Origin of the sequence: Rathayibacter sp. AY1A3 (assembly GCF_002930975.1) — a bacterium.
GTDB lineage: Bacteria > Actinomycetota > Actinomycetes > Actinomycetales > Microbacteriaceae > Rathayibacter.
The window spans coordinates 114,895-171,316 of record NZ_PSTO01000002.1; the positions used below are offsets into that span (position 1 = coordinate 114,895).

Sequence of the window (56,422 nt, forward strand, 5' to 3'; positions counted from 1 at the left end):
TCTCGATCGTGCTGATGGCCGTGATCCTGGTCATCGTCGGCTTCTACGTGAAGCGCAGTGGAACGGAGGACCTCCTGTGACCGCGACGGCCGACCGTCCGCTCGCGAGCGCCCAGGAGGCGCTCGGCGCGCCGCCCCCCGCCCCGGTCCGGGGCCGCCGCCGCTTCCGCGGCCTCGGGCTCGGCGTCTACACGGCGCTGGCGCTGCTCTTCCTGCTCATCCCGATCGGGTACACCTTCGTCTTCTCCTTCAACGACTCGGGGAAGAGCAACCTCGCCTGGCGCGGTTTCACCCTCGACAAGTGGGTGTCGGCCTGGACCAGCGAGGAGGTGATGACCGCCTTCGGGAACAGCCTGCTGGTCGGTGTGATCGCCACTGTGCTGGCCACTGCGCTCGGCACCATGATCGCCATCGCGCTCGTGCGATTCCGCTTCCGGTTCCGGTCGGCGATCAGCCTGCTGCTGTTCCTCCCCATGGCGACTCCGGAGGTGGTGCTCGGAGCCGGCCTCGCCGCGCAGTTCCTCAGCGTGGGCGCCGAGAAGGGGCTGGTCACGATCGTGCTGGCGCACACGATGTTCTGCATCAGCTTCGTCGTGGTCACCGTGAAGGCGCGGGTGGCGAGCCTGGACCCGAAGCTGGAGGAGGCGGGACGCGACCTCTACGCGTCGCCGAACCAGGTCTTCTGGCGGATCACCTTCCCGCTGCTGCTGCCCGGCATCCTCGCCGCGGCGCTGCTCTCGTTCGCGTTGAGCTTCGACGACTTCATCATCACGAACTTCAACTCCGGATCGGTCACCACGTTCCCGAAGTACATCTACATCGCGGCGGCGCGCGGCATCCCGGCGGAGGCGAACGTCATCGCATCGGCGGTGTTCGTCCTGGCGATCCTCGTGGTGGTGATCACGCAGGTCTCCGCGGCGGCCCGGGCGAAGCGCCTCGCGCGCGAGCAGTAGCTCAGGGCGTGCCGGGACGTGCGGTCAGACGTAGGAGGCGCGGATCGCGCCGACCGGGCGCCCGCCGCCCGACACGACCGGGTTCAGCCGCACCAGCACGTCGTTCGCCGCGGTCCGGTCCACCGCGTCCGCCTCGACCAGGAGCTTCAGCGCGACCACGGTCGCGGCGCGGAGGCTCCCGTCGAGGATCTTCAGGGCGACGGTGGTGCCGTCGGGCGAGGCCATCACGAGCACGCCCTCGGCGCCGAGCTTGGCGACCAGGCCCAGGCGCTCGATCACGACGGTGTTGTCCCGGCCCGGGCCGTCGATCGCCCACGCGTTCTCGAGGATCGCGGCCGTGAGGACGCCGGCCTGGCGGTAGAGGCCGAACGGTGAGGCGGGGGAGGAGGACACGATCCGCGAGATGCCCTTCGCCAGCGCGGTCAGAGGAAGGGCGTGCACGGGAGCTCCGCAGCCGTCGATTCCCGAGGCCACGACGCGCTCGCCGGTGAGGCGCTCGATCGTGTCGACGATGTGCTGCTGCAGCGGGTGCGTCCGCTCGAGGTAGTCCTCGGTGCTCCAGCCGTTCTGCACGCAGGCCAGCAGCATCGCCGCGTGCTTGCCCGAGCAGTTCATGTAGAGCGGGTCCGGAGTCGCGCCCGCCCGCAGCAATTGAGCGCGGGTCCCGGAGTCGCCGGGCCAGTCGGCCGGGCACTGCAGGGCGGTGTGGTCCAGGCCGGCGCGGAAGAGCAGGTTCTGCACCAGCGCCACGTGCTGGGGGATGCCGGCGTGGCTCGCGGTGGCGATGACCGCCTCCGCGCCGTACAGCTCGACTCCGGCGGTCATCACCGCGAGGGCCTGGAACGGCTTGAGGCAGGAGCGGGGGAAGACGGGAGCCGTCGGGGTGCCGAGGCTGCGGGCGACGCGGCCCTCGGAGTCGAGGAGGACGGCGGAGCCGGCGTGGCGCGACTCGACGAACCCGGATCGCTCGACGACGGCCAGCTCGACGGACTCGGCGACGGTGAAGGTTCCTGCTGGCATCCCCCCATCCTGCCCGATGCGCCGACCGGTCCCGCGCTCCCGGAGACGCCGAAGGCCACCGGGGAGCGCCTCGGCGCCCGCGGTGGCCTTCGGAGGATCGCGCCTAGAGGGTGGCGAACGCGTCGGCGATGACCGACACGGCGTCGTCGAGCAGCTCGTCGGTGAGGGCGAGGCTCGGCAGGAAGCGGACCACGTTGCCGTAGGTGCCGGCGCTCAGCACGAGGACCCCGTGCTGGGCGGCGTAGTCGATGATCGCCTGGACCGCGACGGCGTTCGGCTCCTTCGTGGTGCCGGCGGTGCCGGGCTGCACGAGCTCCATCGCCATCATCGCGCCGATGCCGCGGACGTCGCCGATGATGTCGTAGCGCTCCTGCAGGCCTCGCAGCGCCGCGCCCAGGCGTGCGCCGATCCGGTCGGCCTCGGCGAGGAGGCCCTCGCGCTCGATGCGCTCGAAGACCGCGACGGCGGCGGCGGCGGCGACGGGGTTCCCGCCGAAGGTGCCGCCCAGTCCGCCGGCCTGCGCCGAGTCCATGATCTCGGCGCGGCCCGTCACGCCCGCGAGCGGCAGGCCGCCGGCGATGCCCTTGGCCGAGAGGACGAGGTCGGGGACGAGGCCGAGGTGCTCGCTGGCGAACCAGGCGCCGGTGCGGGCCATGCCCGACTGGATCTCGTCGGCGACGAAGACGATGCCGTTGGCCGTGCACCACTCCTGCAGTGCCGGGAGGAAGCCGTCGGCGGGGACCATGAAGCCGCCCTCGCCCTGGATGGGCTCGGCGACGAGGCAGGCCAGGGCGGACGCGCCGACGGTCTTCTCGAGGTACGAGATCGCGCGCTGGGCGGCCTCGGCTCCCGACAGGCCGTCGTGGTACGGGTACGAGCTCGGCGCACGGTGGACGTCGCTGGCGAAGGGTCCGAAGCCCAGGCCGTAGGGCAGCGCCTTGAAGTTCATGGCCATCGTGAGGTTCGTGCGTCCGTGGTACGCGTGGTCGAGCACCGCGACGCCGGGGCGGCCGGTGTGCTTGCGCGCGATCTTGACGGCGTTCTCGACCGCCTCGGCACCGGAGTTGACCAGGACGGTCTTCTTGGCGAAGTCGCCGGGGGTGTGCTGGGCCAGCAGCTCCGCGACGCGGATGTAGGGCTCGTACGGAGTGACGGTGAAGAGGGTGTGCGTGAGGCGCGCGAGCTGCTCCGCGGCGGCCGCGACGACGGAGTCGTCGGTGTGCCCGATCGTCGTGACGCCGATGCCGGCGCCGAGGTCGATGAAGCTGTTGCCGTCGACGTCCACCAGGATCGCGCCGTGCGCGCGGTCGATGTAGACGGGGAGCGCGGTGCCGACGCCGGTGGGCACGACGGCGAGGCGGCGCTCGTGCAGGGCCCGGGATCGCGGCCCGGGGATCTCGGTCGCGACGCGCCGCTCCTGGGGGACTGCGGACGTGGGAACCTGGGGGGCGAGCGTGTCTGTCATGGTCCTCGGAGTCTACCCGCGGGGGTTCCGCGTCCAGAGGTCCAGACCGGCGCGACCGGCCTGATCCACCGCCGTCGAGGAGGAGCCCGATGAAGTCCGAGCACGAGTACGCGGTGTCCGTCGTCTGGGAGGGCGACCGGGGCACCGGCACGAGCGGCTACCGCGAGTACGGGCGCCAGCTGACCGTCACGGCGGAGGGCCCGGCGCCCATCCTCGCCTCGGCCGACACGCCCTTCCGGGGCGACGCCGACCGCTGGAACCCGGAGCAGCTGCTCCTCGCGGCGCTCGCGCAGTGCCACCTCCTCTCCTACCTGCACGTGGCGGTCAAGAACGGAGTCGTCGTCACCGGCTACACGGACGACGCGGTGGGCTCGATGCTGCAGGAGGGGGAGAGCGGCCGCTTCACCTCGGTGACCCTCCGGCCCCGCGTCACTGTCGCCGAGGAGTCGATGGTGGCGATCGCCCAGACGTTGCACGCCGAGGCCTCCCGGCTCTGCTTCATCGCGAACTCGGTGAACTTCCCCGTCGCCCACGAGCCGGAGGCGTCCGCGCGCTGAGGCTCAGCGGCGCTCGTGCGGGAGCGCCCGGCGGATGCGCTCGACCGTGGTCGTCGGCGGCGACTCGTTGTACGCACCGGCGAGCTCCTGCCCGGAGAGCGCGTGGACGGCCGCCATCACCTCGTCGGTGGCGTGGCGTCGGGCGCGGCCGGAGTCGGCGGAGCCGTGCCGCGAGAGGTCCAGCGGAGCCCCGAAGCGGACCGTGATCCGGTGCAGGCGCGGCACCCTCGTGCCCACCGGCTGGAGCTCCTGCGTGCCGATCATGCCGACGGGGACCACCGGCGCGCCCGTGGTGAGGGCGAGCCACGCCACTCCGGTGCGGCCCTTGTAGAGGCGCCCGTCGCGGGAGCGGGTGCCCTCGGGGTAGACGGCGAACGCCTCGTCCCGCTCGAGGATCGCCCGGCCGAGGTCCAGCGCCTCCTGAGCGGCCTGGCCGGCGCCTCGCTCGACCGCGACCGCTCCGACGCTCGTGAAGAAGGCGCGCGAGAGGGCGCCCCGCACGCCGGTCCCCGTGAAGTAGTCCGACTTGGCCAGGAACTGCACCGGCCGCGGGGCGAGCAGCGTCAGCACCGGGGAGTCGATGAACGAGAGGTGGTTGGCCGCCAGGATCACGCGTCCCTCGGCCGGGACGTTGTCGCGCCCCTCCACGATCGGCCGGTAGACCAGCCGGCCGACGCCGCCGATGGACAGGCGCGCCAGACGCGCGGAGAGGCCGATCCCCGGGGGAGTCGGCCTCTCGTGGTCGTCGTCGATCCGCATTCCGACGAAGCTACCGGGGCGTCCATGCCGCTCCGGTCATGCGGCGGCTCAGCCGAACTGGGCGAGCGCCTCCTCGATGACCGTCGCGGCGTCGTCGATGAGCTCCTCGCTGATGACCACGCTCGGCATGATCCGCAGCACGCTGTCCCAGCTGCCCGCGTCGAGGACGATCACGCCGTTCGTGGTGGCGTGCTTCAGGATCGCCGTGAGCGCCTCCGGGTACTGCTTCTTCGTGCCCGGGTGGACGAGCTCGACGCCCCACATCGCGCCCTTGCCGCGGACCTCGCCCACGACCGCGAAGCGCTCGGCCCAGTCGCCGATCCGCGCCTGCAGCAGGCGCTCGACCCGCTGCGCCTCCTCCAGCAGGCCCTCGGACTCGATCGCCTCGAACGTCGCGAGCGCCGCGGCGGTGGAGACGGGGTTGCCGCCGAACGTGCCGCCGATGCCGCCGGGCTGCACGGCGTCCATGATCTCGGCGCGGCCGGTGACGGCGGCGAGCGGGAAGCCGCCGGCGATGCCCTTGGCCGTCGTGATGAGGTCCGGGACCACGCCGTGGTGCTCGATGGAGTACCAGGTGCCGGTGCGGGCGATGCCGGCCTGGATCTCGTCCGCGACGAAGACGATGCCGTTCTCGGTGCAGAACTCGGACAGGCGGCGGAAGTAGCCCGGCGCCGGGATGATGATGCCGCCGTCGCCCTGGATCGGCTCGACGAAGAGCGCGGCCAGCTCCTGCGCGCCGATGTGGGTGGTGATGTAGTCGATGGTGCGCTCGGCCGCCTCCTCGCCCGTCATGCCCTCGGGGTCGCGGAACGGGTAGCTGATCGGGAGGCTGTAGATCTCTCCCGGGAAGGGGCCCATGCCCGCGCGCTCCGGCCAGGGGCGGTAGGTCATCGCCATCGTGAGGTTGGTGCGGCCGTGGAAGGCGTGGTCGAGCGTCGCGATGGCGCGGCGGCCGGTGAACTTCCGCGCGATCTTGACGGCGTTCTCGACCGCCTCCGCGCCGGAGTTGACCAGGATCGAGTGCTTCTCGAAGTCCCCGGGGGTGATCTCGGCGAGCTTCTCGGCGACCCGGACGTAGTTCTCGTACGGAGTGACGGTGAAGAGGGTGTGCGTCAGCTTCTCGGCCTGCGCGGCGGCCGCCGCGGCGACCGCGGGGTGCGCGTGGCCGATGGTGGTCACTCCGATGCCGCAGCCGAGGTCGATCAGGCGGTTGCCGTCGACGTCGACCAGGACCGCGCCCGACGCGTGGTCCATGTAGATGTTCGCGAGCGTCCCGGCGCCGCGGGAGACGCTGGCGACGCGGCGCTCCTGGAGGGCGACGGAGCGCGGGCCGGGGAGCTCGGTGACGAGCTCTCGGGACTGGGGGACCGAGAATTCACGCATTCCCCGATGGTAGGCCTGGGACCGTTCGAGGTCCCGCACCCAGCGCGTTGCGAGGCGCGCCGTGCAGGATGGAGGCGATCCCCGAACGTCCACCGGCCGCCGCCGGTCACGAAAGGTGCCCCTGTGCGCAGAACCCTCGCGATCCTCGCCGTCCTCGGCGCCTCCCTGAGCCTGGCGGCCTGCACCCCCGGGGAGCCGGATGCAGCGCCGTCCGCCTCCGCCACCCCGCTCGGCTGCGCGACCGAGGGCGAGGCGACCGCCGCGGTGCAGACCAGCGGCGACTTCGCCACCAAGCCGGTCACCGTGTTCCCCAGCCCGGTCAGCGTGGACGCCACCGAGCGCTCGGTCGCGATCGAGGGCACCGGCGAGGAGGTCGCCGAGGGCGACACCGTGCTGGTCGACTACACGCTCTACAACGGGACGAGCGGTGCCGAGTTCTCGGCGAGCAGCTACGCGTCCGGTGGCCGCGCGGCCTTCGAGGTCGACACCGACCAGTACCTCGCCGGCCTCGTGAAGGCCGTCAACTGCGCGACCGTCGGCTCGCGCGTCGTCGCCGTCGTTCCCCCGGCCGACGCGTTCGGCGACGCCGGGCAGAGCCAGTTCGGCATCGCCGCGACCGACTCGATCGTCATGGTGATCGACGTCGAGCAGATCGTGCCGACCGCCGCCGACGGCGAGCCGCAGCCCCCGGTCGACGGCCTGCCGATGGTGGCGCTCGCCGAGGACGGGGCGCCCACCGTCACCATCCCCTCGACCGACCCGCCCGCCGACCTGCAGCTCGCCGTCCTCAAGAAGGGGAGCGGCGCGACCGTGGCCGACGGCGACCAGCTGATCGTGCAGTACCAGGGCGTGGTCTGGGGCACCGGCGAGGTGTTCGACCAGAGCTGGGGGAAGCCCGCTCCCGCCGCCTTCGGCACCGGCGACGTGATCGAGGGCTTCAAGGAGGCCGTGATCGGCCAGACCGTCGGCTCGCAGGTGCTCGTCACCATCCCGCCGTCGAAGGGCTACGGCGACCAGGGCAACCAGAACGCGGGGATCAGCGGGACCGACACCCTCGTCTTCGTGGTCGACATCCTCGCCATCAGCTGACCGGGAGGCGCTGGGCGCTCCGTGCCAGGATGGGCGGATGCGCAGGGTCATCATCCTCGGCTCGACCGGGTCCATCGGCACGCAGGCTCTCGACGTCATCGGTGCGAACCGCGAGCGGTTCGAGGTCGTCGGCCTCGCCGCCGGCTCGAACCGGGCGGCGGTCGCCGAGCAGGCGTCCGCGTTCGGCGTCGAGCACACGGCGTTCGGTGCGGAGGAGGCCGAGCAGCTGATCCGCTCGGTCGACGCGGACGTCGTGCTGAACGGGATCACCGGCTCGGTGGGGCTCGGCCCGACGCTCGCGGCGCTCGAGGAGGGCAGGACGCTCGCCCTCGCCAACAAGGAGTCGCTGATCGTCGGCGGCGAGCTCGTCACCTCGCTCGCCGGTCCCGGCCAGATCGTGCCGGTCGACTCCGAGCACTCCGCGATCGCCCAGGCCCTCCTCGCGGGCGAGCACCGCGAGGTCCGCCGCCTCGTGCTGACCGCGTCCGGCGGGCCGTTCCGGGGACGCGACCGCGCCTCCCTCCGCGACGTCACCCCGGCGCAGGCGCTCGCACACCCGACCTGGGACATGGGCCTGGTCGTCACGACCAACTCCTCCACCCTGGTCAACAAGGGGCTCGAGGTGATCGAGGCGCACCTGCTCTTCGACGTCCCCTACGACCGGATCGACGTCACCGTGCACCCGCAGTCGGTGATCCACTCGATGGTCGAGTACGTCGACGGCTCGACGATCGCCCAGGCCTCGCCGCCGGACATGCGGCTCCCGATCTCGCTCGGCCTCGACTGGCCGCACCGCGTCGCCGGGGTCGGCGTCCCGCTCGACTGGACCCGCTCCCACTCCTGGACGTTCGAGCCGCTGGACGAGGAGGCGTTCCCCTCGGTCCGGCTCGCGAAGCGCGTCGGGGAGGCGGGCGCCTCCTACCCGGCCGTGTTCAACGCGGCGAACGAGCAGGCCGTGCAGGCGTTCCATGCCGGGCGGATCGGCTACCTCGACATCCTCGAGACGGTGGAGGCGGTGGTCGACGCGCACAGCGTCGACGGCGCGCTCACCCGCGAGTCGCTGGCCGCGGCGGAGGAGTGGGCGCGCCGCACGGCGGACGAGCGGATCGCCGGAGTCTGACCAGGGGTCATCCGGACGGGCTCCGTCTCCGCGGATCCGTGTCGGCGGACGTCGCGCCGCCGATCCGCTCGCTCGCGGAGTTCATCGGATCCGTGCAGGCGCACCCCAGCGTGGACGGGCGGGCCCGGCCTACAGTGTGTCGGTGGAATCCGTGCTGCTCTTCGTCCTCGGCGTCGTCATCATCGCCGTCGGCGTCGCCCTCTCCATCGCCCTGCACGAGGTCGGGCACCTCCTCCCCGCCAAGCTGTTCGGGGTCAAGGTCACGCAGTACATGATCGGGTTCGGGCCGACCCTCTTCTCCCGGCGACGCGGCGAGACGGAGTACGGCGTCAAGGCGATCCCGCTCGGCGGCTACATCGCCATGATCGGCATGTACCCGCCGAAGCACCCGGGGGACCGGCCCACGGAGTCGAGCACCGGCTTCTTCAACGGCCTGGCGTCCTCCGAGGCCCAGCTCGAGGAGCCCCGGCGCGGCGCCTACGCCACGATGATCGACGAGGCCCGCGCCGCCAGCGCCGAGACGATCGGCGACGGCGAGGACCACCGCGCGTTCTACCGGCTCCCCGTGTGGAAGCGCGTGATCGTCATGGCCGGCGGCCCCTTCATGAACCTCGTGATCGCCACGGTCCTCTTCACCGTCCTCCTCTGCGGCATCGGGATCCCGCAGAGCACCAGCACCCTCGCCGCGGTCTCGCAGTGCGTGGTCCCGGAGTCGCAGCGCGCGACCGCGACCTGCACCGCCGATGACCCGCTGGCACCCGGAGCCGCGGCGGGCCTCCTGCCGGGCGACACGATCACGGCGATCGACGGCACTCCGGTGAGCACCTGGAACGACCTGACCCCGATCATCCAGCGCTCCGCGGGCGTCCCGCTCAGCGTGTCCGTCCAGCGCGACGGCGCCCCGCTGACCCTCACGATCACCCCCGCCGAGAACGAGGTCGCGGTGACCGACGCGAACGGCGCCCCCGTCACCGACGCCTCCGGTGCGATCGAGACGCAGACGGTCGGCTTCATCGGCATCTCGCCCACATCGGCCCTCGCGCAGCAGCCGGTCACCGCGGTGCCCGAGACGGTCTGGTCGAACATCACCAGCGTCGCCCATGTGATCCTCAACCTGCCGCAGCGCCTCATCGACGTCGCCCGGGCGGCGTTCGGCTCGGAGGCGCGCGATGCCAACGGCCCGATCAGCGTCGTCGGAGTCGGCCGGATCGCGGGCGAGATCGCCGCCTCCGACCAGCTCCCCGTCGTGTCGAAGGTGCAGACGATGGTCGGCGTCCTCGCCTCGCTCAACGTCGCCCTCCTCGTCTTCAACCTGGTGCCGCTGCTCCCCATGGACGGCGGCCACATCGCCGGCGCCCTCTGGGAGGGCCTGCGCCGCCGGATCGCCAAGCTCTTCGGACGCCGCGACCCCGGCCCCGTCGACATCGCCCGCCTGCTCCCGCTCACCTACGTCGTCGTCCTCGTCCTCGGCGGCATGAGCGCCCTCCTCATCTACGCCGACATCGTCAAGCCGATCACGCTGTTCTGAGTTGGATTCCACGCCGGGCCTCGCCCGGCGTGGCGCGGTCGGCTTCTCGGGGTGGGGGCGTGGGTGGAGCGGGGTGCGGACGGCTGGAGCGAATCGCTGGGACGCGATTCACCCGTTCGCCTCAGGGGTGGCAGGGCGGTCCCTGCCCGGCGTGGTGCGGTCGGCTCTGCGAGGTGGGGTGTGGATGGAGCGGGGTGCGGGCGGCTGGGGCCGGTCGCTCGGACGGGATCGGCGGTTCGGCTCGGGAGCGAGGCGACCGCGGATCGTCGTGCGGTCTCGGGCTGAGAGCAGGTGCGGTGGACGGGTTCCGAGGCGCGCAGGAGGGGCGGCGGCTGGGAAGGTGCGGCGAGCGGACGAGGGGTCCCGCGGCGCGCGTACGATGGGGCGCGTGCCAGCAGTGAATCTGGGTCTTCCCAAGGTCCCCATGACCCTCGCCCCCCGCCGCAAGTCCCGCCAGATCAAGGTGGGCAAGGTGCTCGTGGGCGGTGACGCGCAGGTCAGCGTCCAGTCGATGTGCACCACACCGACGACGAACATCAACGCGACCCTCCAGCAGATCGCCGAGCTCACCGCGTCCGGCTGCGACATCGTCCGCGTCGCGGTGCCGAGCCGCGACGACGCGGAGGCGCTGCCGATCATCGCCAAGAAGAGCCAGATCCCGGTCATCGCCGACATCCACTTCCAGCCCAACTACGTCTACGCCGCGATCGACGCCGGCTGCGCCGCGGTCCGCGTGAACCCCGGCAACATCCGCAAGTTCGACGACCAGGTCGGCAAGATCGCCGCCGCCGCGAAGGCCGCCGGCGTCTCGATCCGCATCGGCGTCAACGCCGGCTCCCTCGAGCCGAGCATCCTGCAGAAGTACGGCAAGCCCACCCCCGAGGCCCTCGTCGAGAGCGCCGTCTGGGAGGCCAGCCTCTTCGAGGAGCACGACTTCCACGACTTCAAGATCTCGGTCAAGCACAACGACCCCGTCGTCATGGTGAAGGCCTACCGCCAGCTCGCCGAGCGCGGCGACTGGCCCCTCCACCTCGGCGTCACCGAGGCCGGCCCCGAGTTCCAGGGGACCATCAAGTCCGCCACCGCCTTCGGCATCCTCCTCGGCGAGGGCATCGGCGACACCATCCGCGTGTCCCTCTCGGCCCCGCCCGCGCAGGAGGTCAAGGTCGGCCTGCAGATCCTCCAGTCGCTGAACCTCCGCGAGCGCAAGCTCGAGATCGTCTCCTGCCCCAGCTGCGGCCGCGCGCAGGTCGACGTCTACACGCTCGCCAACGACGTCACCGCCGGCCTCGAGGGCATGAGCGTCCCGCTGCGCGTCGCCGTCATGGGCTGCGTCGTCAACGGACCCGGCGAGGCCCGCGAGGCCGACCTGGGCGTCGCCTCCGGCAACGGCAAGGGCCAGATCTTCGTCAAGGGCGAGGTCATCAAGACCGTCCCCGAGGCCGAGATCGTCCAGACCCTCATCGAGGAGGCCAACCGCCTGGCCGCCGAGATGCCGGCCGACGACACCTCGACCGGAGCCCCGGTCGTCACCGTCGGCGCGAACTGACGGCGCGGGGCGGATCGACGTGGTCCGCCCCGCACTGCGCCTCGCGCTCGTGGTCGTCGCCGCCGCGCTCCTCGCCTCCGGTGTCGCCGCGCTCCGCAGCGGCCCGTCCTCCGAGGCCGGCGAATGCATCGACAGCCGCACCCCGCAGGACCCCTTCGGCTGCGACCGCTGGGTGCTGACCGCGGCCGAAGGGGAGACCCCGTACACGGCCTGGGTCGAGGACGCCCGCGTCCGCCTCCGCTCCGAGAGCGTCGGGGGTGCGCCGACCCTGGTCGTCGGCACCGGCTGCCTCGTGGTCAGCGCCGCCTACCGGATCGACGACGGCGTGCTGGTCCCCGGCGACGAGGTGACCGGCTCCGACACCTGCTCCGACACGCCGAGCCCCGAGGCCATCCGGCTCAGGGCGCTCCTCTCCGGCCCGATGACGATCGGCGGCACCCCCGACGACGTGCTGCTGGACGGCACGGGCGGAGCGGTCGTCTTCTCGCGGATCCCCGACTGAGGCTCCCGGCGCCCTCGCGAGCCGGGGGAGCGCAGCGGATAGGATCGTCCCTCGTGGTCACCCGTCTCTCGCATCTGTTCGTCCGCACGCTCCGGGAGGATCCCGCCGACGCCGAGGTCGCGGGCCACCGCCTCCTCGTCCGCGCGGGCTACATCCGCCGTCAGGCGCCCGGCGTCTTCGCCTGGCTGCCGCTGGGACTGCGCGTCAAGCGCCGCATCGAGCGGATCATCCACGAGGAGATGGAGGCCGCCGGCGCCCAGGAGGTGCACTTCCCCGCGCTCCTGCCCCGCGAGCCCTACGAGCTCTCGGGCCGCTGGACCGAGTACGGCGACGGCGTGTTCCGCCTGAAGGACCGCAAGGACGCCGACTACATGCTGGCTCCCACGCACGAGGAGTTCTTCACGCTGCTCGTGAAGGACCTCTACTCCTCCTACAAGGACCTGCCCCTGTCGATCTACCAGATCCAGGACAAGTACCGGGACGAGGCGCGGCCCCGCGCGGGCCTCCTGCGCGGCCGCGAGTTCACGATGAAGGACGCGTACTCCTTCGACTACACCGACGCCGGCCTCGACGCGAGCTACCAGCGCCAGCGCGACGCCTACGAGCGGATCTTCGCCCGTCTGGGCCTGGAGTACGTTATCGTGCAGGCCGACGCCGGAGCGATGGGCGGCTCCCGGAGCGAGGAGTTCCTGCACCCCACCCCCGTCGGCGAGGACACCTTCGTCCGGTCGGCGGGAGGGTACGCGGCGAACGTCGAGGCGTACCGCACGCCCGTCCCCGCGGCGCTGCCCGTCGAGGGCCTGCCCGAGGCGCGCGTCTTCGACTCGCCCGACACCCCGACCATCCAGACCCTGGTCGACCTGGCGAACGCGACGCAGCCCCGCCCCGACGGCCGCGCCTGGACCGCCGCAGACACCCTGAAGAACGTCGTCCTCGCGCTCACCGCGCTCGACGGCACCCGCGAGCTCGTGATCGTCGGCCTGCCCGGCGACCGCGACGTCGACCTCAAGCGCGCCGAGGTGGCCTTCGCCCCGGCCGAGGTCGAGGCCGCCACGGCGGAGGACTTCGCGAAGCACCCCGGACTGGTCAAGGGCTACATCGGACCCTGGTCGGCCGAGGGAGCCGTCCTGGGCGAGGAGTCGGCGACCGGCGTCCGCTACCTGCTCGACCCGCGCGTGGTCGACGGCACCGCCTGGATCACCGGGGCCAACGTCTCCGGGCAGCACGTCCTCGACCTGGTCGCCGGCCGCGACTTCCACGGCGACGCCACCGTCGAGGTCGCGGACGTCCGCACCGGCGACGAGGCGCCCGACGGCTCGGGCCCGATCGAGACCGCCCGCGGCATGGAGATCGGCCACGTCTTCCAGCTCGGCCGCAAGTACGCCGACGTCCTCGGGCTGAAGGTGCTCGACGAGAACGGGAAGCTCGTCACCGTCACGATGGGCTCCTACGGCATCGGCGTGACCCGCATCCTCGCCATCATCGCCGAGGCCACCCACGACGACCGAGGACTGCTCTGGCCCGCGAACGTCGCGCCGTTCGACGTGCACGTCATCGCGACCGGCAAGGACGCGGCGGCTCTCGAGCTCGCCGAGTCGGTCGGCGCCTCCCTCGAGGCCGTCGGCCGCGACGTGCTGATCGACGACCGCCCGAAGGTCTCGCCCGGCGTCAAGTTCGGCGACGCCGAGCTGATCGGGGTGCCCGTGATCGTCATCGCGGGCCGAGGAGCGGCCGACGGGATCGTCGAGCTGTGGGACCGCCGGTCCGGCGAGCGCGAGCAGCTCCCGGTCGTCGAGGCGCTCGCCCGACTGGGCGCCTAGACCCGAAACGCCGAGGGCCCCGCCACCGCTTCCCGTGGCAGGCGGGGCCCTCCGTGCGTCGGCAGGATCCGCGGGTGGAACCCCGGGCCGCGTCGGGTACCCTTGAGGGCTGATCCGGGTGAGAGCCCGGCAGGCGAACGACCGCGGTCACCACCGCGGCATCCAAGTGAATAGAGAGAAAGGCCCGCCCGTGGACATCGACCTGAGCGTTCTGCGACTCATGGAGCGCGAGCGCGAGATCCCCTTCGAGGAACTCGTGCAGATCATCGAGCAGGCGATCCTGACCGCCTACCTCAAGCACATCGGCCAGGCCGACGACGCCGACAAGGCCACCGCCGTCGACGCGCGCGTGCACCTCGACCGCAAGACCGGTCACGTCTCGGTCTTCGTGCCCGAGCTCGACGAGGAGGGCGCCGTCGTGGGCGAGGCCGAGGACTCCCCGCGCGACTTCGGCCGCATCGCCGCCTTCGCCGCGAAGCAGGTCATCAACCAGCGCCTGCGCGACATCGCCGACGAGCACGTGCTCGGCGAGTTCAAGGGCCGCGAGGGCGACATCGTCGCCGGCGTCATCCAGCAGGGCCCCAACCCGCGGATGATCCACGTCGACCTCGGCTCCATCGAGGCGATCCTCTCGCCCGAGGAGCAGGTGCCCGGCGAGGACTACAGCCACGGACGCCGCATCCGCGTCTACGTCACGAGCGTCGGCCGCGGACCCAAGGGCCCGTCGGTCCAGGTGTCCCGCACCCACCCGTCGCTGGTGCGCAAGCTGTTCGCCCTCGAGGTCCCCGAGATCGCGTCCGGCGTGGTGGAGATCGTCTCCCTCGCCCGCGAGGCCGGCCACCGCACCAAGATCGCGGTGCGCGCGACCGAGCCCGGCGTGAACGCCAAGGGCGCCTGCATCGGCGAGCTCGGCCAGCGCGTGCGCGCGGTGACCGCCGAGCTCAACAACGAGAAGATCGACATCGTCGACTACTCCTCCGACCTGCCGACCTTCGTCGCCAGCGCGCTCTCGCCCGCCAAGGTGACCAGCGCGTTCGTGATCGACCAGAGCCTCAAGGCCGTCCGGGCGCTCGTCCCCGACTACCAGCTCTCGCTCGCCATCGGCAAGGAGGGCCAGAACGCCCGCCTCGCCGCCAAGCTGACCGGCGCGAAGATCGACATCCAGCCCGATTCGGTGATGGACGGGGAGTGATCCCCGAGCATCGGCCGTGCGGGGGAGCGGTCCCGGAGGGGAGGGAGTAGAGTGGAAGCCGTCAGAACGTGCGTCGGCTGCCGTCTGCGCGCCCCCCGGGCCTCTCTTCTGAGGCTGGTCCTCCACTCGAACGTCCTCGCGGTAGACCCGCGTGCCGTCCGTCCTGGTCGGGGAGCGTGGCTCCACGACACAGCCGACTGCTACGAGCTCGCGGTCAAGCGCCGCGCGTTCGGAAGAGCGTTCCGGACGCGCGAGAGCGTGGACGCGAGCGAGCTGGAGCAGTACATCGCACGATCCGACCGGCTCGGCCCCTCGACCGGAGGGGCCGGAGCAGCGCACGATCACACCATAGAGAACAGGCAGAACGGCCCGTGAACTGATCATGAGCGAAGACTGATGAGCGGCTCGAAATGAGACCCGTCCGTTCGTGACGCCTGCCCCCGTCTTGGGTGCAGGCCCAAGACAGGAGAGAAGTGGCAAAACCACGCGTACACGAGATCGCATCCGAACTGGGTGTCGATAGCAAGGTCGCACTTGCGAAGTTGAAGGAGCTCGGCGAGTTCGTCAAGGGCCCGTCCTCGAGCATCGAACCCCCGGTGGCGCGCAAGCTCCGCCAGGCCCTCCAGGGCCAGGGCGGTTCCTCCGCGGGAGCGTCGGCGACCCCGGCCGCCCCCGCCGCCGGCGCCCGTCCCGGGGCCCCGCGCCCCTCCGGCGCGCGTCCGTCCGCGCCCACGCCCGGACCGGCCAAGCCGCCCGCTCCGGCGCCGGCACCGCCGATGTCGGTCGCCGAGCGCCAGGCCCAGGCTCAGGCCGCCCAGGAGGCCGCGGCCGCTCAGCGCGCTCAGGCAGCCAAGGACGCGCCCGCCGAGGCCGCCGCTCCGGCTCTTACCGAGGCCCCCGCGGCTCCGGCCGCCGCCGAGAAGCCGGCGTCCGGCGCGACCCCCGGCGGACCCAAGCCCGTGACCCCGCGTCCGGCTCCCGCCGCGAACACCCCGCGCCCCGGCGGCGCCTCGGGCGGCTCCAACCGCCCCGGCGGCACCCCGCGCCCGGGCAACAACCCGTTCGCCAGCAACCAGGGCATGGGACAGCGTCCCGCCGCCCCGCGCCCCGGCAACAACCCCTTCGCCAGCTCGCAGGGCATGGGATCGCGTCCGACCCCGGGCAACATCCCCCGCCCGGCTGCTCCGCGCCCCGGCGCGCCCCGACCCGGCGGACCCGGCATGGGCCAGCGCCCCGCCGGCTTCGGCCAGCGTCCCGGCGGACCCGGCGGCGGAGCAGGACGTCCCGGCGGTGCCGGTCGTCCGGCCGGCGGCGGCTTCCAGCGCCCCGGCGGCGCTCCCGGTGCCGGTGGCGGCTTCGCCCCTCGTCCCGGTGGCGGCGGCGGTCGCGGTCGCGGCCCCGGCGGTGGAACCGCAGGAGCCTTCGGTCGCGGTGGCGGCAAGAGCAAGGCCCGGAAGTCCAAGCGCACGAAGCGTCAGGAGTTCGAGCTCAGGGAGGCCCCGTCGCTCGGCGGCGTCAGCGTCCCCCGCGGCGACGGCAGGACGGTCATCCGTCTGCGCCGCGGCGCGTCGATCTCGGACTTCGCCGACAAGATCGAGGCCATGACCGGCGTGCCGGTGCCCCCCGGCAACCTGGTCACCGTCCTCTTCGCCCTCGGCGAGATGGCGACGGCGACCGAGTCGCTCGACGAGGCCACCTTCGAGGTGCTCGGCTCCGAGCTCGGCTTCAAGATCCAGGTCGTCTCGCCCGAGGACGAGGACAAGGAGCTCCTCGAGGGCTTCGGTCTCGACCTCGAGCAGGAGCTCGACGACGAGACGGACGAGGACCTCGAGATCCGTCCGCCGGTCGTCACCGTCATGGGTCACGTCGACCACGGAAAGACGCGCCTGCTCGACGCGATCCGCAACGCCAACGTCGTCGCCGGCGAGGCGGGCGGCATCACGCAGCACATCGGTGCGTACCAGGTCGTCGCGGAGCACGAGGGCATCGAGCGCCCGATCACCTTCATCGACACCCCGGGTCACGAGGCGTTCACCGCCATGCGAGCCCGCGGTGCCCAGGTCACGGACATCGCGATCCTCGTGGTCGCGGCGGACGACGGCATCATGCCGCAGACCATCGAGGCGCTGAACCACGCCCAGGCGGCCAACGTGCCGATCGTGGTCGCGGTGAACAAGGTGGACAAGCCCGACGCCAACCCGGCCAAGGTGCGCCAGCAGCTCACCGAGTTCGGGCTCGTCGCCGAGGAGTACGGCGGAGACGTCATGTTCGTCGACGTGTCGGCTCGCGCGGGCACCGGCATCCAGGACCTCCTGGACGCCGTGCTGCTCACCGCGGACGCCGGTCTCGACCTGCGCGCCAACCCCAACAAGGAGGCGCGCGGAGTCGCGATCGAGGCGAAGCTCGACAAGGGACGCGGTGCGGTCGCGACCGTGCTCATCCAGTCGGGAACGCTGCGCGTAGGAGACGCGATCGTCGCCGGAACGGCTTACGGCCGCGTCCGTGCGATGGCGGACGAGAACGGCAACGCCGTCCTCGAAGCCGTGCCGTCGCGTCCGGTGCAGGTGCAGGGACTCTCGTCCGTGCCCCGCGCCGGCGACACCTTCCTCGTCACCGAGGAGGACCGCACGGCCCGTCAGATCGCCGAGAAGCGCGAAGCCGCTCAGCGCAACGCCCTGCTGGCCAAGGCCCGCAAGCGCATCTCGCTCGAGGACTTCACCCGTGCTCTCGAGGAGGGCAAGGTCGAGTCGCTCAACCTCATCATCAAGGGCGACGTGTCCGGTGCCGTCGAGGCGCTGGAGGAGTCGCTCGTCAAGATCGAGGTCGACGACTCGGTGCAGCTGCGCATCATCCACCGCGGTGTCGGTGCGATCACGGAGTCGGACGTCAACCTCGCGACGATCGACAACGCGATCATCGTGGGCTTCAACGTCCGCCCCGACCCGAAGGCCCGCGAGCGCGCTGCTCGAGAAGGAGTGGACATCCGCTTCTACTCGGTCATCTACAACGCGATCGAAGAGGTCGAGAACTCGCTCACGGGCATGCTCAAGCCCGAGTTCGAGGAGGTCCAGTCCGGTGTCGCCGAGATCCGCGAGGTGTTCCGCTCCTCCAAGTTCGGCAACATCGCGGGTGTCATCGTCCGCTCCGGCACGATCACCCGCAACTCGAAGGCGCGCGTCATCCGTGACGGCGTCGTGGTCGGGGACAACCTGGCCATCGAGTCGCTGCGTCGCTTCAAGGACGACGTCACGGAGGTCCGTACGGACTACGAGGCCGGTATCGGACTCGGAAAGTACAACGACATCCAGATCGGCGACGAGATCGAGACGATCGAGATGAAGGAGAAGCCGCGAGGCTGATCCGCTCCACTGGAAGGCCCGGGTCCGCCCGGGCCTTCCGGCGTCTCACGGCGCTGTTCGTGCGGGATCGGGAGGGGACTCTCGTCCTCTCGCGCCCTGCGGGAGGAATCGGGGGCCGCCCGTGTCCCGGAGGTGCGCACCCTCCAGCGTGCGCTTCCGCACCTCCGGGCGTGGGAGGCCGGCCCCGATCAGGCGCTCCTGTCTCGGTGGGTGCGCCCGCTGAACGAGCAGCTCGCGAGCAGCGAGCCTGCGGGCGATGTCCGGCTCCCGATCCAGCACCTGAGCCTTCCCGCCCCCCGGTCCCCGAGGATCAGGGAGCCGCGAGAAGGCACCCCACCCGCGCCGTCGATGACGCGCGGTCGAGGGGCATCACGCCCCAGAAGCAAGGCCCCCTCGGACGCGACCGGTCGTCCGGGCGGAGAGTGGTTGAATGGCGAGCTGAACGGTTCGCCGAGAGAGATGTGAGGACCAGCCATGGCAGATCCGGCCCGGGCGAGGAAGCTCGCCGAACGTATCCAGGTGATCGTCGCGAAGCGGCTCGAGCGCGGTCTCCGCGACCCGCGCCTCGGCTTCGTCACCATCACCGATGTCCAGGTGACCGGCGACCTGCAGCACGCCTCGGTGTTCTACACGGTCTACGGCACCGATGAGGAGCGCGCCGATTCGGCCGCGGCCCTCAAGGCCGCCACCGGCATGCTCCGCACCGAGGTGGGCAGGAACATCACGTCCCGGCTCACGCCGTCGCTCGAGTTCATCCTCGACGCGGTGCCCGAGAACGCGAAGCACATCGAGGATCTGCTCGCCGCCGCGCGCAGCCAGGACTCGCAGGTGCAGTCGCTCGCCGCTCAGGCGGACTACGCCGGCGAGGCCGACCCCTATGTGAAGCCCCGCGAGGACGACGAGGACTAGGCGCCGAGCCCGAACACCGCGGAGCCCGTGGCGACGTCGACCGATTCCAGGACGACGACGACACGGGCTCCCGGCGTGAGCGGGGCCGGGACGTCGACGGTGATCTCCGGGTCGAGCAGCTGGACCGAGGAGCGGGTGCGAGCCGAGGAGACGACGATCCCGCTGAAGGAGGCTCCTTCGCGGCCGCGGAGGACGGCGGCCTCGACGATCGCGGTCGCCGCACGGGAGGCGGCTCCGGCCCGGCGGTCGCTCGCGGCGAGGAGCGGCGGGAGCAGGGGCAGCGCCTCGCGCAGCTGCGACGGGATCGGTCCGCCCCGGGACACCGCGAGGCAGACGGCGAGGCCGAACCGGTCGACCAGGCGCCGCAGCGGCGCGGTGACGTGCGCGTACGGCGCGGCGAGGGCCGCCTGCTCGGGATGCTCCGGCGGGGCGCCGTCGAAGGCGGTGTAGCCGGCGCCGCGGAACAGGCTCGCCGCGGCGTACATGATGGCGAGCTGGGCGGGGTCGGCGGTGTCGAGGCGGCGCAGGTAGGCGCCGTAGGCCTCCTCCTCGGGCCACGGGATGCCGAGCGCCGCGGCTCGGGAGCGGAAGGCCGCGACGGTGGCGGGGTCGGCCTCGGGCATGGTCCGGAGGATGCCCACCCCCGCGTCGAGCATCATCGTCGCCGCTGCCATACCGGTCAGCAGCGAGACCTGGGCGTTCCAGCCCTCGACGGCCGGGGGAGCGCGGCGCTCGACCCGGTAGCCGCCGTCGGCGGCGACGATCTCCTCCTCGGGCAGCGTCAGGCTCGCTCCTCCGCGCTCGGTCTCGCGCGCCAGGCGCTCGAGTCCGAACCAGGGGAGGAGGGCGAGGGAGGGGTGCGGATCGCCCGCGTCGACGCTGCGCTGCACGCCCTCGTAGTCGAGCCGGGCCACGCTGCGCACGAGCGCCCGCTCGAGGTGCACCGAGCGCGGCTCCGCCCGCTCGTCGAGGGTCAGCGTCCAGACCAGCGCTCGGCGCGTCTCGTCCGGCAGGAGCGACGCGGTCCCGTCGGAGAGGACCGCGGGGTGCAGCGGGACGCGGCCGTCCGGGAGGTAGTAGGTCTGGCCGCGGCGGCGCGTCTCGGCGTCGAGCGCTCCGCCGGTGCGGACGACCGCGGGCACGTCCGCGATGGCGTAGCGGAGGACGACGCCCTCCGACGTGCGCTCCAGGTGGAGGGCCTGGTCCAGGTCGAGCGAGCCGGGCGGGTCGATCGTCACGAAGGGGAGGTCCGTCCGGTCGACGCGGTCCTCGTCGTCCGCTCCGGCGTCCGCGTGCTCGGCCTCGGCCAGCGCGGCCGGCGGGAACGGGCCGGGCAGGTCGTTCTCGACGCGGACCGCGGCGAGGGCGCGCTGGACGTCCTGGGCGAGGTCGACGTCGAGGGCGCGCTCGACGGCGGCGTCGGGGCGGGGGAGGCGGAGGCGGCGACCGGTCACGGCGCCGACCCTACCCGCCTCCTCCGACGCGGACGGCGGTCGACGGGCCCTCAGGAGCCGGGGAGGAGGTAGCCGTCCTCCGGGCCGCCCGTCGCCAGGCCGTCGGCGAGGAGCCCGGCCAGGGCGCGACCGCGCTGGTCGGCGTCCGGCCAGAGAGACTCCACCTCGGCCGCGGTGACCGGGCCGTGCGCCGCGCGCAGCTCGGCGAGGATGAGGCCGCGGACCTGGCGGTCCGAGCCCTCGAACCGCTTCTGCTTCGCCTTCACGGGCCCGGTGTGCTCGGGGTACCCCTCCGCCCGCCAGCGGCAGAGGTCGCGGATCGGGCACTCGTCGCAGCGCGGAGCGCGGGCGGTGCAGACGATCGCCCCCAGCTCCATCGCGCCCGCGTTGAAGGCCGCCGCCTCGGAGAGCGACTCGGGCAGCAGCGCCGACATCGCAGCGAGGTCGGCCCTCGCGCGGGGCGGACCGGGCTCCGCCGCTCCGTCGACCGCGCGCGCGAGGACCCGGCGGACGTTGGTGTCGACCACGGGGTGCCGCCTCCCGTAGGCGAACACGGCGATGGCGCGGGCGGTGTAGTCGCCGATGCCGGGCAGTGCGAGGAGGGTCTCGACGTCGTCGGGGACCACGTCGCCGTGCTCCTCGGCGATCGCCACGGCGCAGGCGTGCAGTCGCAGGGCCCGCCGCGGGTAGCCCAGGGACTGCCAGGCGCGCACCGCCTCGCCGGGCGGGACGGCGGCGAGTGCGGAGGGTGTCGGCCAGCGCTCCAGCCACTCCGCCAGACGCGGGACGACGCGGACCACCGGGGTCTGCTGCAGCATGAACTCGCTGACGAGCGTGCCCCAGGCGGGGAAGCCCTCGCGGCGCCACGGCAGGTCGCGGGCGCTCGTGCGGAACCAGGCGGTGATCGCGTCGGCGAGAGGGTCGGAGGGCATCAGCCCACACTAGGCGGCGGCGCGTATCGTGGGCGGATGACCAGGTGGGCTCCGCAGAAGGCCGATGTGCTCGACGCTCTCGCGGCGGAGGTGCTGCACAACTACGGGCGCGGACGGGTCAAGGTCGGGATCGACGGCGACGACCCCGCGGTGAGCGCGGCGTTCGCGCTCGACCTCGCGGAGGCGCTCCGCCGGGCCGGCAAGGACGCGATCGTCGCGCACCTCGCCGACTTCCGACGTCCCCGCGCCGATCGGGACGACCCCGCCGTGCCCGAGGAGCAGCGCTCCTACGCGGCCGGGTACGACTACGAGCTCCTGCGCCGCGTCCTGCTCGATCCGTTCACCCTCGGCGGCAGCACCGGGTTCGTGCTCGCGGGCTTCGACGCAGTGCGCGACGAGGCGCGGCAGGCGCGCTGGCGGACCGCCGGCCGCGACGCGGTGCTGCTCGTCGACGGCGAGTTCGCCCTCCGGCCGGAGCTGCGCGGCGCGTGGAGCACCAGCATCCGCCTCGACACGCAGGAGCCGCCGGTGGACGCGGCGTACCGCGCCACGACGGACCCGCGCCGGCTGGCGGGGATCCTCGTCGACATCCGCGATCCGGAGCAGCCCCGGCGCCTCTTCGCCGACTCCTGCTGAGCCTCGGGACGGAGGCCGCCGCCGCGGGCGGCGTCCGTCCGACAGGGCCGCGGGCTCAGACCAGGGCGGCGCGGCGCACGACCTCAGCCGGCGGCACGAAGGCGCCCGCCCGCTCGACCTCGTGCACCAGGTCGACCAGCAGCTGGTTGACCGGTGCCTCGCGCCCGCCGCGGTGAGCGGTGCGGACCACGGCCCCGGCCAGGTGGTCGATCTCGCTCGGCACTCCGCGGCGGACGCTCTGCAGCGTCGACCCGGGGTTCGGCACCTCGCCCATCCGCGCGGCCATCCGGCGGGGGAGCAGCTCGACCAGGGGCAGGGGAGCGGCGGCCAGGGCGCGGACGGACGTGTTCGAGAGTCCCTGCAGCGAGCCGAAGCGGACGCCCGACGCGAGGCCCGTCCGGGCGGCCTCGCGCATCGACCGGGCGAGGACGCGCCGCAGCCCCGGATCGTCGATCGTCTCCTGGACCGAGAGCCCGGTGATCGCGGGCAGGGCATTGACCTCGTTGATCAGCAGCTTCGTCCACTGCGCTCCGGTGAAGTCGTCGGTGACGGCGGTGGGGACCGCCTCGCCGAGCACGGCGGCGGCCCGTCGGACGTCGTCGTCGGCCGGGCGGCCGGGGACGCCGAGCGTAGTCGTGGCAGGAGCCGTGACGGTGACCCGGCCGGGTTCGAGGTGGCTCGCGGCGAAGAGGGCGAGAGCACCCACGAGCCGGGCGTCGCGCACCTGCCGGGCCGCCGCGGTGAGTCCGTCCAGTCCGTTCTGGACGACGACGACGAGAGTGCCGTCGACCGTGCGGCGGTTGGTGCGCAGCGCGTCCTCGGCGTCCTGCGCTTTCGTGCAGACGAAGGCGAGATCGGGCACGAGGTCGAGGGACTCGCCGCAGCGGACCCAGGCGGTGTGCTCGCCCCACGCCCCGTCGAGCCGGATCCCCGACCGGCGGATCGCGGTGAGGTGGTCGCCTCGGGCGGTGACCTCGACGTCGTGCCCGGCGCGGTCGAGAAGGGCGGCGATGGTGCCGCCGACGGCGCCTGCTCCGAGTACTGCGATCCTCATCCGGACAGCCTAGGACGGGCGGGCGAGGGCTCCGGCTCCACCCCGGGGGTACTCCCGATCCGTCCGTGTATCCTCGCACCCGTGCTCGAGACCCCCGCCCCGGCTCCGAACGGGATCCTCCTGCTGGACAAGCCCGGCGGCATCACCAGCCACGACCTCGTCTCGCGGACCCGCCGCCGCGCGGGGACCCGCAAGGTCGGCCACGCGGGGACGCTCGATCCGATGGCGACCGGGCTGATGATCCTCGGTCTCGGCCCCTCGACGCGCCTGCTCACCTACCTCGTCGGCCTCGACAAGCAGTACGAGGCGACGATCCGGCTGGGCTCCTCCACCACCACCGACGACCAGGAGGGCGAGGTGCTCGCCTCGGCGGAGCCCGCCCTCGTCGCGGCCCTCGCCCCGGAGTCGGTGTCCGACGCGATCGCGGCCCTCACCGGAGCGATCGAGCAGGTCCCGAGCACGGTCAGCGCGATCAAGGTGGACGGCCGCCGCGCCTACGCCCGCGCCCGCGACGGCGAGGAGGTCGTGCTCGCCTCCCGCCCTGTGACCGTCTCGGAGTTCGCCGTCCTGGCGAGCCGCCCGGTCGAGGGGTTCCTCGACCTGGACGTGCGCGTCACCTGCTCCTCCGGCACCTACATCCGCGCGCTCGCCCGCGACCTGGGCGCGTCCCTCGGAGTCGGCGGCCACCTGACCGCGCTGCGGCGCACCGCGGTCGGCCCCTTCTCCGTGGCCCAGGCCGGCGAGATCGACGAGCTCGACGTCCCCGCCGCGCTCCTGCCGCCCACGCTCGTGGCGGGCGAGCTGTTCCCCCTGCTGCGCCTCGACGCCCAGGAGGCGGGCGATCTCGCGAACGGCAAGCGCATCCCGGCCCCGGAGGCGGTGGCGGGCGCGAAGGGCCTCCTCGCCGCGGTCGGCCCGGGGGAGCGGCTGATCGGCCTCGCCGAGCGGCGCGGCACCCAGCTCAAGAGCGTCGTCAACTTCCCGACCGAGGACCTGCGGACGGCCGCCTCGTGATCGAGTGGTTCACGATCCTCCAGGTGGGGATCGCCGTCGCGGCCGGCCTTCTCTGCCTCGTGCTCGGGCTGCTCGCCCGCCGTCCCTCGGACGTCTCGGTCGGCGCGACGGCGATCGTCGAGCTGCTGCTGATCGTCCAGCTGGCGGTCGCGATCGTGTCGCCGCTGGTCGGCAACCGCCCGTCGGGGAGCCTGCCGGAGTACTACATCTACCTGATCTCGGCGCTGCTCCTGCCGCTCGCGGCCGGGTTCTGGGCGCTCATCGAGCGGAGCCGCTGGAGCACCGTGATCCTGGGCGTCGCCTGCCTCTCGATCGCGGTCATGGTCTACCGGATGCACCAGATCTGGTTCTTCCAGAGCGCCTGATCGGGCCCGCCACCGGGCCCGGCCCGGCGAGCGCCTAGCATGGACGTGCGATGTCGAAACCAGCCAGCGATGCGTCCGGACGGGCCGCTCACGACCCCTCAGTCCCCTCGGCCCCCGGGAGCGGAGAGCCGACCCGTTCCGCCCGCTCGCGCGGGATCGGCAGCCTCCTGGTCGTGGTCTACGGGATCCTCGCGCTCGCCGCGACGGGGCGCTCCGTCTTCCAGATCATCGACCGGTTCGACGAGGCGCCGCTGGCGTTCTCGCTCTCCGCGCTCTCGGCCGTCGTGTACATCGTCGCGACGGTCGCCCTGATCGTCCCGGGCCGCGCCTGGCAGCGCGTCGCGTGGGTGACGATCACCTTCGAGCTGGTGGGCGTGCTCGTGGTCGGTGCGCTCAGCCTCCTCGCTCCGCGGCTCCTCGGGCTCGCGAGCGCCGACCCGTTCGGGCGCCAGTCGACGGTGTGGGCGGCCTTCGGCGCCGGCTACCTGCTCATCCCGCTCGTCCTGCCCGTGCTCGGCCTCTGGTGGCTCCGCGTGCAGGGGCGGCGCACGCCCCGGGCGGCCGCCTGATGCGCGTCGAGACCCGCCCCGGCGACCTGGCCGGGATCGGACCCTCCGCCGTCACGATCGGCAAGTTCGACGGCGTCCACTCCGGGCACCGGGCCGTCATCGGCCGGCTGCACGAGCGGGCCCGCGAGCAGGGGCTCGCCGCCGTCGTCGTCACCTTCGACCGCAATCCGCTCAGCGTGATCGCGCCGGAGAAGTGCCCGCCCGTCCTGGTCGGCAACGAGCAGAAGCTCGAGCTCCTCGCCGGGACCGGCGTGGACGCGACGCTGCTGCTCACCTTCGACGAGGCGTTCCGGGCGCTCTCGCCCGAGCAGTTCGTCGAGCAGGTGCTGGTGGAGGCGCTCGAGGCCCGCGTGGTCCTCGTCGGCTCCGACTTCCGCTTCGGCGCCCGGGGAGCGGGCGACGTCGACCTGCTGCGCGTGCTCGGCGGGCAGCACGGATTCGAGGTGGAGCTGATCGACGACGTGCGGCCCGAGGACGGGCGCCGCGTCTCCTCCACCTGGATCCGCGAGCTGCTGGCCGAGGGCGATGTGGAGCACGCGACGCGCCTGCTCGGGCACGAGCCCGTCGTCCGCGGCGTGGTCGTGCACGGAGCGAAGCGCGGCCGCGAGCTCGGCTTCCCGACCGCGAACCTCTCGCCGGAGTCGCAGGGCCTGATCCCGGCCGACGGCGTCTACGCGGGCCGGCTCACCACCGACGGCGTCACGCATCCCGCCGCGATCTCGGTCGGCAGCAACCCGACCTTCGTCGGAGTGCCGCCCAAGCAGGTCGAGGCGTACGTGCTCGATCAGACGCTCGACACCCTCGACCTCTACGACCGCGTGGTCGACGTGGCGTTCGTCGGCCGGATCCGCGGCCAGGTCGCCTACGAGGGCGTCGAGCCCCTCATCCGCCAGATGAACCACGACGTGGTGCAGGTCCGCGAGGTCCTCGGCATCGACTGAGCGGGATGCCGGCCGCCGCCTAGCAGGGGCCGCGGGCCCGCACCAGCGGGAGAGGTCCCGGGGCCATCGGCGTACCGTGGCCGCATGAGCGAAACCCCCTCCGACTCGGCGCGCCCCCTCGCGCTCGTCACCGGCGCGACCGGCTACATCGGCGGCCGGCTGACGCCGCGCCTCCTCGAGGCGGGCTTCCGGGTGCGCGTCCTGGTGCGCGACCCGCGCAAGCTGGTCGACGTGCCGTGGGCGGAGGAGGTCGAGGTCGCCCAGGGCGATCTCGGCGATCCGGAGTCGCTGGAGGCCGCGGTCGAGGGCGTCGACGTCCTCTACTACCTCGTCCACTCGATGGGCTCGGGCAACGATCACGCCCACTTCGAGGAGGTCGAGAGCCGCGCCGCGCACAACGTCGCCACGGCCGCGGAGTCGGCCGGCGTCGGCCGCATCGTCTACCTGGGCGGCCTGCACCCCGAGGGCCAGGAGCTCTCGAAGCACCTCCGCTCGCGCGCTGAGGTGGGCCGGATCCTTATGGAGTCGGGAGTGCCGACGATCGCCCTGCAGGCGGGCGTGATCATCGGCTCCGGGTCGACCTCGTTCGAGATGGTGCGGCACCTCACCGACGTGCTGCCGTACATGCCCGCGCCGCAGTGGGTGCGCAACTTCATCCAGCCGATCGCCGTGCGCGACGTGCTGCACTACCTGATCGGCTCCGCGTCGCTCGAGGGCGCCACGCTCAACCGCACCTTCGACATCGGCGGGCCCGACGTGCTCCGCTACGGCCAGATGATGAACGGCTACGCGGTCGAGGCCGGGCTCCCGCAACGGCCGATCGCGTCCCTGCCGGTGTTCACCCCGTGGCTGGCCTCGCAGTGGGTCAACCTGGTCACGCCGATCCCGCGCTCGCTCGCGGTGCCCATCATCGCCTCGCTGCAGTACGACTGCGTCGTGCACGAGCAGGACATCCGCGCGCTCATCCCCGACCCCGAGGGCGGGCTGACCTCCTACCGCCGCGCCGTCCGGCTCGCGCTGGGAAAGATGCAGGCGGGCGAGATCGAGACGAGCTGGCAGAACGCGGAGGTCGTCGGCGCTCCCAGCGATCCGCTGCCGAGCGACCCGGAGTGGGCCGGCCACACGGTCTACGTGGACCTCAAGGAGCGCCGCACCCAGGCCGACCCGGCCAAGCTCTGGCGCGTCATCGAGGGCATCGGCGGCACCAACGGCTGGTACTCCTTCCCGCTCGCGTGGGTGATCCGCGGCTGGATGGACCGCCTCGTCGGGGGAGTGGGCCTGCAGCGCGGGCGCCGCGACTCCGCGCGCCTGCACGCCGGCGACGCCCTCGACTTCTGGCGCGTCGAGGAGATCGAGCGGCCGAAGCTCCTGCGCCTGCGCGCCGAGATGAAGGTGCCCGGCGGGGCCTGGCTCGAGATGCGCGCCGAGCCCTCTGGAGACGGCGGCTCGGTCTACACGCAGCGCGCGGTGTTCTTCCCGCAGGGCCTCGCGGGCAGGCTCTACTGGTTCGCGATCCTGCCCTTCCACGGCATCATCTTCAACGGCATGGCCAACCGCATCACGGCCACCGCGGCCGACCTGCCGGACTCCGGCGACGAGCGCTCCCCTGGCGGGCGCCGGGTGCAGCGGTGACAATGGAGGGGTCCGGCGACGGCGAGGCCGCCCGGGACGCCGACGAGAGGAGCACGATGAGCGAACGGTCGAGTACGGACGCGGGGCGCGGACTCCAGCTGGGGAAGGTCCTCTTCATCGGGGACAGCATCATCCAGGCGGGAGCCTGGGGCGAGTGGCTGACGGAGTCGACGGTCGTCGACGAGGGAGTCGGAGGGGCCACCACGGCGGACGTCGTCGCGCGGCTCGCCGAGCTGGTCGCGCAGGAGCCGGACACGGTGGTGCTGCTGATCGGCACCAACGACCTCGCCTGGCACCGCACGACGGAGCACGTCGTGCGCAACATCGAGACGATCGTCGCGACGTTCCGGCGCGACCTCCCGGACGTGCGCATCCTGGTGACCTCGGTCCTGCCGCGCGGACACGAGTTCGCGCCGCAGATCCGCGAGATCAACCGCCACCTGTGGCAGTTCGCGCCCACGGCGCACGCGGGCTACCTCGACCTGTGGCCGGTGCTCGCGGGCGAGGACGGCGGGCTGCTCGAGCAGTACTCGCCGGACGGCCTGCACCTCAACGAGGACGGCTACCGCGCGTGGCGCGAGGCACTGGGCCCGGCGCTCGAGGCGGTCGTGCGGATGCCTCCGCGGACCCGCCCGATCACGCTGCCCTACGACGAGTTCGCGCGGCCGAAGACGGCCTAGCGCAGCACCGTGGAGGGGGAGTCGACCGCAGGGTCGGCTCCCCTTCCGTCATTCCGCGGCCAGGGCGGCCTCGAAGGCCGCGAGGGCGTCCGCGGAGAAGAGGACGAACCGGACCTCGTCGAGTGCGCCGTCCGCGGTCGCCTCGCGGACCGTCTCCACCGCGATGCGCGCCGCGTCGTCCATCGGCCAGCCGTAGACGCCCGCCGAGACGGCCGGGAAGGCGAGCGTCCGCGCACCGAGACCGACGGCGGTGCGCACCGACTCGCGGTAGGCCGAGGCGAGGACGGCGCTGCGGTCCTCCGACCGCGAGTGGACGGGACCGACGGTGTGCACGACCCAGCGGGCGGGGAGGCGGCCGGCGGTCGTGGCGACCGCGGAGCCGGCGGGCAGGCCGTCCGGCAGCTCGGTCCCGCGGAGCCGGCGGCACTCGGCGAGGATCTCCGGTCCGCCCGCGCGGTGGATCGCGCCGTCGACGCCGCCGCCGCCGAGGAGCGACGAGTTCGCCGCGTTCACGATCGCGTCGACGTGCTCGCGGGTGAGGTCGCCGCGCACGGCTCTCAGGGTGGTCACGACTCCTCCTCCAGGCTTCGTCCGAGGGCAGCGATCGCCGCAGGTCCCACGCGGCAGCAGCCGCCGATCAGATCCGCTCCCGCCGCGCGCCAGGAGGCGACCAGCGCGGGGTCGAAGGCCGCGTCGCCTGCCCAGCGACGCTCGACGGCGTCCCACTCCTCGCCGCTGTTCGGGTACACGACGACCAGCTTGCCGGTGACGGAGCGGGCGATGCGGACCGCCTCGGCGACGTCGCCGGGCGGGCAGCAGTTCACTCCCACGCCGACCACCTCCTCGGAGGAGGCGGCGACGGCGAACGCCTCGGCCAGGGGCTCGCCGGCCGCGGTGCGGCCCGAACGGCCGCTCACGCAGATCCAGGCGGGGACCGAGGAGCCCGCGAGTGCCTTCACGACGGCCCGCACCTCCCGCACCGACGGGATGGTCTCGACGGCGAGCAGGTCGGGCCCGGCCGTGGCCAGGGTCTCCAGGCGCGGGCGGTGCCAGGCGGCGAGCTCGCCGACGGTGAGGCCGTCGTCGCCGCGGTACTCGGAGCCGTCGCCGAGGCTCGCACCGAAAGGGCCGACGGAGGCGGCGACCCAGCCGCTCTGCGCGCGCCGGGCCAGGTCGACGCTCTCCCGGAGGGCGCGCTCCGCGAGGCCCGGGGCCAGGCCCGCGGCCGCGAATCCGCTCGCGGACACCTGGTAGCTCGCGGTCACCGCGACCCGGGCGCCCGCCTCGGCGAAGGCGCGGTGCGCGGCGACGACCCGGCCGGGCTCCTCCAGCAGGACCCGGGCGCTCCAGAGCGAGGAGTCCACCGCGGCCCCCTGCTCCTCCAGCTCCGTGCCCAGGCCCCCGTCGAGCAGCAGCGGGCGCACCCGCGCCGCAGCGACGAGGCCGGCGGTCACGAGCGGTTGTTGGAGAGCTCGAAGATCTTCACGAGCTCGGCGATCGCCGCCTCGCGGGCGTCTCCGCCCTCCTCGAACATCGCGGTGATGTGCGTGCGGAGGTGGTTCTCGACGATGAGCTTGTTGAGCGAGCCGAGCGACTTCTGGATCGCGAGGGACTGCGTGACGATGTCGACGCAGTAGTCCTCGTTCTCGATCATCCGCTCGAGGCCGCGCATCTGGCCGCCCAGGATCCGGGCACGGTGCAGCGAGCGCTTCTTGAGGTCCTCGATCACTCCTCCAGCCTACGCGCCGCAGGCGGTACCCGGGCGGGGTATGCGCCCGCCTACGATCGAGGGGTGAGCACCCGCAAGCCGTCCCGCGCGACCGCCGCCCGCTACCCCTCGCGCGACCGCGCCCGCATGGCGCTCGCGCCCGGGATCCTCGGCGCGATCGTGCTGCTGGCCGGGCTCGCCCTCGTCGGCTCCGACGCCTACGACTTCATCCGCTACCCGGTCGCGATCCTCGCGGCGGTCATCGGCTGGTTCGCGATCCAGGCGCGCGCACTCCTCTGGCTGATCGGGCTCGTCCCGGTGCTCGTGCTGTGGAACCCGGTGCTGCCGTTCGCCTTCCCGGACGCGATCTGGTCCTCGCTGAGCCTCGCCGCGGTCGGCGTCTTCGTGGCGGCGGGCCTCGTCATCCGCGTCCCGACCCCGGAATGACGACGAGCGCGACCGTCCGCGCGGCGGAGCGCCGACCGGACCGCCCCGAGGAGTAGACTGGCGGCGCACTCGCACGCCGGGGATGCTGCGACCGGGTCCCAGACCCGTTGCTCGGAGCTCCCGACGGCCACCGGGTGCACCGACGCCCGACGCCTCTCCGGAGGCTATCCGGCGGATGCACGGCGACGGCAGCGCGCGGGAACCCCTCCTCCGCCCCCCGTCACACATCGAGGAGGAGCATGGCTCGCAGCGGCCAGCGTCAGTCCGGTCAGACGCGACGAGCGTCGAACGCCGCCGGGAGCCGACCCCGATCGCGCTCGCGCGGCGTGGACAACGCGGGGATCATCCCGATCCTCGCCCGCCGCGTCCGCGAGGTGGAGGCGAAGGCCCAGACCGGCAAGGTCGGACCGACCAACCGGACGAAGTTCCTGGTGATCGCCCTCCTGATGCGCGAGGAGCGCAAGCGGGTCAAGGTCGATCCCTCGCTCAGCGACGCGCAGCGCGCCGAGGAGATGAAGCGCCTCGACGGCATCGCCACGATCCTGGCCAAGACGGCCGCCCGCGACACCAGCCTAATCGCGCTGCTCGAATCGGAGGCCGGCGTCACGGCGGCCGCGCAGAAGCTCCGCCGCGACTGGCTGCTCGAGGCGGGCGCGGAGCTCAGCCCCGACGAGCTGCTCATCGTGACCGAGCCGGAGCCCAAGCCCGAGGTGCCGGTCAACCAGGTCGTGCCGCAGTCGGTGCGCGCCCGGCAGCTGGCGAACCCCTTCCTCCCGCCGGACTTCTCGATCGCCGAGGCCTCGGCCCCGGCGCCGCGCCGCCGGCTCGACGACTGGGAGCTGCTCGGGCCGCTCTTCAAGGCGTTCGAGTACGGAGCGGGCGGACGGGCCGCGAGCATGGAGCTCCCGGAGCCGCCGAAGCTCGACCGGGTCTCGCCGCGCGCCCGCGAGCTGATGCCGCACCAGGCGCGCTTCATCGAGAGCGCCCGCGAGGGGCACCGCAGCTTCCTGCTCGCCGACGAGCCGGGTCTGGGCAAGACCGCGCAGAGCCTCCTCGCCGCCTCGGTGGTCGGGGCGTACCCGCTGCTCGCGGTGGTGCCGAACGTGGTCAAGATGAACTGGGCGCGCGAGGTGGAGCACTGGACGCCGCAGCGGCGCGCCACGGTGATCCACGGAGACGGCGGCACGCTCGACGCGTTCGCCGACGTGGTCATCGTCAACTACGACATCCTCGACCGGCACATCGGCTGGCTCGGAAGCCTGGGCTTCCGCGGCATGGTCGTCGACGAGGCGCACTTCATCAAGAACCTCCGCTCGCAGCGCTCGCAGAGCGTGCTCGCGCTGGCGTCGAGGATCCGCGAGACCACTCCGGGGCACGATCCGCTGATGATCGCGCTGACCGGCACCCCGCTGATCAACGACGTCGACGACTTCCGCGCCATCTGGCGCTTCCTCGGCTGGATCGACGAGACCAAGCCGGGACCGGAGCTGATGGGCCGCCTCGACGAGACGGGCCTCACCCCCGCCGACACGGGCTTCTACCCGGAGGCGCGCGAGGCCGTGATCGACCTCGGCATCGTCCGGCGCAAGAAGATCGACGTCGCCGCCGACCTGCCGTCGAAGCGGATCGTCGATCTGCCCGTCGAGCTGGACGACGACCTCGGCCGCTCCATCCAGAAGGCCGAGCGCGAGCTCGGCGCCCGCATGCTGCAGCGCTTCAGGGCGGTCACCTCCTCGATCACGCACGAGCTCGACGACGACGAGCGCGAGCGGTTCATCCGCATCGTGGCGCAGAGCGAGCTCGAGGAGTCGAAGTCGGCCAAGACCGGCGAGAACGTCTTCACCATGGTGCGCCGGATCGGCCAGGCCAAGGCGGCGCTGGCCGCCGACTACGCCTCGCAGCTGGCCCGCTCGGTGGGCAAGGTCGTCTTCTTCGCGAAGCACATCGACGTGATGGACCAGGCGGAGGACACGTTCGAGAAGCGCGAGCTCACGTCCGTCTCGATTCGGGGAGACCAGACCGCGGCGTTCCGCCAGACGCAGATCGACGCCTTCAACGAGGACCCGGACGTCTCTGTCGCCGTCTGCTCGCTCACCGCGGCGGGAGTCGGCGTGAACCTGCAGGCGTCGTCCAACGTGGTGCTCGCCGAGCTGTCGTGGACCTCGGCCGAGCAGACGCAGGCGATCGACCGCGTGCACCGCATCGGCCAGGAGGAGCCGGTGACGGCGTGGAGGATCATCGCGGCGCACACGATCGACGCGAAGATCGCGGAGCTCATCGACGCCAAGGCCGGTCTCGCCGCCCGCGCGCTCGACGGCGCGGACGCCGAGACGGCCTCGGCCGACACGGTGCAGCTGGACGCCCTCATGCACGTCCTGCGCGAGGCGATCGGCTGAGCGCACCCGGCCGGGCCGGCTGAGAGCTCAGCCGGTCCGGGCGAGCGGTGCGGCGAAGAAGTCCTTCTCGAACGAACTCGACCGCAGGAACGCGTCCCTCATCGCGGCGCGCTGCCTCGGTGAGGCGTCGCGGGCGGCCTGCTCCGTGAACTCGATCGCCCGCTCGGTGGCCGTCGCGAAGACCGGGTCGCCGTACGTGAGCAGCCAGTCCGCGTAGGGGTGCTCGGGGTGCCCGGAGGCGGCGAGGCGCGACCCGACGTCGGCGTAGAGCCAGAAGCAGGGGAGCAGGGCGGCGACGATCTCGCCGTAGCCGCCCCGCGCGGCGACCGCGAGCAGGTGGTCGGTGTAGCCGCGGGTCACGGGCGCGGGAGCCGCGTCCCTGGTCCCGAGCCGGTCGCGGTGCAGCTGCGCCTCCGCCGCGAGGGCGGACGCCGAGCCCTCGGCCCAGAAGACCTGCTCGGCGGTGGTCGGCGCGCGCTGCGCCGCCACGGCCAGGACGCGGGCGTACTCGGTGAGGTAGAGAGCGTCCTGCTCGAGGTACCACTCGAAGTCCTCCCGCCCGAGGGAGCCGTCGCCGAGGGCCCGCACGAACGGGAGCGCGTCGATCTCGTCGCGGAGGGTCCGGGTCCGCTCCCAGACGTCCGCGCAGAACGCCGGAGGACGTTGCCGGTGGAAGTGGTCGATCGGGCCGTTGCCGGTGCCGACCTCCAGAGCGTCGGCGGCGCGCAGGGCGCCGGTCAGCCACTCCTTGGCCTCCGTCAGCGCCTCGACCAGGGCGTCGGAGGAGGCGTCGCGCCCGGCCAGGAGCGTCGCCATCGCGGACGAGAGCGAGCACCCGGTGCCGTGCGTGTTCGAGGTGGCGACGCGCTCGCCGGGGACCTCGCGCACGAGGCCGTCGGGGGTGACGATCGCGTCCGGGGTGGCGGGGCCGTCGAGGTGGCCGCCCTTCACCAGCACGGCGGCGTCGAGGGCGCGGGCGAGTGCCGCTCCCTGCGCGAGCGCGGCCGGCCAGTCGGAGGCGGTCGGCTCTCCGGCCAGCACGCCCAGCTCGGGGAGGTTCGGCGTCACCAGGTCGGCGCGGCGGAGCAGGTCGCGCACGGCGTCCTCGGCTTCGGGAGCGAGCAGCCGGTGACCGCTGGTCGCGACCATCACCGGATCCACGACCACGACGGGCGGGCGGACCTCGTCGAGCCACTCGGCGACGACTCCGGCGTACTCGGCCGTGGCGAGCATCCCGATCTTCACCGCGTCGATCGTGACGTCGTCGCTCACCGCGTCGAGCTGCTCGCGGAGGAACGCGGCGGGCGGCAGGTGCACGGAGCGGACCCCGTGCGTGTTCTGCGCGACGAGCGCGGTGACGACCGCCATGCCGTAGCCGCCGAGCGCGCCGATCGACTTGAGGTCGGCCTGGACGCCGGCACCGCCGGTCGGATCGGTGCCGGCGATGCTGAGGACACGGGGGACGCGAGCGCCGGCGGTCATCGGTCCCACTCCGCTCGGATCAGGCGGGCGGCCGCCGCGGGGTCGGCGGCCGTGCAGAGCGCCGACACGACCGCGAGGCCGGCCGCACCGGCGAGGCGGAGTGGCCCCGCGTCCGCGGCTCCGACTCCGCCGATGGCGACGCAGGGCAGCGCCGTGGCCGCGGCGAGGGCGGCGAACCCGTCGACACCGAGGGGAGCGGGGTGGTCGGGCTTGGTCGCGGTGGGCCGGATGACGCCGACGCCGAGGTAGTCGACCGTCCCCGCGGGCAGGGCGCGGACGGCGGCGAGGTGCTCGGGGGTGTTCGCGGTGAGCCCGATCACCGCGTCGGGTCCGAGCAGCGAGCGGGCGGCGGTGACGGGGAGGTCGGACTGCCCGAGGTGGACGCCGTGGACGCGGGCGCCCGCGAGGCGGGCGGCGAGGGCGACGTCGACGCGGTCGTCGACCAGCAGGGTCGTGCGCTCGTCGAGGACGGCGGCGACGGCCCGGGTCAGGGCGACGAGCTCGGCGGCGGGGGCGTCGTGATCGCGGATCTGCACGGTCGTGACTCCGCCCCGGACGGCGGCGGCGACCACCGCGGGCACGCCGCGCGGGCCGCACTGGGCGGTGTCCGTGACGAGGTAGAGCGAGAGGTCGAGTCTCATGCGATCCGCGCCCCGGCCTCGGCGTCGGCCGGCTGGAGGGCAGCGAGGGCGTCGAGGAGGCCGACGGCGAAGGACCCGGGACCGCTGCTCGCGGCGGCGGCCCGCTCGGCGGCGAGGCCCCAGACCGCGGAAGCGCTGACGGCCGCGTCGAGCGGGCGGGCGCCCGCGCCGAGGAACGCCGCCATCACGGCGCCGAGCGCGCACCCGCCGCCGGTCACGCGGGTCAGCAGCGGGTGGCCCCCCGTGACCCGGACGATCCGCTCGCCGTCGGTGACGAGGTCGACCGCTCCCGAGACGGCGACCACGCCGCCGGTGCGGCGGGCGAGGACGCGGGCGGAGTCGAGCGCCTGCTCGGCGGTGTCGACGGCGTCCACACCGCGGCCGCCCGCACCGGCTCCCGCGAGGGCGAGGATCTCGGAGGCGTTGCCGCGGATGATCGCCGGCCGCGCCTCGAGCAGGTCCACCGCCAGAGCGGTGCGGACGGGCAGCGGGCCGACGGCGACCGGATCGAGCACCCAGGGCGTGCCGGCGCGTCCGGCCGCGGCGACCGCCTCGCGAGCACCCTCGCGCTGCTCCGCTCCGGGCGTGCCGAGGTTGACGAGCACCGCGGAGGCGAGGCCCGCGAAGACGCCCGCCTCGCCGGGCAGGTCGCACATCGCCGGGCCGGCGCCGAGGGCCAGAAGGCTGTTGGCGGTGAAGCCGGTGACGACCGCGTTCGTGATGCACTGCACCAGGGGCCCGGCGGCGCGGAGCTCGGCGAGATCGCGACCCACGGACGCCGGGTCGGGCGCCGTGTCGGCGGGGAGGGTCGGGTGGACAGGCGTGCGAATGCTCATTCGCGACATCCCTTCGCTAGTACGAACTAGATCAGGTTCAACGGGTCTTCTCTCAGCCCTGGCGGGCACCCCGTGTCACTGCGCACGACCCTAGCAGCGGGCGCGGGCGCGCTCGCTGCTGCAGTGCGAGAGGAGGGAGCGGGCCGTCGTCGCCCCTTCGCCCGGGAGCGGCCGCTCAGCCGGTGAGGATCGTCGAGTCGCCGCGCGGCCCCACCGCGACGCGGAGGCCGATCGGCAGCCGCTCGCGCATCGCGTCGACGTGGCTGATCAGGCCGATCGTCCGACCGCCCGACCGCAGCTCGTCGAGCGTGCTGAGCGCCGTCTCGAGCGTCTCGGCATCGAGCGAGCCGAAGCCCTCGTCGATGAACATGGTCTCGAGCGAGATGCCGCCGGACTGCGCCGTCACCACATCGGCGAGGCCGAGGGCGAGGGCGAGCGAGGCGAGGAACGTCTCGCCACCGGAGAGCGAGGCGGGCTGCCGGCGGACGCCGGTGAAGGCGTCGAGCACGTCGATCCCGAGGCCGGAGGCGGCGCCGCGGTAGGCGAGCGAGTCGTCGTGGGCGAGGGCGTAGCGGCCGCTGGTCATCGCGTCGAGGCGGAGGTTCGCCGCGGTCACGATCTCCTCCAGGCGTCCGGCGAGGGCGAAGGCCTCGAGGTCCATCCGGCGCGTGTTCTGCCCCCGGCCGGAGACGGTCTCGGCCAGCGCGCGCAGCTCCTCGTGGCGGTGGAGACGCTCACCCAGCACCGCGAGGCGGCCCGCGGCCGTCGCGGTGAGCTCGGCCAGGCGCTCCGAGCGGTGCTCGAGCACGGAGAGGCCGGCTCGCGCCTCGTCGCGACGGGCGGAGGCTTCGCGCGAGCGCCCCTCGGCGTCGGCGAGGTCGACGGCCGTGCCCGGCAGTCCGCGGAGCTCCGGGTCGGCGAGCACCGCCTCCGTCGCGCTCCGCCGTCGCTCGTGCTCGGCGACGACGGCCTCGGCCCGTGCCCGGTCCCCGCTGGCCAGCGCGGCCGACTCGGCCTCCTCGGCGGTCGTGAAGCCGCGCTCGGCGAGGACCTCGGCGAGCTCCTCCCGGGCGGCGGCGGCGGCCTCGGACCGCGAGACGGCCGCCTCCTCGGCCTCGACCAGGGCGACGGCACGGCGGCGCTGGGCACTCAGCTGCTCGACCCGCGAGGCGACGCTCGTCGCGCCGTCGCGGAAGGCCTCGACGCGCTCCCGCAGCAGCCGCAGCGCTTCAGCGGCGAGGGCGGACTCGTCGGCGCGGGCGCGGTGCTCCTCGCGAGCGGCGTCCCGCCCGGACGTGAGAGCGTCGATCCGGGTGCGCAGCCGGGTGCGCTCGCGCCGCAGCTCCTCCATGCGGGCGGCGGCGCGGCGCGCCGAGGCGAGCCGCTCCTCGTGCGCCGGGCGGAGCGACTCCGGATCCGCGTCCTCGCCCACGCGCTCCTCGAGCGCCGCGAGAGCCCGAGCCGCGGCTCCCTCGCGCTCGCGGGCGCCGTCGAGGGCGGCGGCGGCGCGCTCCACCGCGACGCGGGCCCGGTCGAGGTCGTCGGTGCCGACCGTCGTCGGGCCGTCGTGCTCGGCCGGGCGGGGGTGCTCGCACGAGCCGCAGACGGGGCAGGGCTCGCCCGGCTCCAGCCGCTCGGCGAGCTCCCCGGCGAACCCGGCGAACCGGCGCGCGATCAGGGCGGCCTGCTCCGCGGCGCGCTCGCCGTGGACGCGCGCCGCGTCGGCGTAGGCCGTGCCGAGCCGCTGCAGACCCGCCGCAGTGAGATCGCGCTCGAGGGCCGCGGCGATCCTCCGCTCGAGCGCGGCGAGCTCGTCGACGCGCGCGGGGACAGCGGCGGCCTCCCCGGCCAGGGACTCCTCCTCGGCGGCGAGCGCGTCGACGTGGGCGGGCAGCTCGCGCAGCTCCGCCTCGATCCCCGCGAGCGCGGTCGCCGCCGCCTGCTCGGCGCGCGCGGACCGCTCGGTGACGCGCTCCGCGTCGGGGAGCCGGCGCTCCTCTGCCAGCGCCTCGGCGAGGGCGCCGAGGACAGCGGCGAGCCGTTCGGCCGTCTCGGCGGCCGGGCCCCCGGACGCGTCCCCGTAGGCGTCGGCGGCGAGGTCGCGCTGCTGCCGGGCGGCCCGCTCCTTCTCGGCGGCTGCCCGGGCGGAGCGGAGCAGCGGCAGCACGCCGTCGGCCCGGCGCGCGCGCTCGATCGCGGCCCGCTGCTGCTCGACGTGCGCCTCGGCGACCACGAGCTCCTCCGCCTCGATGAGGGCGCGCCGGCGCCGCTCCTGGCCCCGGGCGATGCGCCGGGCCTCGTCGAGAGCGGTGCCCGCGGCCTCGTGCGCCGCGTCGGCCGCGGCGGAGCCGGCCCGAGCCGCCTCGAGCGGAGCGGCGAGCCGCGCCGGCAGCCCGGCGAACCAGGCGGCGTCCGGCAGAGGCGGCTCGGCTCCGTCATCGAGGAGCCGGACGGCCTCGTCCGCGAGCGCCGTCACGGCCGCGCGCTCCTCCTCGAGCCCGACGGCGCTCGCGTCGCGCTGCTCGAGCAGGCGGCGGCGGAGCAGATCGAAGCGCTCGGTCGCGAAGAGCGTGCGCAGGAGACGCTGCCGGTCGTCGTTCTTCGCGAGCAGGAACTCGTGGAAGCGGTTCTGCGCCAGCAGGATCACCTGGAGGAACTGGTCCTTCGTCAGGCCGACGATCCGGCCGATGTCGGCGCCCACCTCCTTCGCGCTCGACGAGAGCCCGACCCAGGTGCCGTCGACCTGCTCCAGCAGCTCGACCTTCGCCGGCTGGGTCGTGGTGCCGGTGCCGCGCCGTTTCGGCCGCTCGTACTCGGGCGAGCGCCGGACGCGGTAGACGCGCCCCGCCGCCTCGAAGTCGAGCTCGGCGAAGGTCTCGTCCTCGGGGCCGCTGTGGTCGCTCCGGAGGCGCGAGGCGGTGCCGTCGAAGCGGGGGACCGAGCCGTAGAGCGCGAACGCGATCGCGTCGAGGATCGTCGACTTGCCCGCTCCGGTGCGCCCGGCGATGAGGTACACGCCCACGTCCTCGAGCCGGTCGAAGTCGACGCACTGCTCGGCGCGGAACGGTCCGAGCCCGGCGAAGGCGAGTCGGCGGATCCTCACCGCAGAGCCTCGGCCTCGACGGCCGCGAGCGCGTCGAGGGTGAGGGCGCGCTCGGTGTCCGTGGCGCCGTGGCCGCCGCGGACGTGGGCGAGGAAGTCGTCGACGACCTCCACGTCGCTCCGCCCGCGGATCCGCTCGGCGTACGCGCGCGGCTCGGCCGCGGCGTGCGGGGGCCGGTGCTCGAGCGTGGCGCAGCCGGGGAAGCGCGACTGCAGGCGCGCCATCGCGTCGAGCGGGCGCACGGGATCGGTGAGCACCGCCGAGACCCAGTCGCCCTCCACCTCGGCCAGGGAGGGATCGCGCAGCAGCTGCTCGAGCTCGCCCTCGATCACGCTGAGCCTCCTCGGCACGGGGAGCGGCGACCACTCGACGCCCTCGAGCCCCTCGGGCCCGATCGTCACCAGCCAGGCGCCGCGCGGCTTCGACGCCTCGCCGAACGAGTAGTGCAGCGGCGCTCCGGAGTAGCGCACTCCCGGCAGCAGCTCGGCGCGTCCGTGGATGTGCCCGAGCGCCGCGTAGTCGGCCGCGGCGAAGTGCTCGACCGAGACGTAGTCGAGCCCGCCCGCCGTGATGTCGCGCTCGAGGACCGCGGCCGGGGCTCCGACCGCGAAGCAGTGCGCGAGCACGACCCAGGGACGGCCCGCCGCCTCGGCGGCGGCGCGCACCCGCGCCATCGCGAAGGCGAGCACGTCCTCGTGGCGGCGCAGCTGCTCCTCCGGGTGCCGGTGGCGGTAGAGGGCGGGCTCGAGGAAGGGGATGCCGTGGACGCCGACCTCGAGCCCGGACGCGTCGCGCAGCACGACCGGCTCGGCGTACGCCTCGGGGTCGGTGAGGACGTGGACGCCCGCTCCGCGCAGGAGCCCGGCCTGGAAGCCGAGCCGGGCGGGGGAGTCGTGGTTGCCGCTGGTGAGGACGACCTCGGCGCCGGCCGCGCGGATCGCCTCGAGCGTGCGGGTGAGGAGGGTGTAGTGCTCCGCGGCGGGCACGGCGGAGTCGAAGACGTCGCCGGCGATCAGCACCGCGTCCACGCGCTCGGCCCGCACCGTCTCGACCAGGGCCTCGAGCACGGTCGCGAGCGCCGCCGTCGTGGAGTGCCCGTGGAAGGTGCGGCCGATGTGCCAGTCCGAGGTGTGCAGCAGCTTCACGGTCGTCCTTCCTCTGCGTCGTCCGGGGGAGCGCCTCCAGGCTAGTGAGGCCCTCCGACACCGGCGGCGCAGCGGACACCTCCCGTTCACCGGGAGGTGCACAATAGGGCGTCGGTCGAGCAGAGGAGATGGTCGTGAAGCTGCCCCGCGTCCCCGCGACGATCCTGGGTCTGGGCTCGCGCACCCGCGCCGCCGCCGAGGACACCGCTCCCATCCAGCGTCTGCGCCCGGACGACGAGCCGGCCCGCACCAGCACGGTCGACAACGCGATCTACCAGGACGGCCGCCGGGTCGTCTCACCCGGCAGCATCCCGGAGGCGCTCGCCGCCCTGCAGAAGCTGCCCGACGCGATGGCGTGGATCGGGCTGTACCGGCCGAACGCGGCCGAGCTCGCCGCGCTCGAGGACGAGTTCTCGATGCACCCGCTCGCCCTCGAGGACGCGATCAGCGCGCACCAGAGGCCCAAGCTCGAGCGGTACGGCAGCGACATGTTCGTGGTGCTGCGCGCCGCCAGCTACTCCGACCAGCGCGAGGAGGTCGACTTCGGCGAGCTCCACCTGTTCGTGGGGTCGAACTTCGTCGTCACGGTCCGCCACTCCGAGAAGCCCGACCTCTCGCTGGTGCGGCGGCGGATGGAGGCCGATCCGGAGCTGCTGCGCGTCGGCCCGGTCGCCGTGCTGTACGCGATCCTCGACGCCGTCGTGGATCAGTACTCGCCCGTCGTCGCCGGTCTCGAGAACGACATCGACGAGATCGAGGCGCAGGTCTTCGAGGGCGACCCGGCGGTGTCCCGCCGCATCTACGAGCTCAGCCAGGAGGTGCTGGACTTCCAGCGTGCGGTCGCTCCGCTGACCGGCATGCTCGGGCGGCTCGTCACCGACTTCGAGGTGTTCCAGTCGGATGTGGAGCTGCGCCGCTACATCCGCGACGTCGCCGACCACGTCGCGCTCGTCACCGAGCGGGTCGACGGCTTCCGCACCACGCTGCGGGAGATCCTGGCGGTGAACGCGACCCTCGTCGCCCAACGCCAGAACGAGGACATGAAGAAGCTCGCGGAGGTGGGCAACCAGCAGAACGACGAGGTCAAGCGGATCTCCGCCTGGGCGGCCATCTTCTTCGCGCCGACCATGATCTCGAGCATCTACGGCATGAACTTCGACGTGATGCCCGAGCTGCACGTGGCGTGGGGGTACCCGGCGGCGCTCGCGGCGATGCTCGCCTCGAGCGTGGTGCTGCACCGGCTCTTCAAGCGGTGGGGCTGGCTCTGAGCCCGCGTCCCGCGACGTGTCAACACCGTGACGGTCCCGGAGGCTCCGCGTAGCGTCGCTCGCGGGCCGTCCGGCCCCTGAACGGAGGGACTCCCGATGACTCCGGAGGACACGACCACGACGGCCCCGCGGCCCCGCTCCCTCTGGCGTGCGGGCGCGGCTCCGATCCCCTCCGACGAGTTCGTGCCGGGCGCGCACTACGACGACGTCGTGGTCGGCGCCGGGCTCACCGGGCTGGTCACCGCGCTCCTCCTGCAGCGGACCGGCCGGCGCGTGCTGGTGCTGGAGGCGCGGGAGGTCGGCGCGGTCACGACCGGGAACACGACGGCGAAGCTCAGCCTCCTGCAGGGAGCGCACCTCTCCCGGATCGCGGAGCGCAACATCCCCGCGGTGACCGAGGCCTACGTCGCGGCGAACCTCGCGGGCTTCCGCTGGCTGCTCGACTACTGCGAGGGCGCGGGCGTGCCGGTGCAGAGGCGCACCGCCTACAGCTACGCGCAGACGCCCGAGGGCGTGGACGCCGTCCTGAAGGAGCACGCGACCGCGCGCCGCTTCGGCCTCGCGACCCGCCTCGTCGGCGAGCTCGACGTGCCGTTCCCCAGCACGGCGGCCGTCGCCCTCGACGACCAGGCCCAGTTCGACCCGATGGACGCCCTCACGGCGCTCGCCGCCGACTTCCGCGCCGCCGGGGGCACCCTGGTGCAGGGCGTCCGGGCCCTCGGGATGCGAGCGACCGCTCCCGTCCGGGTCCGCACCAGCGCGGGCCCGGTGACCGGGGACCGGGCCTACCTGCTCACGGGGGCGCCGATCCTCGACCGCGGCCTGTACTTCGCCAAGATCGCCGCGCTGCGCTCGTACGCGGTCGCGTTCCGCACCGACGCGCCGATCCCCGACGGCATGTACCTCTCGGTCGACGAGCCGTCCCGCTCCGTGCGCGACGCCGAGCGCGACGGCGAGCGGCTCCTCCTGATCGGCGGCAACGGCCACCCGGTGGGGCGCAGGCCCGTCACCTCGGAGGCGGTGGACGACCTGGTCGCCTGGACGCGGCGGTCCTTCCCGGGGGCGGAGCCGGTCGCGCAGTGGAGCGCCCAGGACTACGAGCCGTTCCACCGCGTGCCGTTCGTGGGCTGGCTGCCGCGGGGCCGCGGACGGATCTTCCTGGCGACCGGCTACGACAAGTGGGGGATGACCAACGCGGTGCAGGCCGCGCTGACGCTCGTCGCCGACCTCGAGGGCGGGACGCCGGCCTGGGCGAGGACGCTGCACCGCCGGCCCACGCTGCCGCGGGTGATGGCGGAGGGGCTCGGCGCCGGACTGGCGGTGGGCGCCTGGTACGCCCGCGGCTGGTCGGCAGCGCTCCGCGCGCCCCGCTCGGCCGGGGTGGTGCCGGCGGAGGGCCAGGGCTCGCTCGCCCGCGACGGCCTGCAGCCCGTCGCTGTCTCCACCGTGGAGGGGAGGCGCTGCGCGGTGTCGGCGGTGTGCCCGCACCTGGGCGGGATCGTCACCTGGAACGACTCGGAGCGCAGCTGGGACTGTCCGCTGCACGGCTCCCGCTTCGCAGCCGACGGGACGGTGCTGGAGGGGCCGGCGGTCGAGCCGCTCGCCCCGATGGGCTAGGCCGGCCGCCGGCTCCGCGGAGCCGAGCCGCCGGCCGGCCCCGCAGAGCAGGCGGCTCAGTCCTCGTCCGCTCCGGGCTCCGCGACCTCGTCGCCGTCCGCGCCCGAGGCATCGCCGGTCGTGTGCAGATCGGTGTCGCCCGGGATGCTGAAGTCGCTCAGCGGGTCCAGGGGCTTCTTGTCGTCGGTGTCGTCGCTCATGCCTGCCACCCTACGAGCGTCCGGCGAGGCGCTGCACCGCGGCGACCGGGATCGACAGCCACTCCGGCCGGTTGCGCGCCTCGTAGATCGCCTCGTAGACGGCCTTGTCGAGCTCGAACGCGTCGAGCACCGCCCGGTGCGCGGTGACCGCGTCGCCCGCTTGCTCGGCGTAGCCCTCGAGGAACGCGGCACGGCTCGCCGCCGCCCACGCCGCCCTCGAGGCGCCCGGCTCGGCCTGCTCGTGCGCACCCGCCGCGTAGTCGAAGGAGCGCAGCATCCCCGCCACGTCGCGCAGCGCCACGTCGGGAAGACGGCGCTCGTGCATGGGCCGCAGCGGCTCGCCCTCGAAGTCGAGGAGCACCCAGCCGCGATCGGGCACGGACAGGACCTGCCCGAGGTGGTAGTCGCCGTGGATGCGCTGGAGCCTCGGCCACGGCGCGGTCTCGGCGGCGCGGAACACGGCCTCGATCGCCTCCGAGTCCTCCGCGATCACGGGGACCTCGGCCGAGGCGATGCGCAGGCGACGGCGCATGGCCGCGACCATCCGCTCGACGACCTCGGACGTGGTGTCCTCGGTCGGCATGACCTCCGCCAGCGTCGCGTGCACCTCGGCGGTGGCGCGGCCCAGCTCGCGGGCGGGTCCGGTGAAGTCGGAGTCGACGGCGACCGCCTCGAGGGCGACGCGCCACGCGTCCTGGACCCCGGGGAGGAACTCCTGCGCGAAGGCGAGGTGCCCGAAGGCGCGGCCCGTCTCCTCGCCCTCGTCGTCCCACTCGCCGGTCACGTTGCCGATCACGGGCGGGACGAGGGCGCTCCCGGCGGCGTTGAGCGCCGACTGCACCGTCACGTCCGGGTTGTCGCCGTGGTGGAGGGCGCGGAAGACCTTGACGATCACCGGCGTCGCGTCGGATCCGTCGTCGGCGGTCGTGCGGACGATCACCGAGGTGTTCGACTGCTCGCCGCTGAGCACCTTCGAGGACGCGAACGCCCCGATCGCGGCACCCGGCTGCCGGTGGCCCTCGGCGCGGGCGCCGCCCTGGGCGCCGTAATCGTCGGAGCGGCCGCCGTCAGCGATCATCCCGAGCAGGGCGCGAGCGAACACCGGGTCGCGCGGAGCGTCGTACACGAAGTGCGCGTCGTCGGAGTAGACGAGGGCGTCCTCGAGCCCGGGCACCGGAGCCGCGTGGACGGTCACCGGCACCTGGTACAGCACCGGGCTCGTGCCTGCCCGGTCGATGAAGAGGTGGTCCACCACCTCCGCCTCTCCGGGGTGCAGCGACCAGGCGCCGCGGACCTCCAGCTCGGGGCGCCGCCCCTTGCTCGCGTACCACCTCTGGTCCGCCACCCATGCGGCGATGCGGTCGATCGACAGGCCTGCGCTCATGCTCTTCCCTCCGTCGGCACCCCGAACCCTACTGGCCGCGGACGACGGGCGGAGGGGCTTGCGGCGGGGCGCTCAGGCCAGCTCGAGCACGTCCAGCGTCCAGGCGTACTCGAACGCGATCTCGCGCCAGCGCTCGTAGCGTCCGCTCACCCCGCCGTGTCCCGCTGTCATCTCGGTGCGCAGCAGCGCGGGAGCGCCGACCTCGCGGAGCCTGGCCACCCACTTCGCCGGCTCCACGTACAGCACCCGGGTGTCGTTGAGGCTCGTCGTCGCGAGGATCCGGGGGTACTGCACGCCCTCGCGGACGTTCTCGTAGGGCGAGTACGACTTCATGTAGGCGTAGACCTCGGCGTCGTGCAGCGGGTCGCCCCACTCGTCCCACTCGATCACCGTGAGCGGGAGCGACGGGTCGAGGATCGAGGTGAGCGCGTCGACGAACGGGACCTGCGCGAGGACGCCGGCGAACGCCTCCGGGGCGAGGTTCGCGACCGCGCCCATCAGCAGGCCGCCGGCCGACCCTCCCTGCGCGACCAGGCGGTCCGGAGTGGTGAAGCCCGCGTCGACCAGGTGCCGCGCCGCGGAGACGAAGTCGGTGAAGGTCGTCCGCTTCGCCAGCGTCTTCCCGTTCTCGTACCAGGAGCGGCCCATCTCCCCGCCGCCGCGGACGTGCGCGACGGCGAAGACGACGCCGCGGTCGAGCAGCGAGAGGCGCGCGATCGAGAAGCCCGGGTCGATGCTCGCCTCGTACGAGCCGTAGCCGTAGAGCAGGAGCGGCGCGGGGGCCGAGTCCGGATCGGCGGCGTCGCGGCGCCAGACGAGCGAGAGGGGCACCCGCGTGCCGTCCTCCGCCACGGCCCACTCCCTCCTCTGCACGTAGAGCGCGGGGTCGTAGTCGCCGAGCACCGGCTGCTGCTTGAGCACCGTGCGCTCGCCCGTCGCGACGTCGAGCGCGAGCACGGTCGAGGGGGTGACGAACGAGGTGTAGGCGAGGCGGAGGGAGGGCTGCTCCCACTCCGGGTTCCCCGCCAGGCCCGCGTCGTAGAGCGGCTCGTCGAAGACGATCTCCTCGAGCCGCGCTCCGGCGCCGTCCTCGCGGAGGAGCCCGAGCCGGGTGGCTCCGTCGGCGCGGTACGAGACGACGACGTGCCCGGCGAAAGCGTCGACGCCCTCGATCCGGCGGCCCTCGCGGTGCGGCACCACCACGCGGCGCTCGCGGGCCCGGGCGTCGGCGTCGAGCGACAGGTCGGCCGGCTCCTCGACGATCTCGAAGTCGAGGGCGCCGTCGTTGTGCACGATCAGCAGGCGGTCGCGCCCGTCGACGACGGCGTGCTCGACCTCGTACTCCACGCCCTCGCGGCGCGGCCACACCGAGCGGAACGAGCCGGTCGGGTCGGACGCGTCCAGCAGCAGGCACTCGCTCGTGATCTTGCTCCCGATCTCGATGACGAGGAAGCGGCGGCTGCGGGTGAGGCCCACGCCGATCCAGTAGCGCTCGTCGGGCTCGGCGAAGACGACCTCGTCCGGGGTCCCGGCGCCGACCTCGTGCCGCCAGATCGTGTCGGGGCGCCAGGACTCGTCGACGGTCGGGTAGAAGACGAAGCGCGCGTCGGCGCCGAAGGTCGCTCCGCCGCCGGTGCCCTCGATGACGTCCGGCAGGTCCTCGCCGGTCTCGAGGTCGCGGATGCGGAGGGTGTAGCGCTCGTCGCCCTCGACATCGGTGCCGAAGAGCAGCCGTCGGCCGTCCGCCGAGACGTCGAAGCTGCCGAGCGAGAAGAAGTCGTGCCCCTCCGCCTCCGCGTTGCCGTCCAGGACGACCTGCTCGCCCTCGAGCGGACCGCCCTCGGCGATCGACGGCGGCGTCCAGTCGTCCGGCCCGCTGATCGGCGCCCGGCAGTGCACGGCGTACTGGCGGCCCTCGTAGGAGCGCGAGAAGTACCACCAGGAGCCCTCCCGGACGGGGACCGAGAGGTCGGTCTCCTTCGTCCGCGAGCGGATCTCCTCGAACAGGCGCTCGCGCAGCGGAGCGAGAGGAGCCAGCACCGCCTCGGTGTACGCGTTCTCGGCCTCGAGGTGCGCGATCACCTCGGGGCTCTCCTTCTCGCGCAGCCACTCGTAGTGGTCGACCACCACGTCGCCGTGGTGGCGGCGCTCGAGGGGGACGCGGCGGGCGACGGGCGGAACGGGCGCGGTCATCGCTCCAGCCTAGGGCGAGGGCGCCCCTGGCCGCCCCGGGGTGCCGCAGCGGCGCCGGGCGTGATCACAATGGAGCATGGCCAGCGGTGCGGAGAACGAGTCGGCGACGTCCCGGGCGGGCGGTGCGCGGAGAGTGCAGACCGAGGTCGAGCGCAAGTACGACGTCGACGCGGGCACCCGGCTGCCCGACCTGACAGGCACCGCGAGCGTCGCGAGCGTCCGCACGGAGGAGCCGGTGACCCTCCGCGCCGAGTACTTCGACACCGCCGAGCGCGCTCTGTCCCGGGCGCGGATCACGCTGCGCCGCCGCGAGGGCGGATCCGACCAGGGCTGGCACGTCAAGCTGCCCGGCTCCTCCGGCCGCACCGAGATCCACGCGGAGCTCACGGCCTCGCGCACGGTCCCGTCCGCCGTCCGCGAGCCGGTGCTCGGGCAGGTGGGGCGCGCGCCGCTCGAGCCGCTGGCGCTGCTCGAGACGGTCCGCTCGATCACCCGCGCCCTCGACTCCCACGGGCGGGAGCTCGCCGAGATCGCCGACGACCTGGTGACCGCGCGCGACCAGCGCACCGGCCGCGAGCGGCGCTGGAGGGAGTGGGAGGTCGAGCTCGTCGACGTCCCGGGGGACGAGGGCGAGCGGATCCTCGACGCGATCGAGCAGCGCCTCCTCGCCGCGGGCGCCCGCCCGGCCGCCAGTGCCTCCAAGCTCGCCCGGGCCACCGGCGGCCCGATCGAGGAGACGGTCCCGGATCCGCGGAACGGCGGCGAGGCGGCGCTCGCCGCGGTCCGCTCGCTCCTGCGCGAGCTGCGCGCCGTCGACCCGCGGGTGCGCCTCGAGGCCGACGACGCCCTGCACCGGATGCGCGTGCTCGCGCGCCGGCTCCGGTCCGTCCTCGCCGCCTCCCGCTCCGTGCTCGACCGTGCGGCGACCGACCCCGTGCGGGACGAGCTGCGCTGGCTGGGAGGGGTCCTCGGCGCGGCTCGCGATCAGGAGGTGCTCGCCGAGCGGTTCCGCACCTCCCTGGCGGCCGTCGAGGGCGCCCCGAGCACCCCCTCCGCCCTGCTGGAGGAGATCGAGCACCGGCACGCCTCGGCGCTGCGCCGCGTCGACCGCACTCTGCGCGGCGGCCGCTACCTCGCGCTCCTCGCCTCGCTCGACGCCCTGCTCGCGGATCCGCCCCGCACCGCGCGGGCGGGCTCGAGCGCGACGGCGCTGGTGCGCCGCTCCGTCGCGAAGGACCTCGCGCGCATCTCCGCGGCGGGCTCCGGGGCGGCCGGCGGCTCGCTCGAGGCTCGTCACGACCTGCGGAAGGCGGCGAAGCGGCTCCGCTACACCGTGGAGGCGTGGCGGGCGGTCGTCCCCGAGGCCGTCGGCGCCCGGCGCCGCTCGCTCGCCGAGGCGGGCGAGGACCTCGCCGACGCCCTGGGGGAGGAGCGCGACGCGCTCGCCGCCCGTGCGCTGATCCTGGAGGAGGCCGATCGCAGCGGGGAGGGAGCCTTCGCGCTGGGGGTCGTCGCCGCCGAGGAGCGGCACCGCGCCAGGCGGGCCGCGAAGGCCGCGAAGAAGGCGGGGGACCGTCTGGGGTCGCTCTCGCGCTGACCGTGCGGCCCCGCGGTCGCTGTCAAGCCGACGGCCCGGTCACACGGACGAAATCCACGGCGGATAATGTGAATCATGCCTTCCGTCCGTGCTCTTCCGTCACCGCTCCTGCGCCCGCGCCACTTCGACCGCGACGACGTCGTGGTCCATGCCGGCCTGTTCTCGCTGGTGAACTCGAGTACGACGCCCCGCGCGGCCTGGACCGAGGACCTGATCGCCATCGGCGAGGTCCTCGACGCCGCCGAATTCCCCTACCGCCTCATCCGCGGCACCGACGGCTCGCCCTTCCTCGCGGTGGACCGCGTGCTCGGCGCCGAGCTGGCCACGCTGCTGGCGCGCGCCTTCGCGACCGAGCCCTTCTACGCCAAGACGGTCGACAAGCGGGGCACCCCGCCCCAGCTCCTGGCCGAGGGCGTGCTCGCGCCGTACCCGCGCGCCTCCGTCTTCAAGCTCTTCCGCCCGCGCGTCTCCTCGACGGGATCGCTGCGCTACGGCGCCCGCAGCGGCGTCCGCCTCGAGCTGTGGAAGGTGGGCGAGGAGGAGATCATCACTCCCGCCGAGAACGCGCTCATGCGCAACAGCCTCCCCGTCGCCGAAGCCATCGACGCCCACGTCGAGGCGTACGGCCGCACCTGGCCGACGTTCGAGGGCATGTTCGAGCCGCTCGTCAGCGACATCCGCTTCGAGGTGGACATCGTCTTCTCGTGGGTCGACGGCACCGACCTGGAGTTCCAGCGCGCCCGTGCGGCCCGCATGGCGAGCTACGTGGTGGGCGAGGGCGACGACGCTCCGGCGCGCTTCCGCCAGATCGACGAGCTCAAGTACGCCCTGCGCAGCGTCTACATGTACGCGCCGTGGATCCGGCACATCTACATCGTCACCGACTCCCCGCGCCCGCGCTGGCTGGACGAGCACCCGGACGTCACCCTCGTGCGCAGCGAGGACCACTTCCGCGACCTCTCGGTGCTGCCGACGCACAACTCCCACGCGGTCGAGAGCCAGCTGCACCGCATCCCGGGGCTGGCGGAGCACTTCCTCTACTCCAACGACGACATGTTCTTCGGGCGCCCGGTCGACCCGTCGATCTTCTTCTCGCCCGGGGGCATCACGAAGTTCATCGAGGCGACGACGCGCATCGGCATGGGCGACTCCAACGCCTCCCGCAGCGGCTTCGAGAACGCGGCCCGCGTTAACCGGCGCCTGCTCCGCGAGCGCTTCGGCGCGATGACGACCCGTCACCTCGAGCACGCCGCCACGCCGCTCCGCAAGACCGTGATGGCCGAGCTCGAGGCCGAGTTCGAGCCGGAGTTCACCGCGACCGCCGCGAGCCGCTTCCGCTCCGCGAGCGACGTCTCCGTCACCAACTCGCTCTACCACTACTACGCGCTGATGACCGGCCGCGCGGTCGTGCAGGAGAACGCCTCGGTGAAGTACGTCGACACGACGATGCACCAGGGGCTGAAGGACATGCGCAAGCTCCTCAAGAACCGCGGAGTCGACTTCTTCTGCCTCAACGACGGCAGCTTCCCCGAGATCTCGGCGGAGGCGCGCACCAAGGCCGTCATCGGGTTCCTCGAGGAGTACTACCCGATCCCGGCTCCGTGGGAGCGCGAGGACTGACCGTGGGCTGGGCCGTCGGGGGAGCGGTGGCCGGGCTGCTGCTCGGCCTGGCGAGCTCGCTCGTGTTCCCGGGCATCGGAGTGGGAGCGGGCGTCGGCGTGGGCGTCGCGCTGGCCGCGGCGCTGGCGTTCGCCGGGTGGCTGTTCGCACGGGACCGCGCCGGCGGGCGCTGACACCGCCGGCCGTGTCCGAGGACGCGGTCGACGCGGCGCCCGGAGGCGTGGGAGCGACCCCGACGCCCCGCCGCGCCGCTACGCGCTGACGCCCATCCGCTCCACGAGCGGCGGGTAGAGCTCCTCGTCCCGGGCGACCGGGGCCGCCGTCGCCGCGGCGATCTCGACGCCGTGGTCCGCGAGGATCCGCTGCGTCTCGTTCGCCGAGACGTAGGACACCTCGGTCGAGGCGCCGATCGGCACCACCGAGTGCAGCACCGTGCCGTCGTAGACGTGGATCAGGTTGAACGCCTGGGCGCCGTTGCGGGCGCGGGTCGCTCCCACCGGCACGTTGAGGTCCTGGGTGTAGCAGGTGGCCGACGCGACCGAGACAGGGATGCCGGCGAACATCGCCGTCGACGAGTAGTGCAGGTGGCCCGCGATGATGCTGCGGACGTCGGAGCCCTCGAGCACCTCCGCGAGGGCGGGCTGGTCGCGCAGCTCCACGAGGACCGACAGGTCGAGCACGCTCGGCACCGGCGGGTGGTGCAGCGCGAGGATCGTGCCGTGCGGGGCCGGGCTGGAGAGCTCCTCCGCCAGCCAGTCGAGCTGCGCGTCCGAGATCTCCCCGTAGTGGGCGCCGGGCACGGTGGAGTCCAGCGCGATGATCCGCAGCCCGTTCACGTCGTGCACGCGGTCGACCGGCTGCGTGGTCGGGAGCTGGTCGAGCAGCCCCGAGCGGAACGCGCCGCGGTCGTCGTGGTTGCCCATCACCCAGATCACCTCGGCGCCGAGGCGTGCGGCAGCGGGCTCGACGACGGCGCGCAGCTTCGCGTACGCCTCCGGCTCGCCCTTGTCGGCGAGATCACCCGTGATGACGACGGCCTCCGGACGTCCGCCGGACGCCTCCAGCTCGTCGAACAGGAGCCGCAGCTGGGCCTCGCTGTCGACGTCGGAGCCGTACAGGCCGCCGTCTCCGGCGATGAAGTGGGTGTCGCTCAGGTGAAGGATGAAGTGGTTGGGCCGGGGGTACTCGGCCTGGCGGAGGGACATGATCCTCGGGTTCCACGATCGGCGGGAGCCGGATCACGCGACCCGGCGTCGGCACTTGCGCACTGCTCCAGCGGAGGCGACCCCGCTGCGATCAGTCCATCATCGCGGGGTGAACTCCGGGCCAACACCGGTCGGCGCGTCATCGAACGGTTCTCCCAGGTTGCCGGTCGCTGCGCGGTCCTCCCGGACCCCGGAGGACCGCCGCGATCAGAGCCGGGCGAGCAGCCGCGCGTAGAACTCGATGGCGCGCTCGAACTGGTCGGCCTCGACCGACTCGTCGACCCCGTGGATCCCGAGCTGCTGCCGCGGACTGATCTCGAACGGGATGAAGCGGTAGACGTGGTCGCTGATGGCGTGGAAGTGCCGGGCGTCGCTGCCGCCGGTCTGCACGTAGGGGGCGACGACCGCGTCCGGGAACGACTCCTGGACGACCGCGCGGAGCAGGTCGTACGGCCCGCCGTCGCCGGGCTCGCCCGTGGGGGAGACGGGGGAGGGCTCGTGGGCGACCTTCACCTCGACCTCGACCTCGGGGTCGTCGATGACGGCGCGGATGCGCTCGACCACGCCCGCCACGGTGCCGCCCGGGTTGATCCGCACGTTCGCGGTGGCGCTGGCGCTGGAGGCGAGGACGTTCGCTCCGGTGCTGCCGCGCAGCTCGGTGATCGCGACCGTCGTCCGCAGCATCGCGGCCGAGCGGTTGGAGTGGGCGGCGAGCGCGCCGACGACGGCGTCCGGGTGCTCGTGCGGGCGGGCGTACCAGACGGCGTGGGCCGCGTCCGCGTGGTCGGCCGCCGCGCGCACCAGCTGGGCGATCGGCTCCGGGAGGGTCGAGGGGAACGGGTTCTCGGTCAGGCGGTGGATCGCCCTCGCGAGCCGCTGGGTGGCGAGCAGCCCGGGCGGGGGCGGCGGAGCGGAGGCGTGGCCGCCGACGTCGCGGCAGGTCAGCTCGAGGTTCATGATCCCGCGCTCGGTGACGCCGATCACGGCGATCGGGGTGGTGACGCCGGGCAGGATGCCGCGCCGCACGTTCCCGCCCTCGTCGAGCACGAGGCGCGGGCGGACCCCGCGCGCGCCGAGCAGGGCGACGACCGAGGGGGCGCCGTCGCCCGCCGTCTCCTCGTTGTGCGTGGAGAGGAGGTACACGTCGTGCCGGGGCCGCTCGCCCCGCAGGACGGCCGCCTCGACCGCCTCGAGGAGGGCGACGAGGGAGCCCTTGTCGTCGAGGGCGCCGCGCGCCACGACAGAGGTGCGGCCGTCCGCGGCGACGACCGTCTCGGCCGCGAACGGGTCGTGCGACCACTCCGCCGCCGTCACGCTGACCACGTCGTAGTGGGCCATCAGCACGGCCGGCTCGCCCGGCTCCTCACCGCGCCAGCGCCAGAGGAGGGAGTGGCCGGCGACGGTCTCGGACTCCAGCGCCGCGTGCAGCGCCGGGTAGAGCTCGGCGACGAGCTCCCGGAAGGCGTGGAAACGGCTCCAGTCGGTCGCCGACTCGTCCGAGTGGGACACGGTGTCGACGCGCAGCAGGGCCTGGAAGCGCTCGAGCGCGGTCGTCGTCACCGGGCTAGCCTACGACGGCGGTGCCGGGCCCCCGGCCCGCCGGAGCGGAGGTGCGCGGTGGGGCTGCCCGAGGTCTGCGTCGTCTACGTCCTCCGCGACGGCCCGCGCGGCGCGGAGGTGCTCCTCGGCCGCAAGCGCAGGGGCCTCGGCGAGGGCCGCGTGGTCGCCCCCGGCGGCAAGCTCGAGCCCGGGGAGTCGCCCGTCGACGCGGCCGTCCGCGAGCTGGAGGAGGAGGCGGGGCTCGTCGCCCTCCCGGCCGACCTGGAGCCGCGCGGCGTGCTCGACTACTCCTTCCCCCACCGGCCGGCGTGGAGTCAGCGCTCGCACGTCTTCCTCTGCCGCCGGGTCGCCGGCGAGGTCCGCGAGTCGAGCGAGCTCGCCGCCGCGTTCGTCCCGGTCGACGAGGTGCCCTTCGACCGCATGTGGGACGACGCTCGCCTGTGGCTGCCGGACCTGCTGCGCGGCGGCCCGCCCGTCCGCCTCCGCGTCGAGTTCGGCGCCGACCTCGCGAGCGTGACCTCCTGGGGCCCGACAGCGGGCTCGTGACGACCCGTGCCGGCACCCGGCGGAGTGCACTCCGGCCGGGCCGCTCCCGCCGTGGGACGAGGGTCCGCCGCGCCTGCCGCCGCGGGGCCATCCGCTAGGCTTCCGCTCGGCCGGGGCCCCGCCCATGGCGTCTCTGGACACCACGAAAGGGAAAGAATGACCAGCACGACGGTGATCGAATGGCGTGAGCAGGCTCCTGCCGAGGCAGTGGACGCGCTCGCCGCTCCCGGTGGACTGGTCGTCTGCGCGACCAAGGTCGGCTACATCCTGATGACGACCGACGGTGCGGGCCTCGAGCGCAAGTTCTCGGCCAAGCAGCGCAACCGCAACAAGCCCGGCGTCGTGCTCTGCTCCAGCATCGAGCAGCTCGTCGAGCTCGCGGAGCTCAACGACGAGGTCCTCGCCTTCTACCGGAAGCACTGGGACCAGGACGTCCTGCTCGGCTGCATCCTCCCGTGGAAGGCCGAGGCGGTCGAGCTCATCGACGAGGACGCCCGCGAGCTGGTCCGCGACGGACGCGGCACGAGCTGCTTCGTCATCCGCTTCGGCCGCCCCGCCGAGCAGCTGGTCGCCACCCTGTGGGAGCGCGACCGCACCCTCACCTTCGCCAGCTCGGCCAACCCGTCGGGCGTGGGCAACCGCGGCCGGGTCGCGAACATCGGCGAGCGGATCGAGAACGAGGCGGACGTCATCGTCTCGGCCGACTCGTACGTCTCCTCCATCCAGCCGGACAAGGACGAGGACTCCCGCCACGAGCAGGGCGTCATGGTCTCGATGGTGGACGCCTCGGGCGCCCTCATCCCCGTGCAGGGCGGCGAGCGCTCGATCACCCCGGGCCCCGTGCTGATCCGCCGCGGCCTCGACTACGAGCGCATCATGCTGAACCTCGCCGAGCAGTTCAACTCCTGGGACTACCGCCAGGGCGAGTACTACTGATCCGCTAGCGGATCGCGACGACGGCCGGGCCGGGGCTCGCCCCCGACCCGGCCGTCGTCGTCCCCGGCGTCAGAGCTCGAGCACGTCGCCGGGCTCGAGCGCGTGGTACTCCCCGCCCCCCTCGCGCACGGCCCAGCCGAGCCGGTCGTGGCCGAGCGCGCGTCCCGCCTCCGAGAGGACCTGCTCGTGGGTCGCGAAGGCGTGCCGCGGCGCGATCTCGAGCACGTAGTCCATCGCCTCGGCGATCTTCATCCACGGCGCGCCCGACGGGGCCGCGAGGACCTCGACGTCGACGCCCTCGGGGACGGTGAAGGAGTCGCCGGCGTAGTAGACGCGGCCGTCGACGAGGACGCCCACGTTGTCGATGACGGGGATGCTCCGGTGGATCACCGCGTGGCGGGCGCCGAAGAAGCGCAGCTCGAACGGGCCGACCGTCACCACGTCGCCGTCGGCGACCGTCTCGACGTCGAAGCCCTCGGCGGCGGCGGCGACCCCGGCCGGGCCGAGGATCCGCAGCGACGGGGCCGCGTCGCGCAGGCGCTGCAGCTGCTCCGGGGTCCAGTGGTCGGCGTGCTCGTGGGTGAGCACCACGGCGACGGTGTCGGCCGTCCCCTCGACGGGCCGGGTGAAGGACCCCGGATCGATCACCAGCCGGGCGCCGTCCTCCTCGATCAGGACGGCGGCGTGCTCGAGTTTCGTCAGTCTCATGCCCCGAGCCAACCGCCTCGGCGGGCGGCGGGCAAGGCCCGGGCCGTGCGGAGACCGGATGGGCCGGACGCTCGATTTGCATCGATGCGGATCCGTGTGCAACACTCTTCGAGTTGCAAAAACGCGGCCCCATCGTTTAGCGGCCTAGGACGTCGCCCTCTCACGGCGGTAACGCGGGTTCAAATCCCGCTGGGGTCACCACGGCAACACGAGAAGAACCCCCGGTCTGACCGGGGGTTCTTCTTGTTTAACACCCGGGTGCTCGCCACGCGGCACCCGCTCGACGCATCGCGCCGATCGCCTCGTTCCCGCTCCGCCTCCCCGGGGCCGCATCCCGCCGGATCGGCGCTAGGATCGCATCCGCGAAGGGGAGTATCCCGCCTTTCCGCTCCCGTCAGTACGCACCGCCCCTGCGCGGTGCCGGGGGCGGGACGGGTGACGCGGACCGGCACGGCCGTCCGCTCCCCGGGGAGAGACTTTCGGCCCCCACCCACTCGGAAGGCCCTCATGCTCGATCTGCCCGTCTGGTTCGTGATCGGCTCGTTCGTCGTCCTGAGCCTGATCCTCGCCGCCGACCTGCTGCTGGTCTACAAGCGCCCGCACGTGCCGAGCCTGAAGGAGTCCGGCCTCTGGGTCGGCTTCTACGTCACGCTCGCGCTGATCTTCGCGCTGGCGATGCTGATCCTCGGCGGCGGCGAGCTCGCGGGCCAGTTCGTCGCGGGCTGGCTGACCGAGTACAGCCTCTCGATCGACAACCTGTTCGTCTTCGTCATCATCATGGGCCGCTTCGCGGTGCCGGCGAAGCTGCAGCAGGAGGTGCTGATGGTGGGCATCATCATCGCGCTGGTCTTCCGCGGGATCTTCATCCTCCTCGGCGCGCAGCTCATCGAGAGCTTCAGCTGGATCTTCTACCTGTTCGGCGCGTTCCTGGTCTACACGGCGTGGAACCAGGCGTTCGGCAAGGAGGACGAGGACGAGGGCACCGACAACCTGCTCATCCGCCTCCTGCGCAAGCGCGTGAGGATCTCGGACGAGTTCGACGGCTCGAAGATCCGCACGGTCAAGAACGGCACGAGGTTCTTCACCCCGATGCTGATCGTCTTCCTGGCGATCGGCTCGACCGACCTGCTCTTCGCGCTCGACTCGATCCCCGCGATCTTCGGCATCACGGAGAGCCCGTTCATCGTCTTCACCGCGAACATCTTCGCCCTGATGGGGCTCCGCCAGCTCTACTTCCTGCTCGGCGGCCTCATCGACAAGCTCGAGTACCTCAAGTACGGCATCGCGTTCATCCTCGCCTTCATCGGCGTGAAGCTCGTCCTGCACGCCCTGCACGAGAACGACCTGCC

General features: G+C 73.4%; 51 protein-coding genes, 1 tRNA gene and 1 riboswitch (2 of these 53 running past the window's edge). Of the genes, 31 read left to right on the forward strand and 21 right to left on the reverse strand.

The annotated features are described in order from the left end of the window. Nucleotides 1–80: the final stretch of an ABC transporter permease gene (locus C5C10_RS01560; RefSeq protein ID WP_104328351.1), read on the forward strand. The gene continues 838 nt to the left of window position 1, outside the view; only the last 80 of its 918 coding nucleotides appear in the window; its start codon lies off the left edge, out of view; the stop codon is at nt 78–80. 116 nt (nt 81–196) lie between these two features. Further along, entirely contained in the window at nt 197–952 is a 756-nt protein-coding gene (locus C5C10_RS01565; protein WP_258060352.1) for an ABC transporter permease, read from the forward strand. Between the two features lie 24 nt (nt 953–976). Here C5C10_RS01565 and C5C10_RS01570 read toward each other — a convergent pair whose 3' ends face one another. Continuing rightward, nucleotides 977–1,972 (reverse strand): asparaginase, encoded by a 996-nt coding sequence (locus C5C10_RS01570; RefSeq protein ID WP_104328352.1) that lies wholly within the window; start codon nt 1,970–1,972, stop codon nt 977–979. 103 nt (nt 1,973–2,075) lie between these two features. Beyond that, nucleotides 2,076–3,437, reverse strand: coding sequence for a 4-aminobutyrate--2-oxoglutarate transaminase (gabT, locus tag C5C10_RS01575; RefSeq protein ID WP_104223040.1), 1,362 nt, complete (start codon nt 3,435–3,437; stop codon nt 2,076–2,078). A gap of 89 nt (nt 3,438–3,526) precedes the next feature. Here gabT and C5C10_RS01580 point away from each other — a divergent pair, with 89 nt between their 5' ends. Next, nucleotides 3,527–3,994, forward strand: a complete 468-nt coding sequence (locus C5C10_RS01580) for an OsmC family protein (RefSeq protein ID WP_104223041.1) — start codon at nt 3,527–3,529, stop codon at nt 3,992–3,994. 3 nt (nt 3,995–3,997) lie between these two features. On the opposite strand, the gene C5C10_RS01585 is transcribed toward C5C10_RS01580, so the two are convergent. Both C5C10_RS01585 and C5C10_RS01590 read right to left on the reverse strand, forming a co-directional pair. Beyond that, nucleotides 3,998–4,753 (reverse strand): 1-acyl-sn-glycerol-3-phosphate acyltransferase, encoded by a 756-nt coding sequence (locus C5C10_RS01585; protein WP_104223042.1) that lies wholly within the window; start codon nt 4,751–4,753, stop codon nt 3,998–4,000. 48 nt (nt 4,754–4,801) lie between these two features. Further along, on the reverse strand, nt 4,802–6,136 hold the full coding sequence (locus tag C5C10_RS01590) for an aminotransferase class III-fold pyridoxal phosphate-dependent enzyme (RefSeq protein ID WP_104223043.1): 1,335 nt from the start codon (nt 6,134–6,136) through the stop codon (nt 4,802–4,804). 123 nt (nt 6,137–6,259) lie between these two features. Here C5C10_RS01590 and C5C10_RS01595 point away from each other — a divergent pair, with 123 nt between their 5' ends. The 10 genes from C5C10_RS01595 (at nt 6,260) to rbfA (ending at nt 19,204) form a co-directional block, all read left to right on the forward strand. Then, nucleotides 6,260–7,225, forward strand: a complete 966-nt coding sequence (locus tag C5C10_RS01595; protein WP_181073361.1) for an FKBP-type peptidyl-prolyl cis-trans isomerase — start codon at nt 6,260–6,262, stop codon at nt 7,223–7,225. 37 nt (nt 7,226–7,262) lie between these two features. Further along, nucleotides 7,263–8,345, forward strand: coding sequence for a 1-deoxy-D-xylulose-5-phosphate reductoisomerase (gene dxr / locus C5C10_RS01600; RefSeq protein ID WP_104328354.1), 1,083 nt, complete (start codon nt 7,263–7,265; stop codon nt 8,343–8,345). Between the two features lie 142 nt (nt 8,346–8,487). Continuing rightward, entirely contained in the window at nt 8,488–9,873 is a 1,386-nt protein-coding gene (locus C5C10_RS01605) for an RIP metalloprotease (protein ID WP_258060345.1), read from the forward strand. 388 nt (nt 9,874–10,261) lie between these two features. Beyond that, complete coding sequence (ispG, locus tag C5C10_RS01610; RefSeq protein WP_173244694.1) at nt 10,262–11,422, forward strand: flavodoxin-dependent (E)-4-hydroxy-3-methylbut-2-enyl-diphosphate synthase; 1,161 nt, start codon at nt 10,262–10,264, stop codon at nt 11,420–11,422. Nucleotides 11,423–11,441: 19 nt separating this feature from the next. Further along, on the forward strand, nt 11,442–11,924 hold the full coding sequence (locus C5C10_RS01615; protein WP_104266976.1) for a hypothetical protein: 483 nt from the start codon (nt 11,442–11,444) through the stop codon (nt 11,922–11,924). 53 nt (nt 11,925–11,977) lie between these two features. Beyond that, nucleotides 11,978–13,744 carry a proline--tRNA ligase gene (locus tag C5C10_RS01620; RefSeq protein ID WP_104328356.1) on the forward strand — a complete coding sequence of 589 codons (1,767 nt, stop codon included), beginning with the start codon at nt 11,978–11,980 and terminating at the stop codon, nt 13,742–13,744. A 190-nt stretch (nt 13,745–13,934) separates the two neighbouring features. Continuing rightward, the gene (nusA, locus tag C5C10_RS01625) at nt 13,935–14,936 is read left to right on the forward strand and encodes a transcription termination factor NusA (RefSeq protein WP_104225180.1); all 1,002 of its coding nucleotides are present in this window, start codon (nt 13,935–13,937) and stop codon (nt 14,934–14,936) included. 51 nt (nt 14,937–14,987) lie between these two features. Then, complete coding sequence (locus C5C10_RS01630; RefSeq protein WP_104225593.1) at nt 14,988–15,311, forward strand: YlxR family protein; 324 nt, start codon at nt 14,988–14,990, stop codon at nt 15,309–15,311. Nucleotides 15,312–15,409: 98 nt separating this feature from the next. After that, nucleotides 15,410–18,295 carry a translation initiation factor IF-2 gene (gene infB, locus C5C10_RS01635; RefSeq protein WP_104328357.1) on the forward strand — a complete coding sequence of 962 codons (2,886 nt, stop codon included), beginning with the start codon at nt 15,410–15,412 and terminating at the stop codon, nt 18,293–18,295. Nucleotides 18,296–18,769: 474 nt separating this feature from the next. Then, on the forward strand, nt 18,770–19,204 hold the full coding sequence (gene rbfA, locus C5C10_RS01640) for a 30S ribosome-binding factor RbfA (protein ID WP_104223052.1): 435 nt from the start codon (nt 18,770–18,772) through the stop codon (nt 19,202–19,204). Here the strand turns inward: rbfA and C5C10_RS01645 are convergent. Next, nucleotides 19,201–20,658 carry an RNB domain-containing ribonuclease gene (locus C5C10_RS01645; protein ID WP_104328358.1) on the reverse strand — a complete coding sequence of 486 codons (1,458 nt, stop codon included), beginning with the start codon at nt 20,656–20,658 and terminating at the stop codon, nt 19,201–19,203. The two genes, rbfA and C5C10_RS01645, sit on opposite strands and share 4 nt — an antisense overlap. Before the next feature lie 50 nt (nt 20,659–20,708). Next, nucleotides 20,709–21,590: an A/G-specific adenine glycosylase gene (locus C5C10_RS01650; RefSeq protein WP_104225596.1), complete on the reverse strand. Its 882-nt coding sequence runs from the start codon at nt 21,588–21,590 to the stop codon at nt 20,709–20,711. A gap of 36 nt (nt 21,591–21,626) precedes the next feature. Between C5C10_RS01650 and C5C10_RS01655 the strand changes: the two genes are divergently transcribed. Then, nucleotides 21,627–22,226 (forward strand): hypothetical protein, encoded by a 600-nt coding sequence (locus C5C10_RS01655; protein ID WP_146082085.1) that lies wholly within the window; start codon nt 21,627–21,629, stop codon nt 22,224–22,226. 55 nt (nt 22,227–22,281) lie between these two features. Here the strand turns inward: C5C10_RS01655 and C5C10_RS01660 are convergent, their stop codons facing one another. Then, complete coding sequence (locus C5C10_RS01660) at nt 22,282–23,280, reverse strand: ketopantoate reductase family protein (RefSeq protein ID WP_104249600.1); 999 nt, start codon at nt 23,278–23,280, stop codon at nt 22,282–22,284. Between the two features lie 81 nt (nt 23,281–23,361). On the opposite strand from C5C10_RS01660, the gene truB reads away from it, so the two are divergent. The 6 genes from truB (at nt 23,362) to C5C10_RS01690 (ending at nt 28,481) form a co-directional block, all read left to right on the forward strand. Next, entirely contained in the window at nt 23,362–24,294 is a 933-nt protein-coding gene (gene truB / locus C5C10_RS01665; RefSeq protein WP_104223057.1) for a tRNA pseudouridine(55) synthase TruB, read from the forward strand. Beyond that, the gene (locus C5C10_RS01670) at nt 24,291–24,659 is read left to right on the forward strand and encodes a hypothetical protein (RefSeq protein WP_104223058.1); all 369 of its coding nucleotides are present in this window, start codon (nt 24,291–24,293) and stop codon (nt 24,657–24,659) included. The genes truB and C5C10_RS01670 overlap by 4 nt, the downstream gene beginning before the upstream one ends. Nucleotides 24,660–24,709: 50 nt before the next feature. Further along, nucleotides 24,710–25,228, forward strand: a complete 519-nt coding sequence (locus C5C10_RS01675; protein WP_258060346.1) for a hypothetical protein — start codon at nt 24,710–24,712, stop codon at nt 25,226–25,228. Further along, nucleotides 25,228–26,169, forward strand: coding sequence for a bifunctional riboflavin kinase/FAD synthetase (locus tag C5C10_RS01680; RefSeq protein ID WP_104233805.1), 942 nt, complete (start codon nt 25,228–25,230; stop codon nt 26,167–26,169). The genes C5C10_RS01675 and C5C10_RS01680 overlap by 1 nt, the downstream gene beginning before the upstream one ends. A gap of 84 nt (nt 26,170–26,253) precedes the next feature. Next, nucleotides 26,254–27,801, forward strand: coding sequence for an SDR family oxidoreductase (locus tag C5C10_RS01685; protein WP_104328359.1), 1,548 nt, complete (start codon nt 26,254–26,256; stop codon nt 27,799–27,801). A gap of 56 nt (nt 27,802–27,857) precedes the next feature. Then, on the forward strand, nt 27,858–28,481 hold the full coding sequence (locus C5C10_RS01690) for a GDSL-type esterase/lipase family protein (RefSeq protein WP_104225671.1): 624 nt from the start codon (nt 27,858–27,860) through the stop codon (nt 28,479–28,481). 48 nt (nt 28,482–28,529) lie between these two features. Here the strand turns inward: C5C10_RS01690 and C5C10_RS01695 are convergent, their stop codons facing one another. From C5C10_RS01695 to C5C10_RS01705, 3 genes are read right to left on the reverse strand one after another with little or no spacing between them, the layout of a single operon-like run. Beyond that, nucleotides 28,530–29,051 carry an O-acetyl-ADP-ribose deacetylase gene (locus C5C10_RS01695; RefSeq protein ID WP_104225600.1) on the reverse strand — a complete coding sequence of 174 codons (522 nt, stop codon included), beginning with the start codon at nt 29,049–29,051 and terminating at the stop codon, nt 28,530–28,532. Continuing rightward, the gene (gene mmuM, locus C5C10_RS01700) at nt 29,048–29,935 is read right to left on the reverse strand and encodes a homocysteine S-methyltransferase (protein ID WP_104328360.1); all 888 of its coding nucleotides are present in this window, start codon (nt 29,933–29,935) and stop codon (nt 29,048–29,050) included. The genes C5C10_RS01695 and mmuM overlap by 4 nt, the downstream gene beginning before the upstream one ends. Further along, complete coding sequence (locus tag C5C10_RS01705) at nt 29,932–30,210, reverse strand: metal-sensitive transcriptional regulator (RefSeq protein WP_104223062.1); 279 nt, start codon at nt 30,208–30,210, stop codon at nt 29,932–29,934. Before C5C10_RS01705 ends, mmuM begins: the two co-directional genes overlap by 4 nt. A gap of 63 nt (nt 30,211–30,273) precedes the next feature. Between C5C10_RS01705 and C5C10_RS01710 the strand changes: the two genes are divergently transcribed. Then, on the forward strand, nt 30,274–30,636 hold the full coding sequence (locus C5C10_RS01710; RefSeq protein ID WP_244229446.1) for a DUF6804 family protein: 363 nt from the start codon (nt 30,274–30,276) through the stop codon (nt 30,634–30,636). Nucleotides 30,637–30,875: 239 nt separating this feature from the next. Beyond that, entirely contained in the window at nt 30,876–33,032 is a 2,157-nt protein-coding gene (locus C5C10_RS01715) for a DEAD/DEAH box helicase (RefSeq protein ID WP_104328361.1), read from the forward strand. Nucleotides 33,033–33,059: 27 nt separating this feature from the next. Here C5C10_RS01715 and thiD read toward each other — a convergent pair whose 3' ends face one another. The 5 genes from thiD to C5C10_RS01740 form a co-directional block, all read right to left on the reverse strand. Further along, entirely contained in the window at nt 33,060–34,514 is a 1,455-nt protein-coding gene (thiD, locus tag C5C10_RS01720; protein WP_104307899.1) for a bifunctional hydroxymethylpyrimidine kinase/phosphomethylpyrimidine kinase, read from the reverse strand. Continuing rightward, on the reverse strand, nt 34,511–35,155 hold the full coding sequence (gene thiE / locus C5C10_RS01725; protein WP_104328362.1) for a thiamine phosphate synthase: 645 nt from the start codon (nt 35,153–35,155) through the stop codon (nt 34,511–34,513). The genes thiD and thiE overlap by 4 nt, the downstream gene beginning before the upstream one ends. After that, on the reverse strand, nt 35,152–35,991 hold the full coding sequence (thiM, locus tag C5C10_RS01730; RefSeq protein WP_104328363.1) for a hydroxyethylthiazole kinase: 840 nt from the start codon (nt 35,989–35,991) through the stop codon (nt 35,152–35,154). Before thiM ends, thiE begins: the two co-directional genes overlap by 4 nt. Beyond that, nucleotides 35,983–36,074, reverse strand: a riboswitch (TPP riboswitch). (Overlaps the previous gene by 9 nt.) Before the next feature lie 92 nt (nt 36,075–36,166). Next, nucleotides 36,167–39,094 (reverse strand): AAA family ATPase, encoded by a 2,928-nt coding sequence (locus C5C10_RS01735; protein ID WP_104328364.1) that lies wholly within the window; start codon nt 39,092–39,094, stop codon nt 36,167–36,169. Then, nucleotides 39,091–40,239, reverse strand: coding sequence for an exonuclease SbcCD subunit D (locus C5C10_RS01740; RefSeq protein WP_104328365.1), 1,149 nt, complete (start codon nt 40,237–40,239; stop codon nt 39,091–39,093). Before C5C10_RS01740 ends, C5C10_RS01735 begins: the two co-directional genes overlap by 4 nt. Before the next feature lie 128 nt (nt 40,240–40,367). Here C5C10_RS01740 and C5C10_RS01745 point away from each other — a divergent pair, with 128 nt between their 5' ends. Together C5C10_RS01745 and C5C10_RS01750 are read left to right on the forward strand one after the other, a co-directional pair. Continuing rightward, nucleotides 40,368–41,507: a magnesium and cobalt transport protein CorA gene (locus C5C10_RS01745; RefSeq protein ID WP_104223070.1), complete on the forward strand. Its 1,140-nt coding sequence runs from the start codon at nt 40,368–40,370 to the stop codon at nt 41,505–41,507. Nucleotides 41,508–41,603: 96 nt separating this feature from the next. After that, nucleotides 41,604–43,124 carry an FAD-dependent oxidoreductase gene (locus C5C10_RS01750; RefSeq protein ID WP_104328366.1) on the forward strand — a complete coding sequence of 507 codons (1,521 nt, stop codon included), beginning with the start codon at nt 41,604–41,606 and terminating at the stop codon, nt 43,122–43,124. A 56-nt stretch (nt 43,125–43,180) separates the two neighbouring features. Here C5C10_RS01750 and C5C10_RS17675 read toward each other — a convergent pair whose 3' ends face one another. From C5C10_RS17675 to C5C10_RS01760, 3 genes are all read right to left on the reverse strand, one after another. After that, a complete protein-coding gene (locus C5C10_RS17675; RefSeq protein ID WP_159914626.1) occupies nt 43,181–43,324 on the reverse strand; it encodes a hypothetical protein in 144 nt (47 codons plus the stop codon). A gap of 10 nt (nt 43,325–43,334) precedes the next feature. Further along, nucleotides 43,335–44,708, reverse strand: a complete 1,374-nt coding sequence (locus C5C10_RS01755; RefSeq protein ID WP_104328367.1) for a phosphotransferase — start codon at nt 44,706–44,708, stop codon at nt 43,335–43,337. 72 nt (nt 44,709–44,780) lie between these two features. Then, nucleotides 44,781–46,901, reverse strand: coding sequence for a S9 family peptidase (locus C5C10_RS01760; RefSeq protein WP_104268502.1), 2,121 nt, complete (start codon nt 46,899–46,901; stop codon nt 44,781–44,783). 76 nt (nt 46,902–46,977) lie between these two features. On the opposite strand from C5C10_RS01760, the gene C5C10_RS01765 reads away from it, so the two are divergent. The 3 genes from C5C10_RS01765 to C5C10_RS17680 all read left to right on the forward strand — a co-directional run bounded on the left by C5C10_RS01765 (nt 46,978) and on the right by C5C10_RS17680 (nt 50,291). Then, complete coding sequence (locus C5C10_RS01765; protein WP_104328368.1) at nt 46,978–48,498, forward strand: CYTH and CHAD domain-containing protein; 1,521 nt, start codon at nt 46,978–46,980, stop codon at nt 48,496–48,498. Between the two features lie 75 nt (nt 48,499–48,573). Next, nucleotides 48,574–50,118, forward strand: a complete 1,545-nt coding sequence (locus C5C10_RS01770) for a stealth family protein (RefSeq protein WP_104233778.1) — start codon at nt 48,574–48,576, stop codon at nt 50,116–50,118. A gap of 2 nt (nt 50,119–50,120) precedes the next feature. Beyond that, entirely contained in the window at nt 50,121–50,291 is a 171-nt protein-coding gene (locus tag C5C10_RS17680) for a hypothetical protein (RefSeq protein WP_159939285.1), read from the forward strand. A 78-nt stretch (nt 50,292–50,369) separates the two neighbouring features. Here the strand turns inward: C5C10_RS17680 and C5C10_RS01775 are convergent, their stop codons facing one another. Both C5C10_RS01775 and C5C10_RS01780 read right to left on the reverse strand, forming a co-directional pair. Further along, nucleotides 50,370–51,323, reverse strand: coding sequence for a phosphodiesterase (locus tag C5C10_RS01775; protein ID WP_104328369.1), 954 nt, complete (start codon nt 51,321–51,323; stop codon nt 50,370–50,372). Nucleotides 51,324–51,530: 207 nt separating this feature from the next. After that, complete coding sequence (locus tag C5C10_RS01780; RefSeq protein WP_104295021.1) at nt 51,531–52,883, reverse strand: M20/M25/M40 family metallo-hydrolase; 1,353 nt, start codon at nt 52,881–52,883, stop codon at nt 51,531–51,533. Between the two features lie 57 nt (nt 52,884–52,940). Between C5C10_RS01780 and C5C10_RS01785 the strand changes: the two genes are divergently transcribed. Next, on the forward strand, nt 52,941–53,429 hold the full coding sequence (locus tag C5C10_RS01785; protein ID WP_159939286.1) for an 8-oxo-dGTP diphosphatase: 489 nt from the start codon (nt 52,941–52,943) through the stop codon (nt 53,427–53,429). A 156-nt stretch (nt 53,430–53,585) separates the two neighbouring features. After that, nucleotides 53,586–54,365: an L-threonylcarbamoyladenylate synthase gene (locus C5C10_RS01790; protein ID WP_104328371.1), complete on the forward strand. Its 780-nt coding sequence runs from the start codon at nt 53,586–53,588 to the stop codon at nt 54,363–54,365. A gap of 69 nt (nt 54,366–54,434) precedes the next feature. Here C5C10_RS01790 and C5C10_RS01795 read toward each other — a convergent pair whose 3' ends face one another. After that, nucleotides 54,435–55,073: an MBL fold metallo-hydrolase gene (locus C5C10_RS01795; RefSeq protein WP_104249616.1), complete on the reverse strand. Its 639-nt coding sequence runs from the start codon at nt 55,071–55,073 to the stop codon at nt 54,435–54,437. A gap of 125 nt (nt 55,074–55,198) precedes the next feature. On the opposite strand from C5C10_RS01795, the gene C5C10_RS01800 reads away from it, so the two are divergent. Further along, a tRNA-Glu gene (locus C5C10_RS01800) sits at nt 55,199–55,274 on the forward strand. A 306-nt stretch (nt 55,275–55,580) separates the two neighbouring features. Further along, a protein-coding gene (locus C5C10_RS01805) for a TerC family protein (RefSeq protein ID WP_104328372.1) crosses the window boundary here: on the forward strand, nt 55,581–56,422 show its 5' portion. It continues 199 nt past the right edge of the window; the window shows 842 of its 1,041 coding nt (coding positions 1–842); its start codon is at nt 55,581–55,583; its stop codon lies beyond the right edge, outside the window.

Excerpts from the sequence above, each read along its gene's own strand:
- C5C10_RS01585 (WP_104223042.1), bottom strand. The coding sequence starts at position 4,753 with ATGCGGATCGACGACGACCACGAGAGGCCGACTCCCCCGGGGATCGGC.
- rbfA (WP_104223052.1), top strand. The coding sequence starts at position 18,770 with ATGGCAGATCCGGCCCGGGCGAGGAAGCTCGCCGAACGTATCCAGGTG.
- C5C10_RS01790 (WP_104328371.1), top strand. The coding sequence starts at position 53,586 with ATGACCAGCACGACGGTGATCGAATGGCGTGAGCAGGCTCCTGCCGAG.
- C5C10_RS01745 (WP_104223070.1), top strand. The coding sequence starts at position 40,368 with ATGGTCGTGAAGCTGCCCCGCGTCCCCGCGACGATCCTGGGTCTGGGC.
- C5C10_RS01685 (WP_104328359.1), top strand. The coding sequence starts at position 26,254 with ATGAGCGAAACCCCCTCCGACTCGGCGCGCCCCCTCGCGCTCGTCACC.
- C5C10_RS01795 (WP_104249616.1), bottom strand. The coding sequence starts at position 55,073 with ATGAGACTGACGAAACTCGAGCACGCCGCCGTCCTGATCGAGGAGGAC.
- C5C10_RS01775 (WP_104328369.1), bottom strand. The coding sequence starts at position 51,323 with ATGTCCCTCCGCCAGGCCGAGTACCCCCGGCCCAACCACTTCATCCTT.
- C5C10_RS17675 (WP_159914626.1), bottom strand. The coding sequence starts at position 43,324 with ATGAGCGACGACACCGACGACAAGAAGCCCCTGGACCCGCTGAGCGAC.
- C5C10_RS01770 (WP_104233778.1), top strand. The coding sequence starts at position 48,574 with ATGCCTTCCGTCCGTGCTCTTCCGTCACCGCTCCTGCGCCCGCGCCAC.
- C5C10_RS01570 (WP_104328352.1), bottom strand. The coding sequence starts at position 1,972 with ATGCCAGCAGGAACCTTCACCGTCGCCGAGTCCGTCGAGCTGGCCGTC.
- thiD (WP_104307899.1), bottom strand. The coding sequence starts at position 34,514 with ATGACCGCCGGCGCTCGCGTCCCCCGTGTCCTCAGCATCGCCGGCACC.
- dxr (WP_104328354.1), top strand. The coding sequence starts at position 7,263 with ATGCGCAGGGTCATCATCCTCGGCTCGACCGGGTCCATCGGCACGCAG.
- C5C10_RS01675 (WP_258060346.1), top strand. The coding sequence starts at position 24,710 with ATGTCGAAACCAGCCAGCGATGCGTCCGGACGGGCCGCTCACGACCCC.
- C5C10_RS01580 (WP_104223041.1), top strand. The coding sequence starts at position 3,527 with ATGAAGTCCGAGCACGAGTACGCGGTGTCCGTCGTCTGGGAGGGCGAC.
- gabT (WP_104223040.1), bottom strand. The coding sequence starts at position 3,437 with ATGACAGACACGCTCGCCCCCCAGGTTCCCACGTCCGCAGTCCCCCAG.
- C5C10_RS01590 (WP_104223043.1), bottom strand. The coding sequence starts at position 6,136 with ATGCGTGAATTCTCGGTCCCCCAGTCCCGAGAGCTCGTCACCGAGCTC.
- thiM (WP_104328363.1), bottom strand. The coding sequence starts at position 35,991 with ATGAGCATTCGCACGCCTGTCCACCCGACCCTCCCCGCCGACACGGCG.
- C5C10_RS01660 (WP_104249600.1), bottom strand. The coding sequence starts at position 23,280 with ATGAGGATCGCAGTACTCGGAGCAGGCGCCGTCGGCGGCACCATCGCC.
- C5C10_RS01760 (WP_104268502.1), bottom strand. The coding sequence starts at position 46,901 with ATGACCGCGCCCGTTCCGCCCGTCGCCCGCCGCGTCCCCCTCGAGCGC.
- C5C10_RS01755 (WP_104328367.1), bottom strand. The coding sequence starts at position 44,708 with ATGAGCGCAGGCCTGTCGATCGACCGCATCGCCGCATGGGTGGCGGAC.
- C5C10_RS01765 (WP_104328368.1), top strand. The coding sequence starts at position 46,978 with ATGGCCAGCGGTGCGGAGAACGAGTCGGCGACGTCCCGGGCGGGCGGT.
- C5C10_RS01655 (WP_146082085.1), top strand. The coding sequence starts at position 21,627 with ATGACCAGGTGGGCTCCGCAGAAGGCCGATGTGCTCGACGCTCTCGCG.
- C5C10_RS01715 (WP_104328361.1), top strand. The coding sequence starts at position 30,876 with ATGGCTCGCAGCGGCCAGCGTCAGTCCGGTCAGACGCGACGAGCGTCG.
- thiE (WP_104328362.1), bottom strand. The coding sequence starts at position 35,155 with ATGAGACTCGACCTCTCGCTCTACCTCGTCACGGACACCGCCCAGTGC.
- C5C10_RS01750 (WP_104328366.1), top strand. The coding sequence starts at position 41,604 with ATGACTCCGGAGGACACGACCACGACGGCCCCGCGGCCCCGCTCCCTC.
- C5C10_RS01650 (WP_104225596.1), bottom strand. The coding sequence starts at position 21,590 with ATGCCCTCCGACCCTCTCGCCGACGCGATCACCGCCTGGTTCCGCACG.
- C5C10_RS01680 (WP_104233805.1), top strand. The coding sequence starts at position 25,228 with ATGCGCGTCGAGACCCGCCCCGGCGACCTGGCCGGGATCGGACCCTCC.
- C5C10_RS01690 (WP_104225671.1), top strand. The coding sequence starts at position 27,858 with ATGAGCGAACGGTCGAGTACGGACGCGGGGCGCGGACTCCAGCTGGGG.